This is a genomic window from Streptomyces sp. NPDC096046 (assembly GCF_040303285.1).
Classification (GTDB): Bacteria; Actinomycetota; Actinomycetes; order Streptomycetales; family Streptomycetaceae; genus Streptomyces.
In genome coordinates this window covers 1-55783 of the sequence record NZ_JBEOSZ010000049.1, presented here as the reverse complement: position 1 = coordinate 55783, position 55783 = coordinate 1, and the positions used below count along the sequence as shown (strand labels likewise).

At 72.4% G+C, this 55783-nt stretch carries 54 protein-coding genes and 5 pseudogenes (1 of these 59 cut by a window edge); 32 read left to right on the top strand and 27 right to left on the bottom strand.

The features are described from left to right. The 5 genes and pseudogenes from ABTX62_RS31260 to ABTX62_RS31240 all read left to right on the top strand — a co-directional run. Window positions 1-290, top strand: a pseudogene (locus tag ABTX62_RS31260) (glycoside hydrolase family 2 protein) (its annotated part extends 1708 nt beyond the left edge of the window); the annotation flags it as partial. A 145-nt stretch (window positions 291-435) separates the two neighbouring features. Then, complete coding sequence (locus tag ABTX62_RS31255) at window positions 436-1779, top strand: wax ester/triacylglycerol synthase family O-acyltransferase (RefSeq protein WP_352119318.1); 1344 nt, start codon at window positions 436-438, stop codon at window positions 1777-1779. A 104-nt stretch (window positions 1780-1883) separates the two neighbouring features. Continuing rightward, window positions 1884-3386 carry an SDR family NAD(P)-dependent oxidoreductase gene (locus tag ABTX62_RS31250; RefSeq protein ID WP_352119317.1) on the top strand — a complete coding sequence of 501 codons (1503 nt, stop codon included), beginning with the start codon at window positions 1884-1886 and terminating at the stop codon, window positions 3384-3386. A gap of 721 nt (window positions 3387-4107) precedes the next feature. Next, window positions 4108-4281, top strand: a complete 174-nt coding sequence (locus tag ABTX62_RS31245; protein ID WP_184852796.1) for a hypothetical protein — start codon at window positions 4108-4110, stop codon at window positions 4279-4281. 55 nt (window positions 4282-4336) lie between these two features. Continuing rightward, window positions 4337-4819 (top strand): GNAT family N-acetyltransferase, encoded by a 483-nt coding sequence (locus tag ABTX62_RS31240; protein ID WP_352119316.1) that lies wholly within the window; start codon window positions 4337-4339, stop codon window positions 4817-4819. Between the two features lie 55 nt (window positions 4820-4874). Here ABTX62_RS31240 and ABTX62_RS31235 read toward each other — a convergent pair whose 3' ends face one another. Further along, window positions 4875-5294, bottom strand: coding sequence for a VOC family protein (locus ABTX62_RS31235; protein WP_352119315.1), 420 nt, complete (start codon window positions 5292-5294; stop codon window positions 4875-4877). Window positions 5295-5510: 216 nt separating this feature from the next. Further along, entirely contained in the window at window positions 5511-6884 is a 1374-nt protein-coding gene (locus tag ABTX62_RS31230; protein ID WP_352119314.1) for an amidase, read from the bottom strand. A gap of 316 nt (window positions 6885-7200) precedes the next feature. Here ABTX62_RS31230 and ABTX62_RS31225 point away from each other — a divergent pair, with 316 nt between their 5' ends. Next, window positions 7201-7674: a carboxymuconolactone decarboxylase family protein gene (locus tag ABTX62_RS31225; protein WP_352119313.1), complete on the top strand. Its 474-nt coding sequence runs from the start codon at window positions 7201-7203 to the stop codon at window positions 7672-7674. A 45-nt stretch (window positions 7675-7719) separates the two neighbouring features. Here the strand turns inward: ABTX62_RS31225 and ABTX62_RS31220 are convergent, their stop codons facing one another. Next, window positions 7720-8424, bottom strand: a complete 705-nt coding sequence (locus ABTX62_RS31220; protein ID WP_352119312.1) for a FadR/GntR family transcriptional regulator — start codon at window positions 8422-8424, stop codon at window positions 7720-7722. 198 nt (window positions 8425-8622) lie between these two features. On the opposite strand from ABTX62_RS31220, the pseudogene ABTX62_RS31215 reads away from it, so the two are divergent. From ABTX62_RS31215 to ABTX62_RS31190, 6 genes and pseudogenes are all read left to right on the top strand, one after another. Continuing rightward, a pseudogene (locus ABTX62_RS31215) lies at window positions 8623-8736 on the top strand (ABC transporter permease); the annotation flags it as partial. A 37-nt stretch (window positions 8737-8773) separates the two neighbouring features. Beyond that, window positions 8774-10117 carry an L-fuconate dehydratase gene (locus ABTX62_RS31210; RefSeq protein WP_352119311.1) on the top strand — a complete coding sequence of 448 codons (1344 nt, stop codon included), beginning with the start codon at window positions 8774-8776 and terminating at the stop codon, window positions 10115-10117. After that, window positions 10114-10869 carry an SDR family NAD(P)-dependent oxidoreductase gene (locus ABTX62_RS31205; RefSeq protein ID WP_352119310.1) on the top strand — a complete coding sequence of 252 codons (756 nt, stop codon included), beginning with the start codon at window positions 10114-10116 and terminating at the stop codon, window positions 10867-10869. The genes ABTX62_RS31210 and ABTX62_RS31205 overlap by 4 nt, the downstream gene beginning before the upstream one ends. Continuing rightward, window positions 10866-11858: an aldo/keto reductase gene (locus ABTX62_RS31200; RefSeq protein WP_352119309.1), complete on the top strand. Its 993-nt coding sequence runs from the start codon at window positions 10866-10868 to the stop codon at window positions 11856-11858. Before ABTX62_RS31205 ends, ABTX62_RS31200 begins: the two co-directional genes overlap by 4 nt. Then, window positions 11858-12214, top strand: coding sequence for an L-rhamnose mutarotase (locus tag ABTX62_RS31195; protein WP_352119308.1), 357 nt, complete (start codon window positions 11858-11860; stop codon window positions 12212-12214). Before ABTX62_RS31200 ends, ABTX62_RS31195 begins: the two co-directional genes overlap by 1 nt. Beyond that, on the top strand, window positions 12211-13044 hold the full coding sequence (locus tag ABTX62_RS31190) for an amidohydrolase family protein (RefSeq protein WP_352119307.1): 834 nt from the start codon (window positions 12211-12213) through the stop codon (window positions 13042-13044). Before ABTX62_RS31195 ends, ABTX62_RS31190 begins: the two co-directional genes overlap by 4 nt. 53 nt (window positions 13045-13097) lie before the next feature. On the opposite strand, the gene ABTX62_RS31185 is transcribed toward ABTX62_RS31190, so the two are convergent. Then, window positions 13098-14519: a lipase maturation factor family protein gene (locus ABTX62_RS31185; RefSeq protein WP_352119306.1), complete on the bottom strand. Its 1422-nt coding sequence runs from the start codon at window positions 14517-14519 to the stop codon at window positions 13098-13100. Window positions 14520-14773: 254 nt separating this feature from the next. Here ABTX62_RS31185 and ABTX62_RS31180 point away from each other — a divergent pair, with 254 nt between their 5' ends. From ABTX62_RS31180 to ABTX62_RS31170, 3 genes are all read left to right on the top strand, one after another. Continuing rightward, the gene (locus ABTX62_RS31180) at window positions 14774-14965 is read left to right on the top strand and encodes a hypothetical protein (RefSeq protein ID WP_352119305.1); all 192 of its coding nucleotides are present in this window, start codon (window positions 14774-14776) and stop codon (window positions 14963-14965) included. A gap of 77 nt (window positions 14966-15042) precedes the next feature. After that, a complete protein-coding gene (locus tag ABTX62_RS31175) occupies window positions 15043-17130 on the top strand; it encodes a SpoIIE family protein phosphatase (protein WP_352119304.1) in 2088 nt (695 codons plus the stop codon). A gap of 22 nt (window positions 17131-17152) precedes the next feature. Then, the gene (locus ABTX62_RS31170; protein WP_352119303.1) at window positions 17153-18016 is read left to right on the top strand and encodes an Fpg/Nei family DNA glycosylase; all 864 of its coding nucleotides are present in this window, start codon (window positions 17153-17155) and stop codon (window positions 18014-18016) included. A gap of 12 nt (window positions 18017-18028) precedes the next feature. Here the strand turns inward: ABTX62_RS31170 and ABTX62_RS31165 are convergent, their stop codons facing one another. The 4 genes from ABTX62_RS31165 to ABTX62_RS31150 form a co-directional block, all read right to left on the bottom strand. After that, window positions 18029-18376, bottom strand: coding sequence for a PP2C family protein-serine/threonine phosphatase (locus ABTX62_RS31165; RefSeq protein ID WP_502998042.1), 348 nt, complete (start codon window positions 18374-18376; stop codon window positions 18029-18031). A gap of 181 nt (window positions 18377-18557) precedes the next feature. Further along, window positions 18558-19211, bottom strand: a complete 654-nt coding sequence (locus ABTX62_RS31160; RefSeq protein ID WP_352119302.1) for a zf-HC2 domain-containing protein — start codon at window positions 19209-19211, stop codon at window positions 18558-18560. A 151-nt stretch (window positions 19212-19362) separates the two neighbouring features. After that, window positions 19363-19875: a hypothetical protein gene (locus tag ABTX62_RS31155; protein WP_352119301.1), complete on the bottom strand. Its 513-nt coding sequence runs from the start codon at window positions 19873-19875 to the stop codon at window positions 19363-19365. 152 nt (window positions 19876-20027) lie between these two features. Then, a complete protein-coding gene (locus ABTX62_RS31150) occupies window positions 20028-20573 on the bottom strand; it encodes a sigma-70 family RNA polymerase sigma factor (RefSeq protein ID WP_283968595.1) in 546 nt (181 codons plus the stop codon). A gap of 222 nt (window positions 20574-20795) precedes the next feature. Here ABTX62_RS31150 and ABTX62_RS31145 point away from each other — a divergent pair, with 222 nt between their 5' ends. Continuing rightward, entirely contained in the window at window positions 20796-21950 is a 1155-nt protein-coding gene (locus ABTX62_RS31145; protein WP_352119300.1) for a CapA family protein, read from the top strand. A gap of 3 nt (window positions 21951-21953) precedes the next feature. Here ABTX62_RS31145 and ABTX62_RS31140 read toward each other — a convergent pair whose 3' ends face one another. Both ABTX62_RS31140 and ABTX62_RS31135 read right to left on the bottom strand, forming a co-directional pair. Beyond that, window positions 21954-22031 carry a hypothetical protein gene (locus ABTX62_RS31140; RefSeq protein ID WP_352119324.1) on the bottom strand — a complete coding sequence of 26 codons (78 nt, stop codon included), beginning with the start codon at window positions 22029-22031 and terminating at the stop codon, window positions 21954-21956. A 37-nt stretch (window positions 22032-22068) separates the two neighbouring features. Then, window positions 22069-22635, bottom strand: a pseudogene (locus tag ABTX62_RS31135) (amino acid permease); the annotation flags it as partial. Window positions 22636-22762: 127 nt separating this feature from the next. Here ABTX62_RS31135 and ABTX62_RS31130 point away from each other — a divergent pair. The 3 genes and pseudogenes from ABTX62_RS31130 to ABTX62_RS31120 form a co-directional block, all read left to right on the top strand. Next, a pseudogene (locus tag ABTX62_RS31130) lies at window positions 22763-23457 on the top strand (phosphatidylglycerol lysyltransferase domain-containing protein); the annotation flags it as partial. A 5-nt stretch (window positions 23458-23462) separates the two neighbouring features. Beyond that, window positions 23463-23620 (top strand): annotated as a pseudogene (locus ABTX62_RS31125) (amino acid--tRNA ligase-related protein); the annotation flags it as partial. An 89-nt stretch (window positions 23621-23709) separates the two neighbouring features. Further along, on the top strand, window positions 23710-24555 hold the full coding sequence (locus ABTX62_RS31120) for a polysaccharide deacetylase family protein (RefSeq protein ID WP_352119298.1): 846 nt from the start codon (window positions 23710-23712) through the stop codon (window positions 24553-24555). A 39-nt stretch (window positions 24556-24594) separates the two neighbouring features. Here ABTX62_RS31120 and ABTX62_RS31115 read toward each other — a convergent pair whose 3' ends face one another. Further along, the gene (locus tag ABTX62_RS31115; protein WP_352119297.1) at window positions 24595-25263 is read right to left on the bottom strand and encodes a class F sortase; all 669 of its coding nucleotides are present in this window, start codon (window positions 25261-25263) and stop codon (window positions 24595-24597) included. 351 nt (window positions 25264-25614) lie between these two features. Between ABTX62_RS31115 and ABTX62_RS31110 the strand changes: the two genes are divergently transcribed. Then, window positions 25615-26220 carry a hypothetical protein gene (locus ABTX62_RS31110; protein WP_352119296.1) on the top strand — a complete coding sequence of 202 codons (606 nt, stop codon included), beginning with the start codon at window positions 25615-25617 and terminating at the stop codon, window positions 26218-26220. 110 nt (window positions 26221-26330) lie between these two features. Here the strand turns inward: ABTX62_RS31110 and ABTX62_RS31105 are convergent, their stop codons facing one another. From ABTX62_RS31105 to ABTX62_RS31095, 3 genes are all read right to left on the bottom strand, one after another. Next, window positions 26331-26879 (bottom strand): hypothetical protein, encoded by a 549-nt coding sequence (locus ABTX62_RS31105; RefSeq protein ID WP_352119295.1) that lies wholly within the window; start codon window positions 26877-26879, stop codon window positions 26331-26333. 222 nt (window positions 26880-27101) lie between these two features. Next, entirely contained in the window at window positions 27102-27866 is a 765-nt protein-coding gene (locus ABTX62_RS31100) for a bestrophin-like domain (protein ID WP_352119294.1), read from the bottom strand. 25 nt (window positions 27867-27891) lie between these two features. After that, entirely contained in the window at window positions 27892-28023 is a 132-nt protein-coding gene (locus ABTX62_RS31095; protein WP_283968587.1) for a hypothetical protein, read from the bottom strand. Window positions 28024-28051: 28 nt separating this feature from the next. On the opposite strand from ABTX62_RS31095, the gene ABTX62_RS31090 reads away from it, so the two are divergent. The 4 genes from ABTX62_RS31090 to ABTX62_RS31075 all read left to right on the top strand — a co-directional run bounded on the left by ABTX62_RS31090 (window position 28052) and on the right by ABTX62_RS31075 (window position 33111). Then, on the top strand, window positions 28052-28546 hold the full coding sequence (locus tag ABTX62_RS31090; RefSeq protein ID WP_352119293.1) for a hypothetical protein: 495 nt from the start codon (window positions 28052-28054) through the stop codon (window positions 28544-28546). A gap of 291 nt (window positions 28547-28837) precedes the next feature. Further along, a complete protein-coding gene (locus ABTX62_RS31085) occupies window positions 28838-29827 on the top strand; it encodes an SCO0930 family lipoprotein (RefSeq protein WP_352119292.1) in 990 nt (329 codons plus the stop codon). A gap of 330 nt (window positions 29828-30157) precedes the next feature. Next, window positions 30158-30970, top strand: a complete 813-nt coding sequence (locus ABTX62_RS31080; protein WP_352119291.1) for an SAM-dependent methyltransferase — start codon at window positions 30158-30160, stop codon at window positions 30968-30970. Continuing rightward, on the top strand, window positions 30967-33111 hold the full coding sequence (locus ABTX62_RS31075) for a putative bifunctional diguanylate cyclase/phosphodiesterase (protein ID WP_352119290.1): 2145 nt from the start codon (window positions 30967-30969) through the stop codon (window positions 33109-33111). The genes ABTX62_RS31080 and ABTX62_RS31075 overlap by 4 nt, the downstream gene beginning before the upstream one ends. Before the next feature lie 267 nt (window positions 33112-33378). Here ABTX62_RS31075 and ABTX62_RS31070 read toward each other — a convergent pair whose 3' ends face one another. Beyond that, on the bottom strand, window positions 33379-34263 hold the full coding sequence (locus ABTX62_RS31070) for a LysR family transcriptional regulator (RefSeq protein ID WP_283968582.1): 885 nt from the start codon (window positions 34261-34263) through the stop codon (window positions 33379-33381). Between the two features lie 83 nt (window positions 34264-34346). Here ABTX62_RS31070 and ABTX62_RS31065 point away from each other — a divergent pair, with 83 nt between their 5' ends. The 5 genes from ABTX62_RS31065 (at window position 34347) to ABTX62_RS31045 (ending at window position 39856) form a co-directional block, all read left to right on the top strand. Then, window positions 34347-35051, top strand: coding sequence for a succinate dehydrogenase (locus ABTX62_RS31065; protein ID WP_352119289.1), 705 nt, complete (start codon window positions 34347-34349; stop codon window positions 35049-35051). Between the two features lie 2 nt (window positions 35052-35053). Then, entirely contained in the window at window positions 35054-37012 is a 1959-nt protein-coding gene (locus ABTX62_RS31060) for a fumarate reductase/succinate dehydrogenase flavoprotein subunit (protein WP_352119288.1), read from the top strand. Further along, window positions 37009-37758, top strand: coding sequence for a succinate dehydrogenase/fumarate reductase iron-sulfur subunit (locus tag ABTX62_RS31055; RefSeq protein WP_352119287.1), 750 nt, complete (start codon window positions 37009-37011; stop codon window positions 37756-37758). Before ABTX62_RS31060 ends, ABTX62_RS31055 begins: the two co-directional genes overlap by 4 nt. 515 nt (window positions 37759-38273) lie before the next feature. After that, window positions 38274-39041 (top strand): GNAT family N-acetyltransferase, encoded by a 768-nt coding sequence (locus ABTX62_RS31050; RefSeq protein ID WP_352119286.1) that lies wholly within the window; start codon window positions 38274-38276, stop codon window positions 39039-39041. Then, window positions 39041-39856 (top strand): lysophospholipid acyltransferase family protein, encoded by an 816-nt coding sequence (locus ABTX62_RS31045; protein WP_352119285.1) that lies wholly within the window; start codon window positions 39041-39043, stop codon window positions 39854-39856. The genes ABTX62_RS31050 and ABTX62_RS31045 overlap by 1 nt, the downstream gene beginning before the upstream one ends. A 76-nt stretch (window positions 39857-39932) precedes the next feature. Here ABTX62_RS31045 and ABTX62_RS31040 read toward each other — a convergent pair whose 3' ends face one another. After that, window positions 39933-42278, bottom strand: a complete 2346-nt coding sequence (locus ABTX62_RS31040) for an ATP-binding cassette domain-containing protein (protein WP_352119284.1) — start codon at window positions 42276-42278, stop codon at window positions 39933-39935. Between the two features lie 11 nt (window positions 42279-42289). Next, window positions 42290-43276 carry an LLM class flavin-dependent oxidoreductase gene (locus ABTX62_RS31035; protein ID WP_352119283.1) on the bottom strand — a complete coding sequence of 329 codons (987 nt, stop codon included), beginning with the start codon at window positions 43274-43276 and terminating at the stop codon, window positions 42290-42292. A 126-nt stretch (window positions 43277-43402) separates the two neighbouring features. Between ABTX62_RS31035 and ABTX62_RS31030 the strand changes: the two genes are divergently transcribed. Continuing rightward, window positions 43403-44113 carry a nucleotidyltransferase domain-containing protein gene (locus tag ABTX62_RS31030; RefSeq protein ID WP_352119282.1) on the top strand — a complete coding sequence of 237 codons (711 nt, stop codon included), beginning with the start codon at window positions 43403-43405 and terminating at the stop codon, window positions 44111-44113. On the opposite strand, the gene rpmF is transcribed toward ABTX62_RS31030, so the two are convergent. The 3 genes from rpmF to ABTX62_RS31015 form a co-directional block, all read right to left on the bottom strand. After that, complete coding sequence (rpmF, locus tag ABTX62_RS31025) at window positions 44096-44266, bottom strand: 50S ribosomal protein L32 (protein WP_104786949.1); 171 nt, start codon at window positions 44264-44266, stop codon at window positions 44096-44098. The genes ABTX62_RS31030 and rpmF overlap by 18 nt on opposite strands. Before the next feature lie 119 nt (window positions 44267-44385). Continuing rightward, window positions 44386-45981: a solute symporter family protein gene (locus ABTX62_RS31020; RefSeq protein ID WP_352119281.1), complete on the bottom strand. Its 1596-nt coding sequence runs from the start codon at window positions 45979-45981 to the stop codon at window positions 44386-44388. After that, window positions 45975-46415, bottom strand: coding sequence for a DUF485 domain-containing protein (locus ABTX62_RS31015; RefSeq protein WP_352119280.1), 441 nt, complete (start codon window positions 46413-46415; stop codon window positions 45975-45977). The genes ABTX62_RS31020 and ABTX62_RS31015 overlap by 7 nt, the downstream gene beginning before the upstream one ends. Window positions 46416-46847: 432 nt before the next feature. On the opposite strand from ABTX62_RS31015, the gene ABTX62_RS31010 reads away from it, so the two are divergent. Then, on the top strand, window positions 46848-47342 hold the full coding sequence (locus ABTX62_RS31010) for a phosphatase domain-containing protein (protein WP_352119279.1): 495 nt from the start codon (window positions 46848-46850) through the stop codon (window positions 47340-47342). 79 nt (window positions 47343-47421) lie between these two features. On the opposite strand, the gene ABTX62_RS31005 is transcribed toward ABTX62_RS31010, so the two are convergent. The 5 genes from ABTX62_RS31005 to egtA form a co-directional block, all read right to left on the bottom strand. Continuing rightward, a complete protein-coding gene (locus ABTX62_RS31005; RefSeq protein ID WP_283968569.1) occupies window positions 47422-47637 on the bottom strand; it encodes a dodecin in 216 nt (71 codons plus the stop codon). A gap of 117 nt (window positions 47638-47754) precedes the next feature. Next, window positions 47755-48717 (bottom strand): L-histidine N(alpha)-methyltransferase, encoded by a 963-nt coding sequence (egtD, locus tag ABTX62_RS31000; RefSeq protein WP_352119278.1) that lies wholly within the window; start codon window positions 48715-48717, stop codon window positions 47755-47757. After that, window positions 48714-49508, bottom strand: coding sequence for an ergothioneine biosynthesis protein EgtC (gene egtC, locus ABTX62_RS30995; protein ID WP_352119277.1), 795 nt, complete (start codon window positions 49506-49508; stop codon window positions 48714-48716). The genes egtD and egtC overlap by 4 nt, the downstream gene beginning before the upstream one ends. After that, window positions 49508-50845, bottom strand: coding sequence for an ergothioneine biosynthesis protein EgtB (gene egtB, locus ABTX62_RS30990; RefSeq protein WP_352119276.1), 1338 nt, complete (start codon window positions 50843-50845; stop codon window positions 49508-49510). The genes egtC and egtB overlap by 1 nt, the downstream gene beginning before the upstream one ends. Further along, the gene (gene egtA / locus ABTX62_RS30985) at window positions 50842-52143 is read right to left on the bottom strand and encodes an ergothioneine biosynthesis glutamate--cysteine ligase EgtA (protein WP_352119275.1); all 1302 of its coding nucleotides are present in this window, start codon (window positions 52141-52143) and stop codon (window positions 50842-50844) included. The genes egtB and egtA overlap by 4 nt, the downstream gene beginning before the upstream one ends. A gap of 292 nt (window positions 52144-52435) precedes the next feature. Between egtA and ABTX62_RS30980 the strand changes: the two genes are divergently transcribed. Then, a complete protein-coding gene (locus ABTX62_RS30980; RefSeq protein ID WP_352119323.1) occupies window positions 52436-53281 on the top strand; it encodes a TIGR02452 family protein in 846 nt (281 codons plus the stop codon). On the opposite strand, the gene ABTX62_RS30975 is transcribed toward ABTX62_RS30980, so the two are convergent. Beyond that, complete coding sequence (locus tag ABTX62_RS30975; RefSeq protein WP_352119274.1) at window positions 53244-53690, bottom strand: type II toxin-antitoxin system PemK/MazF family toxin; 447 nt, start codon at window positions 53688-53690, stop codon at window positions 53244-53246. The two genes, ABTX62_RS30980 and ABTX62_RS30975, sit on opposite strands and share 38 nt — an antisense overlap. Before the next feature lie 240 nt (window positions 53691-53930). Continuing rightward, window positions 53931-55376 carry an amidase gene (locus ABTX62_RS30970; protein WP_352119273.1) on the bottom strand — a complete coding sequence of 482 codons (1446 nt, stop codon included), beginning with the start codon at window positions 55374-55376 and terminating at the stop codon, window positions 53931-53933. Window positions 55377-55783 lie beyond the last annotated feature (407 nt).

The window sequence follows — 55783 nt, the reverse complement described above, 5'->3', positions numbered from 1 at the left end:
ACGCCTGGTCGGTGCAGCAGTCCTATGTCGACGTCGACCCGGCGACCTACACCGAGGACTACCTGACGAAGCTGGACGAGGTCCGGGCGCTGGTCTGCAAGGGCGGCAACGGCGCCGTGTACACCCAGATCACGGACGTGGAGGGTGAGCTGAACGGCTTCCTCACGTACGACCGGGCGGTGCTGAAACCGGACACGGCCCGGCTGAAGGCCGCACACGAGGCGCTGATCCGTGACGCCTCCCGGGTGACTCCCACCGGGTGCCCGGCGGCGCAACCTGTGCTGAACTGACCTCACATGCACCATAAGTCCCGCCCCTTTCGCCGAGGCGGGACTTAATCTGCTGTTAACTGTACGTAGCGCGATCGTACTTGACCGTAATCGGCTGGGGGCGGTTGACTGCTGGCCCACCCGTCGTCCATGCGAGGCAAGCCCCTTGACTGCTGACCTGCTCGCCCCCCTCGACCTGGCGTTCTGGAACATCGAGTCCGCGGAAAACCCGATGCACCTCGGTGCGCTCGGGATCTTCTCGGCTCACTCACCCGCCGCGGGCGCCCATGCGGCGGACCTGCTCGCGGCCCGGGCCGCCGGTGTCCCCGGGCTGCGGATGCGTATCCGCGACGTGTGGCAGCCGCTGCCCGCCGCCCTGCGCAGGCCGCTCGCCTTCGGTGGTGCCGCCCGCGAGGCGGATCCGGACTTCGACCCTGCGAACCATGTGCGGCTGCACGCCCCGACCGCCGACTTCCACACGGTCGCGGGCCGGCTCATGGAGCGTCCGCTGGAGCGTGGCAGGCCGCCCTGGGAGGCGCATGTACTGCCGGGCGAGGACGGCGTCTGCTTCGCGGTGCTGTTCAAGTTCCACCACGCCCTGGCCGACGGGCTGCGGGCGCTGACGCTCGCCGTGGGCGTCATGGACCCGATGGACATGCCCGCGCCCCGGCCCCGTCCCGCCGCGCCCCCGCGCCCCCTGCTTCCCGACGTGCGCGACCTGCCCGGGATGATGCGCGGCGCCCTGTCCGACGTGAGCCGCGCCCTGGACATCGGCGCGTCCGTCGCCCGCTCCTCCCTCGACGTGCGCTCCACCCCCGCGCTGACCTGCGAGCCGAGCGGTACCCGCCGCACCGCCGGAGTGGTGCTCGACCTCGACGACGTGCACCGGGTCCGCAAGACCGTCGGCGGCACCGTCAACGACGTGCTCATCGCGGTCGTCGCGGGCGCTCTGCGCCGCTGGCTCGACGAGCGCGGCGACGGCAGCGAGGACGTCGCGCCCCGCGCCCTGATCCCCGTCTCCAAGCGCCGCCCGCGCACCGCCTACCCGCAGGGCAACCGGCTCTCCGGGTACTTGATACGGCTTCCGGTGGACGACCCGGACCCGCTGGCACGCCTCGCCTCGGTCCGGGACGCCATGGACCGCAACAAGGACGCCGGCCCCAACCGGGGCGCGGGCGCCGTCGCCCTGCTCGCCGACCACGTACCCGCCCTGGCCCACCGGCTCGGCGGCCCCCTGGTCGGCCAGGCGGCCCGGCTCTGGTTCGACATCCTGGTGACCAGCGTGCCCCTGCCCAGCCTGGGGCTGAAGCTCGGCGGTCACCCGCTCACCGCCGTCTTCCCCTTCGCCCCGCTGGCCCCCGGCCACTCCCTGGCGGTCGCCGTCTCCACCTACCGGGGAAGCGTCCACTACGGCCTCGTCGCCGACGGCGAGGCGGTCCCTGACCTCGATCTGTTCGCCACGGCCGTCTCGAAGGAGGTGGCCACGCTGATCAAGGCCTGCCGGTCGTGATCAAGGCGAGTTTGGCGGTGCGGCCCGACGCTCCGTAAAATTCGCCGTTCGAAAGCGGGCGCGACCGGCGCGCCGCGACGGCAGAGCAGGGAACGACAGCGGCGATGACGGTGACAGAGGACGGCCCGCAGGCCATGGACGAGGCCGGCGGGCTCTCGTACGGACCCGGCATCGACCCCGAGCGGCTGGCCGTCTGCCTCGGCGTGCTCGAGGAACTCGACAAGCTGGAGGTCGACCACCCGGACGCGATCGCGGTGCGCCGGGCCACGGCCGGCGTCTACCGCACGGTCAAGCAGCGCCGCCGCCAGGAACGCCGGGCCGCCAAGACCGCCCACGACAAGGCGGTCACGGAGGCCACCGCGACCGGCTCCGCCCAGCGCATCGACGACGAGACCGAAGGCCTGCTGCCTTCCTCGCACACCGAGGAGGGCAGGATCGCCGGGATACTCCAGCGCCCGCGCTCCTGCTACACCTGCAAGTCCCGGTACGTGGAAGTCGACTACTTCTACCACCAGCTCTGTCCCGACTGCGCCCGCGTGAACCGCGAGAAGCGCGACGTCCGCGCCGACCTCACCGGCAAGCGCGCCCTGCTCACCGGCGGCCGCGCCAAGATCGGCATGTACATCGCGCTGAGGCTGCTGCGCGACGGCGCGCACACCACGATCACCACGCGCTTCCCGAAGGACGCCATCCGCCGCTTCAAGGCCATGGACGACTCCGCGGACTGGATGCACCGCCTGGAGGTCGTCGGCATCGACCTGCGCGATCCGGCGCAGGCCGTGGCCCTGGCCGATCAGGTCGCCGAGGCGGGCCCGCTGGACATCCTCGTCAACAACGCGACGCAGACCGTGCGCCGCCTGCCCTCCGCCTACGCCGCGCTGGTCGAGGGCGAGAGCGCGCCGCTGCCCGCCGGTGAGCTGCCCGCCCACCACGTCATCGGCGCCTTCAACTCCGGCGCCGTCGACGGCATCGCGGCGCTGCCCCTCGGGACCAGTGGCCTGGACGCCCAGCAGGTCGCCGACCTGGCCCTGGTCGCGGGCAACGCCAGCGTCGAGCGGCACCTCGACGGCACGGCGATCGACGCGGGCGGGCTCGTGCCCGACGTGGTCGACTCCAACACCTGGGTGCAGACGATCGAGCAGATCTCGCCCGTGGAGCTGCTGGAGACCCAGCTGTGCAACTACACGGCGCCGTTCATCCTGATCAGCAAGTTGCGGCCGGCCATGGCCGAGGCCGCGAGGCAGGCGGCGAGCGGACGCGCGTACGTGGTGAACGTCTCGGCGATGGAAGGCGTCTTCGGGCGTGGCTACAAGGGGGCGGGCCACCCCAACACGAACGCCGCCAAAGCCGCGATGAACATGGTCACGCGCACCAGCGCCCAGGAGATGTTCCAGACGGACGGCATCCTGATGACCTCGGTCGACACGGGCTGGATCACGGACGAGCGGCCGCACTACGACAAGCTGCGCCTCGCCGAGGCGGGGTTCCACGCGCCGCTCGACCTGGTCGACGGCGCCGCCCGGGTCTACGACCCCATCGTGCGGGGCGAGGCGGGGGAGGACCTGTACGGGGTCTTCATGAAGGACTACGCGCCCGGGAAGTGGTAGTCGCGCACGTCCCGTGACGAGCCGTCAGCCGACGCCGGGGAAGCGGTAGTTGTAGGCGGGAGCAGTTCCAGGACCGGGCGCGGGTCCTTCGGGACCCGGCGTCGAAACCGGCCGCGGCCCTCCTCGAAGAGCGAGGAGGGCGTCGTCGTCCTGGCTTCGGCCGCGTGGTCGGCCGGGCCGCAGCGGCCCGCCGACGGGTCGCGGCAGAGCCACGACGTGGAATTCGACCGGCGGGCCGCGCGATCCCGGGCGCCCCAGGGCTCCCGGCAGGCGCACGGCCGCGAGAGGGCGGCTGCCGTACGGCAGCGGAGCGGCGAGTTCGCGATGCGGCCAACGGCACGTGGACTGCGCGACCGGCTGGAAGGCGCCGTCGCCGACCTACGCCGTTCGAGTGATTCGAAAAACGCCGTTCTACCTACAAACCCGCACGGAAACACCAGTTGAACGGCAGGTGACGCGTGATTGTTACCGGCTGTTTCCAGCCCCATCGAGCGGGGCTCCGCTCATCTGGTTAGTCTGATGCGGACGGACAGCACACGGGGTCCTACCCACACCCACGGTCCGTCATGGGACCAGCCGGTTCACCACGGCCTGCTCTCCCGTGAGTCGAACCGGCGCCACCGCGTCCGAACTGCATTTGGCACAGCTGCCCGAGCGGGCGTCAGGCGCAGCAGGACCGGCGCGTACGTCCCGAGGGTGACCGACACATAAGGAGTGCGCGGTGACACCGGAGAAGACGAATCGCGATCAGCGCCCCAAGGAACGCGGCGAGCGCGCCGGCCGACGGGTCGACGAGCTCGGCAGCCTCGACGTGTGGGCCCGTTCGGCCCCCATCCGCCTGGCGGGCTACGAGGACGACCTCGCGGAGCCCCACATCCTGCCCAGCGTCGACTGACGGCGGGCAGCCCCCCAGCGCGATCGCGGCGCAGGGACGTGCCAGACTCACGACCATGCTGATCAGGGAAGCGACAGCTGACGACTGGCCTCGCATCTGGCCCTTCTGGCACCGCATCGTCGCCGCGGGCGAGACCTACGCCTGGGACCCGGGTACCTCCGAGGAGGAGGCCCGGGTCCTGTGGATGAGCCCGGCGAAACGCGTCTACGTCGTCGAGGACGACAGCGGCGTTCTCGTCGCCTCTGCCTACCTCACCCCCAACTACGGCGGCCCCGCGGCCCGCATCGCCAACGCCGGCTTCATGGTCGACCCCGACCAGGGCGGCCGCGGCTACGGCCGGGCGCTCGCCGAGCACCTCCTGGCCGAGGCCGGGGCAGCGGGCTACCGGGGCATGGTGTTCAACGCCGTCGTCGAGACCAACCCGGCCGTGAGACTGTGGACCTCCCTGGGCTTCACCGTCCTCGGCACCGTGCCCGACGCGTTCGACCACCCTCGGCACGGCAGGGTGGGACTGCACATCATGCACCGGGCGTTGTAGAGCAGTCCGGGTGAGCACCACCGGGGGATGACCCGGAAGGTCCCGGAGAAGGGGGTCAGGGCCGGGCGTACGGGCGGGTCATGATCTCCATGTTGTGGCCGTCCGGGTCGTCGAAGTAGGCGCCGCGGCCACCGAAGAGGTCGTTGACCCGGCCGGGCCGGGTGTGGTTCGGGTCGGCGTAGTAGGTGACGCCGAGCGCCTCCAGTCGGTCGATCATGCCGTCGAACCGTTCCTCGGGCACGAGGAACGCGTAGTGCTGCGGCTGGATCGGCTCGCCGGTCATCTCGTAGTAGTCGAGGGTCACTCCGTTGCCCAGGTCCACCGGGAGGAACGGGCCGAAGGGGGCTCCCACCCGCAGTCCGAGGACGGCCGCGAGGAACTCCGCGGACAGTCGGCGGTCGCGGGCGTAGACGGCGGTGTGGTTCAGGTGGGCGATCGCGGTCGGCAGTTCGGTGGTGTGCTCGGTGCGGGACATGCGTGGGTCGGTCTCCGGTCTCGGTGTCCGTGGTGAAGCGCCGCTGAGGGGCGCGGGGAGGAAGACAGATGAAGACACGGAGACGAGAGGCGGGGCGCGTGCCCTCTCCGGCGCTCGGGTGGGTCCGGGCGGGGGCATCCCCGCCGCGCTCACGCCGAGGCCGGGCGCCTCACTCGTGCATGGCCTACGGCCGACCCGGCAGTCACCCGGCCGACCCTAGTCCATCGGCGCCGTACGCCGCCACGGGTTTCGTTCCTCCAACTGCCCGGCCAGATCCAGGAGTCGGGACTCCGTGCCGGGGCGGCCCACCAGTTGCACGGCGCACGGGGCACCGGACGGGAGCGTCCCGCAGGGCACGGACATGGCGGGCCAGCCGGTCAGGTTCCACGGGGGTGTCAAGGGGGAGTAGTTCGTGTTCGCCAGCACGTTGCTCAGCCAGCCCCGCTCGTGCCAGGGCCCGGCCTTCGGGGAGCGGCGGGCGAGCGCGGGCGTGAGCAGCACGTCGTGCTCGGCGAAGAACGGCTCCAGTCGTCGGAGCAGCCGCTCCCGGCTCGCCCCCGAGCTCACGGTGCGCAGGAAGGGCCGACCGAGCCGGGCGTGGACGCGGGTGCGTCGCGTCAGGAGCCGAGGATCGAGGGGCCGGGCGTCCGCGGCGGTGCCCGCCGTCCAGTGGGCCAGGGACGTCGTGGCGAGGGACATCGGATAGGGCGGGTCGGCACGCCGGACCTGGTGGCCCGCCCTCATCAACAGCCCGGCCGCGTCCCGGGCGGCCGCCGCGTACGGGCGGCCGATGGTGACGCCGACCAGCGGACTGCGCAGCGACACCGCGACCCTGAGGACCCCGGCATCGTCGCCGGCACCGGCACCGGCACCGGCACCGGCACCGGACCCGGGCTCGACGCCGGCGAGGACCGAGAACATCAGACGGGCGTCCTCGACGGTCGTGGCGAGCGGCCCGTTCTCCGACATGCCGAACCAGGTGCTGTCCCCGTCACCGGTCGGGACCACCCCCCGCCCCGGCTTGATGGTGACCAGACCGCAGTTGGCGGCCGGTATGCGCAGGGAGCCCATACCGTCGTTGCCGAGGGCGATCGGCACCATTCCGGCGGCGACGGCGGCCGCGCTGCCGCCCGACGAACCGCCCGCCGATCGCGACAGGTCCCAGGGGTTGCGGGCGATGCCCAGCACACCGTCCGTGGTGCCGAAGACGCACAGTTCGGGCACGTTCGTCAGCCCCACGACCACCGCGCCCGCCGCCCGCAGCCGGGCCACCGTCACATGGTCCCGCGCGGCCGGTGTGTCCGGTGTGGCGGCCGAGCCGACGCGCCGGGACTCGCCGCGCACGGCCAGGTTGTCCTTGACGGCCACGGGCACCCCGGCCAGCGGCAGTGCGTCGACGTCGCCGCGCGCCGCCACCTCGTCGGCCTCGGCCAGGGCCGCTTCGGCGCGCACCGCGCGAAAGGCCCCCACCTGGCCGTCGAGCCGCTCGATCCGGGCGAGGTGCTCGGCGACGACCTCGCGTGGCGTCACCCGCTTCTCGCGGACGGCGGCGGCTATCTCGGCGGCGGTGCGGCCGGCCCAGGTGGTCACAGGGGCTCCTCGGGATGCGCGGGGACGGGCTTACTGGCGAGTACGTACGGAGAACTGTGCACCCGATGAGGACCGCGCGTCGAGATCGCCGGCGGCCTCGGTACCCGGACGATGCCGTGAGCTGCGGCCCCGCTGCGGGAGGTTCGGCGCAGGCGGGAGGACCGCGCTGGGCCCGCGCCCGTTCGAGCCGCTGACGCTCCGGCTGCGGCGCGCTTGGCGGACAGCGGGAGACGCAGGTCACCTTCGTCCATGTCACATCGTGAGGGGCCGCTGCCTCTCAAGGGTGTACGTACCCACAACGGCAGAGGAGCTCGCCATGAGCGCACGACTGGACATCTTCGCCCTCCCGAGCGGGAGCAGTCTCGTCAAGCAGTTCGCCTCCGTGGGGCGGCTGGTCACGGAGTCACCACTGCCGGCCGCCACGCGGGAACTGGTCTCGCTGCGCGTCAGCCAGATCAACGGGTGCGCGGTCTGCATCGACATGCACACCAAGGAGGCCGCGGCGGCGGGCGAGTCCGCCGTACGTCTCCACCTGGTCGCGGGCTGGCGGGAGGCCACGGTCTTCACCGAGGCCGAGCGTGCCGCGCTGGAGCTGGCCGAGCAGGGGACCCGCGTCGCGGACGGCGCGGGCGGTGTCCCGGACGAGGTGTGGGAACGGGCCGTCAAGCACTACGACGAGGAGCAGCTCATGGCGCTGGTGAGCCTGATCGCCTTCATGAACACCGCGAACCGGCTGAACGTCATCCTGCAGCAGCCGGCCGGGGACTACCGGCCGGGTCAGTTCACGTAGCCGCAGCGGACCGGGCCCTGGGACACCCCTGGGGCCCGGGCACCCTCAGGGCCCGAGCTGCGCCCGCAGCCATTGCTCCACCTCGCCCACGTGCGCGGCCGCCGCCGTTCGGGCCGCCTCCGGGTCGTGGGCCGCCAGGGCCCGGTGGATCGCGGCGTGCTCGCGGCGGGTGCGGGCGAAGGCGCCCTCCTCCTGGTAGCCGCGCCAGACGCGGGCGCGGAACGTCCGCGACGACAGGCCCTCCAGGATCGCGGCCATCGTCTCGTTGCCCGCGGCCACCGCGATCTCCCGGTGGAAGGCCAGGTCGTGGGCGAGGATCTCCTCCGGATCGTCCGTGGCGTTCATCGCCGCCAGGTGCTTCTCCACCTCGGCCAGCCGGTCCTCGGTGATCCGCGCGGCGGCCAGCGCCGTCGCCGTCGACTCCAGGGTGCGCCGGATCTCCAGCAGCTCCACCAGTTGCGGGCCGCGCGACAGGTCCGCCACGACACCGAAGGTCTCCAGCAGATCGCCGGCCTCCAGCCGGGTGACGTAGATGCCCGAGCCGTGCCGGGCCTCCAGCACGCCCAGGGCCGTGAGCGCGCGGATCGCCTCCCGCATCGAGCTGCGGGACATGCCGAGCTGGGCGGCCAGATCGCGCTCGGTGGGCAGCCGCTGGCCCGGTTCCAGCCGGCCCTCGCCGATCATCGCCTTGATCCGCTCGATGGCGCGCTGCGTCACGGTGCCCTTCCGCGGGGCTGTCTCGTCGTCCACGCCATTCCTCCGATCACCGTGCTCCGCCGCAGTCTAACCAGCCAGGTGGTCGGACCACTGCGGACCTAGAGGGGGGGAAGGGCGTCATGAGGGTGTTCTCGCGAGGGAGTGGTCTGATAAGTATGCGGGCATCTGCTGGAACACCGGTCGATGGGGAGCACCCTGAGATGCCCGGAAGCACAGTGCGGAAACGGAACACACGTGCTCACCCTCGCGCAGGTCCCGTCGTTCTGAATTCAGGCCATCCACGGCGGGATCATCCTGGTCGTCCTCGTGATCGCGCGGGTCACCACCGGCCGCACCCAGGACTGACCCGCCCGCCCTCCGCACCCGAATCGAAAGGCCCTCCGTGTCCCCGACGCCCGCCCGCATCACCGCGGTCGACACCCACGACATCCGCTTCCCCACCTCGCGCGAGCTCGACGGCTCCGACGCGATGAACCCGGACCCCGACTACTCGGCGGCCTACGTCGTCCTGCGCACGGACGGGTCCGACGGGCACGAGGGGCACGGATTCGCCTTCACCATCGGGCGGGGCAACGAGGTACAGGTCGCCGCGATCGACGCGCTGCGCGGACATCTGGTCGGCCGCGACCTGGGCGAACTGTGCGCCGACCCCTCCACGCTGAACCGCGACCTCATCGGCGACAGCCAGCTGCGCTGGCTCGGACCCGAGAAGGGCGTGATGCACATGGCGATCGGCGCCGTCGTCAACGCCGTGTGGGACCTTGCCGCCAAACGCGCCGGCCTGCCGCTGTGGCGGCTGCTCGCCGAGGCCGAGCCCGAGTGGATCGTGCGCCAGGTCGACTTCCGCTACCTCACCGACGCCCTCACCCCCGAGGAGGCCCTGACCCTTCTGCGCCAGGGCCGGCAGGGCGCCGGGGAGCGCACGGCCCGCCTGCTGGAGCGCGGCTATCCCGCCTACACCACCTCGCCCGGCTGGCTCGGCTACGACGACGAGAAACTCACCCGGCTCGCGGCCCGGGCCGTCGCCGACGGCTTCCGGCAGATCAAGCTCAAGGTCGGCGCCGACCTCGACGACGACATCCGCCGCTGCCGGGTGGCGCGTTCGGTCATCGGCCCGGACCTTCGTATGGCCGTCGACGCCAACCAGCGCTGGGACGTCGACGAGGCGATCCGCTGGACCAGGGCCCTCGCCGAGTTCGACCCGTACTGGATCGAGGAACCCACCAGCCCCGACGACATCCTCGGCCACGCGGCGATCCGCCGGGCCGTCGCCCCCGTGAAGGTCGCCACCGGCGAACACGTGCAGAACCGGATCGTCTTCAAACAGCTGCTCCAGGCCGGTGCGCTCGACGTCGTCCAGATCGACGCGGCCCGCGTCGGCGGTGTCCCCGAGAACCTCGCGATCCTGTTGCTGGCCGCCAAGTTCGGCGTACCGGTCTGCCCGCACGCCGGGGGCGTCGGCCTGTGCGAGCTCGTCCAGCACCTGTCGATGTTCGACTACGTGGCTCTCACCGGCACCACCGAGAACCGCGTCATCGAATACGTCGACCATCTGCACGACCACTTCCTCGACCCGGTGGTCATCCGCGAAGGTCACTACACGGCACCCACCGCGCCGGGCTTCTCGGCGGCCATGCGACCCGAGTCGCTGGCGCGGTACGGCTACCCGGCCGGCGGGTTCTGGGCCGCCGACCTCGACGAGACGAAGAAGGAGCAGGTCGCATGAGCGACTTCGAGGGCCTGAAGGCTCTGGTGACGGGCGGCGCATCCGGTATCGGCCGGGCCACCGCCGAGCTGCTGGCCGAGCGCGGCGCCCGCGTCGCCGTCCTCGACCTCGACCCGTCGCCGGTCGGCGAGCCGCTGCTCGGTCACCGCGCGGACGTCACCGACGACGCGTCCGTGCGCCAGGCCGTCGCCGCAGCGGTCGACGGCCTCGACGGCCTCGACATCCTGGTCAACAACGCCGGCATCGGCGCACAGGGCACCGTCGAGGACAACCCCGACGACGAATGGCACCGCGTCTACGACGTCAACGTCGTCGGCATGGTCCGCACCACCCGCGCCTGCCTGCCGCACCTGCGCGCCTCCGCGCACGCCGCGATCGTCAACACCTGCTCCATCGCCGCCACCGCGGGCCTGCCGCAGCGCGCCCTGTACAGCGCCACCAAGGGCGCGGTGCACTCCCTCACCCTCGCCATGGCCGCCGACCACGTCCGCGAGGGCATCCGCGTCAACTGCGTCAACCCCGGCACCGTCGACACCCCGTGGGTCGGGCGACTCCTCGACGCCGCGCCCGACCCGGCCGCCGAACGCGCCGCCCTGGAAGCCCGCCAGCCCACGGGCCGGCTCGTCTCGGCGGCCGAGGTCGCGGGTGCCGTCGCCTACCTGGCGAGTCCGCTGTCCGGCGCCACCACCGGCACCGCGCTCGCCGTCGACGGCGGCATGCAGGGCCTGCGGCTGCGCCCGGTGGCCCGGTGAACCGGCTCGGCCGCAGCGCCGTCGAGGTCAGCGCCCTGTCCTTCGGTGCCGCCGCCATCGGCAACCTGTACACCGAGGTCGGCGAGGATCAGGCGCGCGAAGCCGTGGAGGCGGCCTGGCAGCGCGGCATCCGCTACTTCGACACCGCCCCGCACTACGGCCTCGGCCTGTCCGAGCGGCGCCTCGGGGCCGCCCTGCGCGACCACCCCCGGGACCGGTACACCGTCTCCACCAAGGTGGGCCGCCGCCTGGAGCCCTCGGACAGCACCGGTGACGACCTGGCGAGCGGCTTCGCCGTGCCCGCGACGCACCGCCGCGTGTGGGACTTCACCGCCGACGGCATCCGCCGCACCCTGGAGGCCAGTCTGGAACGCCTCGGCCTCGACCGGGTCGACGTCGTCTACCTCCACGACCCGGACCAGCACGCCGAAGCGGCCTTCCGGGAGGGCTACCCGGCGCTGGAGAAGCTCCGTTCCGAAGGCCTGGTCGGCGCGATCGGCGCCGGCATGAACCAGGCGGGGATGCTCACCCGCTTCGTCCGCGACACCGACGTGGAGGTGGTGCTGTGCGCCGGCCGCTACACCCTGCTCGACCAGAGTGCCCTCGCCGATCTGCTGCCCGCGGCCCACGAACGCGGCACATCCGTCGTCATCGGCGGCGCCTTCAACTCCGGTCTGCTGGCCAACCCCGAGCCCGGGGCACCGTACAACTACACCGTCGCCCCCTCCGAGCTGGTCGAGCGCGCCCTGCGCCTGAAATCCGTCGCCGACCGCCACGGCACCACCCTGCGCGCCGCGGCCCTGGCCTTCTGCGCCGCCCACCCGGCCGTGGCGAGCGTCCTGGTCGGAGCCCGCTCGGCCCACGAAGTCCGCGACAGCGCCCACCAGTTCGCCGCGCGCGTACCCGCCGCCTTCTGGCAGGACCTGCGCGGCAAGGGCCTGCTGCCCGCCGACGCACCCGTCCCCGCCGAGCCGCCGAGGGAGCCCTGATGAGAGCCGCCCTGCACACCCAGCTCCGAGCCGACCGCATCGACCGGTACGAGGCGGCCCACCGCGAGGTCCCCGAGGAACTCACCGAGGCCATCCGCGACGCCGACGCCACCTCCTGGACGATCTGGCGATGGGGGTCCCCCCTGCCCGAGCGGAGCCGAGAGCTCGGGGGAGGCACCGACCCGTTCCATGTCCTGGAGTGCGAGGACTACGCCCGCCTCCTCGCCGAACTGGAGAAGCTGCCGGTCAACGTGGCCTGGCAGGCCCGCATGGCCGAACTGCTGGACGTCGTGCACGACTACTCCGGCGAAGGCGCCGACGCCGGTCTGCCCGTGGTGCGGGAGCTGCCGTCATGACCGTGGTCGACGCCCACCACCATGTGTGGGACCTGTCCGTCCGCGACCAGGACTGGATCACCGGCCCCGAACTCGCCCCCCTGCGACGCGACTTCACGATGAAGGACCTCCAACCCGAGGCGAGGAGTGCCGGGGTGGGCCGCACCGTCCTCGTCCAGACCGTCACCGTGCCCGAGGAGACCCCGGAGTTCCTGGCCCTGGCCGAACGGCACGACCTGATCGCCGGAGTCGTCGGCTGGACCGACCTCACCCACCCCGGCGTCGCCGACGAACTCGCCCGGCTGCGCGCCCTCCCCGGCGGCCGGTATCTCAAGGGCGTCCGCCACCAGGTCCAGGGCGAACCCGACCCCGAGTGGCTGCTGCGCCCGGACGTCCGCCGCGGACTGGCCGCCGTCGCCGACGCCGGACTCGTCTACGACCTGGTGGTGCTCCCGCACCAGCTGCCCGCCTGTGTCAGGGCGGCCGACGACCTGCCAGGCCTCACCTTCGTCCTCGACCACCTCGGCAAACCCCCCATCGCCTCCGGCGCGCTCGAACCCTGGGCGTCCGGCCTGCGCGCCCTGGCCGCCCTGCCGAACACGGTCGCCAAACTGTCCGGCCTGATCACCGAGGCCGACCTCGCCTCGTGGACCGTCGAGGACCTGCGCCCCTACGCCGACGTGGCCTTGCAGGCCTTCGGTCCCGAGCGGCTGATGCACGGCTCGGACTGGCCGGTGTCCACCCTCGCGGTTCCCTACGGCGACACCCCGGACCTCACCCGACGGCTGACCGACCCGCGCGACCACGCGCACATCCTGGAAACCACGGCCAGCCGCGTCTACGGCCTGTGAACCGGAGCCGCCGACCGCCTCTACGCCCCCTGATCCGGAGCCACCACCCGCGTCTACGGCTTCTGATCCGGACCCGCCAGCCGCGTCGGCGGCAGGAACTGCCGTACATGAGTCCGCTCCCAGCACGCACCCGTCTCCCGCAGCTCGCGCCACGTCGTGTAGCGGTAGCGGAACAGACGGGCGCGCACGTACCGCGGGGGCTCGTCCGGCGGGAACGGCGAGCGGCGCAGCAGTCTCAGGGTGTCCCGGTCGTTCTCCAGCAGCCGCTCCACCAGCGCTCCGAACCAGGGCTCCGCGTAGGCGGGGGACAGGGCCGCGAACCACATCAGCCAGTCGAGCCGCAGATGGTAGGGCGCGAACTGCCGTGGCCAGCGCCGCGGATCGCCCGGTTTGCCCTTGAACTCGTACTCCCGCCAGTCCGACTCGGCACGCGGCACGTCGTCCGCCGTGCCCTCCACCACGACCTCGTAGCGGACCCGGCTCACGCTGCCGAACGCCCCGTAGGTGTTGACGAGATGGAGCGGGTCGAAGGAGCGGTTCATGACCTGGCGACGGGAGAGCATGTTGCGGACCGGCCGGTAACTGAGGCCGGCCAGCCCCGTCGCGACCGCCGACACCACGACGACGTACCAGAGCGGCGCGTCGGCAACCTCCGGCGGATCGGCCGGGAACCGCACCGCCGACAGCGCCAGCACGATCGTGATCCAGTTCAGCCAGGCGAAGTTGCCCGACAGCACCAGCCACAGCTGGGTGACGATCATCAGCGAGGCGGCGGCCGACGCGACGGGCTGCGGGGTGAACAGGGCGAACGGCACCACGAGCTGGGTGAGGTGGTTCGCGGCCACCTCGACGCGGTGCAGCGGCCTCGGCAGGTGGTGGAAGAACCAGCTGAGCGGGCCGGGCATGGGCTGCGTCTCGTGATGGTGGTCCAGACACGTGAGCTTCCGCCAGCACGCGTCGCCGCGCATCTTGATCAGTCCCGCGCCGAACTCCACGCGGAACAGGATCCACCGCAGCAGGAACAGCACCACGACCGGCGGCGCCACCTCGTCGTTGCCGAGGAACACGGCGAGGAAGCCGACCTCCAGCAGCAGCGACTCCCAGCCGAACGAGTACCAGGTCTGCCCGACGTTGACGATCGACAGGTACAGCACCCACGGCACCAGCCACAGCAGCATGCCGCCCCACAGCGGCAGCAGTGAGTCCAGCCCGGCCAGCAGTGCCGCCGACACGGCGCCACCCGTCCAGGCGCAGAGCGCGAAGAACCGGTCCGAGTAGTGCAGCTGGAACAGGCTCGGTGCCCGCTTGAACGGCACCCGCTCGACGAACCGCGGCACCGGCAGCATGCCGCGCCGCCCGATCAGCGCGCGGAACTGGAGGGCCGCCGTCAGGAACGCCACCAGATAGACGGCGGCCAGCGCCCGCTGGAACACCAGCCGGGTCAGCCAGTAGTCGGACGCGGTGAACCAGTCCACGGCCGTGCGGCCCTCCTCCCTGTGCGGCTCCCGCTCCGGTTGTCACGTTCCGTGGGCAGCCGCTCCGGTTGCGTAACCCGAGTGAGCGAAGCAAACAATAGTGACGCAGTGCCCGGAAAGGGCCGAGGCGAGCGGGAGGGCGAGGTGCGGACACCCACCGGGACCCTCCTCCTGGCCTGCGTGCTCTCAGGGGCGCTCCTCCTCTCGGGCTGCGGCGGCACCACCGGACGCGGCGGACGGCTACGGGCCCGGCCGTGCCGCCGGCCGACGGGACCGTCCCGCCTCTCGAAGGGCCCGCCGACCCGGAGGACCCCGGCGGTCCCGACGAGGTCGGCCCCGATGCCGTCCCGGACACCCCCGATCCGCCGGACGGAGCCGGGCTGATCCCCGACGGCCGGGCCGCCGACCGCATCCCCGGAGGCCCCGCAGACATCTTCACCAACTGAGTGCCGGTCCGACGGAGCGGCTCGTAGACTCGGCACATCCGGTCGAAGAATCGGACGAATCCTGGCAAGGTGGGCCCATGGCTGATCGGGGAGCGAGCGCCCTGTCTCTCCCGGACGACTGGCCCGCCCACCCGGACCCGATCCTCGCGCTCAACCGGATGGGCAGCTTCGACTGGGATCTCGACAGCGGCCTGATGCAGATGGACGCCCAGGCCCACGAAGTCTTCGACGTGCGCCCCGACGAGTACGACGAGCGCCCCGAGACCCTGTCCAAGCGCGTCCCGCCCGGTGAGGCCCGCCGCCTGGACACCGCGGTCTCCCAGGCACTGAAGGACGGCAGCGAGAACTACGGCGCCTACTTCCGCATCCGCCGCCGCGACGGCACGCTGCGCTGGACCCACACCCAGGGCTACATCCGGCGCGACGACACCGGACGCCCCCGCCGCATCATCGGCATCGTCCGGGACGCGACCCAGGAACTCCGCGAGAGCGACGCCCGCCGCGACCAGGCCGCCCAGGACGAGGCCCAGCGAGAGCAGACCAGCGTCGTCGAACTGACCACGGCCGCCCTCGCGCACGCCCGCACCGTCCAGGACGTCATCGACGTCCTCAAGGACACCCACGGACTCGTGCACCTGGGCGCCACCAGCCTCGTCATGGGCCTGGTCGAGGCCGGCCGCATCCGCCTGGTCGCCGAGGGCCCCGCGGACAGCTTCGTGCCCGGCACCCGCGTCACACGGATCGACGAGCCCTACCCGATGAGCGAGGCCGTACGGACCCTCGGCCCGTGCTTCATCGAGTCACCGCAGGAGTTCGCCGAGCGCTACCCGCTCCTGTGGCCGCACATCACCGACCTCGACATCACCTCGGCCGCCTATCTGCCGCTCATCGTCCAGGCCCGGCCGATCGGCGCGATCGGCCTGCTCTACAGCGACCGGTACGGCTTCACGTCCGAGGAGCGCAACATCCTCGTCGCCCTCGGCAGCAGCATCGCGCAGAGCCTGCAGCGGGCCATGTTCTTCGAGCAGGAGATGGACCTCGCGCAGGGCCTCCAGCAGGCCATGCTGCCCCGGACCATCCCGAGCGTGCCCGGCGCCGACGTGGCCGTCCGCTACCGCGCCGCCAGCTTCGGCGGCCCCGTCGGCCGGGACATCGGCGGCGACTGGTACGACCTGATCCCGCTGCCCGGCGGCCGGGTCGGCGCGGTCATCGGCGACGTCCAGGGCCACGACACCCACGCGGCCGCCGTCATGGGCCAGCTGCGCATCGTGCTGCGTGCCTACGCCGCCGAGGGGCACCCACCGGCCACCGTGATGGCCCGGGCCTCCGTCTTCCTGCACGAACTCGACACCGACCGCTCCGCGACCTGCCTCTACGCCGAGGCCGACCTGTCCACGGGCGTGCTCCAGATGGTCCGTGCCGGCCACATCGATCCGCTGGTCCGCCACACCGACGGCTCCTGCCGCCGCGTCACCGTGCCGGGCGGGCTGCCGCTCGGGCTGTCCGCCGAGTTCGGCCGCCTGGAGTACCCGGTGGGCACCATAGAGCTCGACCCCGGCGAGACGCTGCTGCTGTGCACCGACGGCCTGGTGGAGCAGCCCGGTGCCGACCTCGATGACGGCATGCGTACCCTGAGCGCGCTCGTCGACACCGGGCCCGACGACGTACGGGACCTCGCCGACCGGCTCATCGACGTGGCCGCCGAGCGCGGTGGTGACGACGACGTGGCGCTGCTCCTGCTGCGCCGGCGCGGCCCCGACCACCCGCAGTCCGGCCGCCGGCTCCAACAGCACGTAGCCCCCGGCGATCCGGCGGCCCTGACCGGGGCCCGCCACATGATCCGCACCGCGGTCGCCGCCTGGGGAGCGGAGGACCGCGCCGACGAGATCGAACTGGTTGCCGACGAGCTGATCACCAACGCCCTGATGCACACCGAGGGCTCCGCGGTCGTCACCCTGCGGGCCTTCACCGGCTCCCAGCGCCGGCTGCGCGTCGAGGTCGAGGACTCCTCCAGCGCCCTGCCGCGCCGCCGTGAGGCGGGCGAGTCGGGCGTCTCCGGACGGGGCCTGCTGCTGGTGGAGCTGCTCACCGACGTGTGGGGCGTGGAGGCCCGGGGCGGCGGCAAGGCCGTGTGGTGCGAGTTCGTGGTGCCCGACCACGACTGACACCACGTGGCACTCTGGAGCTATGCCGGAACTCCCCGAGGTCGAGGCGCTCAAGGACTTCCTCACCGAGCACCTCGTCGGCCACGAGATCGTACGGGTGCTGCCCGTCGCGATCAGCGTCCTGAAGACATACCAACCGCCCCTGTCCGCGCTGGAGGGCCACGAGGTCACCGCCGTACGCCGGTACGGCAAGTTCCTCGATCTGCGGACCGCGGGCGGCCCGCACCTGGTGACGCACCTGGCCCGCGCGGGCTGGCTGCACTGGAAGGACCGGCTGCCCGACGGGCCGCCCCGCCCCGGCAAGGGGCCCCTCGCGCTGCGTGTGGCCCTGGAGACCGGCGCCGGGTTCGACCTCACGGAGGCCGGCACCCAGAAGCGGCTCGCGGTGTACGTCGTGGGCGACCCGCAGGAGGTCCCCGGCGTGGCCCGGCTCGGTCCGGACCCGCTCGCCGACGACTTCGACGAGCGGCGACTGGCGGAACTGCTGGCCGGTGAACGGCGGCAGCTCAAGGGCGCGCTGCGGGACCAGAGCCTGATCGCGGGCGTGGGCAACGCCTACAGCGACGAGATCCTGCACGCGGCGAAGATGTCCCCGTTCAAGCTGGCCGCGTCCCTGAGCGAGGAGGAGACCGGACGGCTGTACGCGGCCCTGCGCGACACGCTCACCGAGGCCGTCGAACGCTCCCGGGGCGTGGCGGCCGGGCGGCTGAAGGCCGAGAAGAAGAGCGGGCTGCGTGTCCACGGCCGCACCGGCGAGCCCTGCCCGGTGTGCGGGGACACCGTGCGCGAGGTGTCCTTCAGCGACTCCTCGCTCCAGTACTGCCCGACCTGCCAGACGGGCGGCAAGCCGCTCGCCGACCGCAGGATGTCCCGCCTGCTGAAGTGACCCCGGCCCGGGTCACCGGGGCGGCGGCGTCCACTCGAACATCAGGATGGTGGCGTCGTCCCGCAGCCGGCTGGTGGGCGAGTCGAGGATGGAGTGGATGAGCCGCCGCAACGCCTCGGGTGCCGGCTCGCCCGCCGCCATCGCCCCGATGATGCAGCGGGCGAACTGTTCGAGGCCGAACTCTCCGCCGTCACCGGCACGGGCCTCGGTCACCCCGTCGGTGTACATCAGCAACCGGTCGCCGGGCCGCAACGCGATCTCGGTGAGCGACACGAGCCGACGCTGCTGGAGGTCGGCCAGGTACGCCACCGAGTGCTGCGACCCGAGGGCCGCGGTGCAGCGGGCGATCGCGGCGGGCAACTCCAGCGCCAGGCTCTCCGGCCGGCGAGGAACTCCTCGAGCCGGCCTTCCCCGGCCTCTGCCGTCGTCACCGTCTCTTCCCTCACCGCGACCGTGGACACCCGGCGATCTCCCGGATGTGTCGTCCAGCAGGCTCACAGCGGGGCACGGGAAGCGCCCGATGGCAGCGGCGGACGGATGGTCAGCTCGGCCGCAGTGTCCACAGGACCTCCCCGGTCACCGAGCGGATCTCGTAGCGGGCGATGTCCTCCGGATGCATGGAGGAACTGGCCATCATCGTGTCGGGCTCGTCGTCGTGGCCGGGCCCGTGCCAGCTGGTGGCCGTCTCCTCGGTGCCGTCGTGGCCGACGATCACCAGGTGGCAGGGGCGCGAGGCCGAGGCGCCCTTCACCTTCAGCTCGACCTGGCTGCCCGACTCCTCGTCCTCCGTCGTGACCTGCGCCCACACCCCCGTGCGCGCGTCGGTCGCCGCGACCGTCAGGCGCTCCTCGGCGCTGCCCTCGGCCATCATCGCGATGCCGGGCACCGACGCCGCGAGGACCACCGAGGCGGCGAGGGCGAACATCAGACGCCGGCGTCCGGCCCGGCGCCGGGTCGCCACCTCGGCCAGCAGCCCGTCCAGCATGCGCGGCCCGGGCTGCGCCACCGGGTGCACGAACCGTGGCGTCGCCCGCCGGTACAGCATCAACTGCCGTGTGGTCGCGCCGAATTCCGTCACCTCTGCAGCGCACCGAGGGCACTCCATGAGGTGGTCCTCGAAGCGGAATGCCTCCGCCTCGTCCAGCACGCCGAGCGCGTAGGCCGCGACGTCGCGATGCCTCTCCAGGGACCTCATGCCGAATCCTCGTGCCGTTGGGTGCGGGTGGGGTTACTCCTTGCTCCCACCGGTACGGACCAGGCAGCGGAATCACTCAAGCCGGTGACACAATCGCAACCAAAGGATTCGGAGCCCTCCGGCCCCCGGATTGGTCCGGGACCGCGGAAGTCTAAAAAAGATGGATCGCGAGGTGTCCCAGCGGCAGTCCGAGTTGCCAGGCGGGCGTCCAGACCTTCGGCCCCTCGTCCTCCCCGATCGCCGGAGCGCCCCCCGGCACCGCGTTCAGATCGGGTGCGAGCAGTTCCGTCTCCTGCAGCCAGCGCCAGGCCTCCTCGGCGAGGTCCAGGTCCGGTGCGGGCCGGCCCGCGCGCGCGGCGCCGACGGTGAGCTCGGCCAGCCGCTCGCGCACCCACTCCTGCCACGGCTGGTCGTACGCGGTCAGCGACAGCCAGGTCTCCAGCTGGGTGACGACCCGGATGCCGGACAGCTCCCCGTCGGCGTCGGACAGGAAGATGGTGAGCGCCAGGGCATCGCGCCCGGCGCGGAACTCGAAGGACGTCGGCGGCATCAGATCGCCGGTCCGCAGCAGCTCGTCGGCGATGTACTCGGCGTACAACCACGCCATGGGGACGGTCAGTTCACCGTCGCCACCGTCCGTGCTCCCCTGTTCTCTGTCCAGCATCCCTTCCTGCCTTCCTCCGGTACGTGCGCGTCGCCCGACACCGGGTCCCGGGAGCGCAGACGGCCCCCTCCGGAACACGGATGAGAACAGCCGATTACTCAACCGGGGTCATCGGCAAGGCGCTTTACGGAGGCTTGACCCACTCATTGGTTTCACCGCAGGTCGGCGGCGTATCCCGGTAGCACCCTGCGCAGGGCACGCAGCGCGTAGTACGCGCGGGACTTCACGGTACCGGGCGGGATCCCGAGGGTCGCCGCGGCTTCCGCCACACTCGCCCCCTGGAAGTACACCAGCACCAGGACTTCACGGTGCTCCGGAGTGAGTGTCTTCACAGCCTGGCGAACGTCCAGCATCGCCGCGGCCCGCTCCGCGTGGTCGGAGATGACCCGCGCGTTCTCCAGCACCGCGTCGCCGACCTCGGCCGGACGGGCCTGACGGGCCCGCCGGGCGTCGATGGCGAGCCGCCGGGCGACGGTCATCAGCCAGGGCCGCACGGAGTCGAAGTCGTCGGCGCGCAGGGCCTCGGGATGCTGCCAGGCGCGCACCAGCGTCTCCTGCACCAGGTCCTCCGCGCGCTGTCGGTCGCCGTCGCAGAGCCTGACCAGCAGCGCGAAGAGGGGCCGGCCGTGCTCCCGCTGCAGTGCGGCGAGCTCGTGCTCGGCGGTCGTCCCGTTCATGAGTGTGGATCCGGCCGTCATGGCCGTATGCCACCGCAGGGCGCGGTCGGGGCACAGGGCACGTACCCGGCTGTGCGGCGGACGGTCGATCGCGTCGACGAACGGTTCGACGAACGGTCGGGTCGCCCGGCCATGCGGGTGCCGGACGGGCTGATGAGCGTGTCGGAGCCGCGTGGGACGGCGTGCGCCTTCTTTCCTGTTCGTGTGTAAATACGACCACAACGCCCACAGTGGGGTGAATGCATGCTCGCACGCAGCCGACAGGTCGCCCTGGCCCTGACCGTCGTCCTCGCCGCAGGCGCCGCCTGCCAGGCCCGAGGCCACGACAAACCCGACCGCGGACGCCCGGCACCGGCCGCCGCCGGCCCCCGCGGCTTCACGCTCGTCGCCTCCGGTGACGTCCTCCCGCACAGCTCGATCATCGACCGGGCCCGCTTCGACGCCGGTGGCACCGGCCACGACTTCCGGCCGATGCTCGCCGGGATCCGCTCCGTCGTCTCCCGCGCCGACGTGGCCCTGTGCCACATGGAGACGGTCTACGGCGCGAACGGCGCCTACACCGGCTACCCCACCTTCAAGTCCCCGCCCGAGGTGGCCCGGGCCCTCGCCGTCACCGGCTACGACGGCTGCTCCACCGCCTCCAACCACACCCTGGACGACGGCGCCGAGGGCATCCGCCGCACCCTCGACGCCCTCGACCGCGCGGGTGTCCGGCACAGCGGCTCCGCCCGCACCGAGGAAGAGGCGGACACGGCGACCGTCCTGCGGGCCGGCCCGGCCGAGGTCGCCCACCTCGCCTACACCTACGACACCAACGGCTTCCCGCTCCCGGACGGGCAGCCCTGGGCCGTCAACCTCATCGACGAGGCCAGGATCGTCGCCGACGCCCGGGCCGCCCGCCGGGCGGGCGCCGACGTGGTCCTGGTCTCCCTGCACTGGGGCACCGAGTGGCAGGACGCCCCCGACGACCGGCAGCTGACCCTGGCCCGGAGCCTCACCGCCGCGCGCACCGGGGACCGCCCCGACATCGACCTGATCCTCGGCACCCACGCGCACGTCCCGCAGGCCTACGAGAAGGTCAACGGCACCTGGGTGGTCTACGGCATGGGCGACCAGATCGCCGGCGAGATGACCAACCACGAGGGCCTCAAGGACCCGCGCGGCAACCAGTCCACCCTCGGCCGCTTCACCTTCGCACCACCCGCTCGGCCGGGCGGCCGCTGGGAGGTGACGAAGGCGGAGTTCGTCCCGCAGCTGTTCGACGTCGACGCCGGCCGGGTGGTGAATCTCAACCGGGCGATCGCCCAGGGCGCCGACGTCCGGGCCGTCCGCGACCGCATCCGCGACGTCGTGCTCAGCCGGGGCGCGGCCGGGGACGGCCTGGTGATGGGGGAGTAGCGCCTACCCCGCCTCGCCCGGCCCGCGCCGCGCCATCTCAGAACTGCGGTACGAGTAGGCGAAGTAGACCACCAGCCCCAGCGCGAGCCAGACGGCGAACCGCGCCCAGGTCTGCCAAGCGGGCCGCGTTCTTGATGCCGAGGTTCAGCAGGTAGGCGGTGAGCAGGCACAGCAGCGCCGCGAACAGGCCGACCCGGTGGCCGTCTCCGGTGCCGGGGGCGCCCAGCATCCAGGCGGGCAGATCGGCGCCCATCTCGCCCACCAGGAAGCTGAAGTAGCCGGAGATGCCGATCGCGACCACCGCCACGATCGCCGTGTACTCCAGCAGCAGGTCCCAGCCGATGAACCAGCCCGCCAGCTCGCCGAGCACCGCGTAGCCGTACGTGTAGGCCGAACCGGCCTTCGGGATGAGCCCGGCGAACTCGGCGTACGACAGGGCGGCGGCGGCACTCGCGACGCCCGCGACGAGGAAGGAGACCAGCACAGCGGGTCCCGCCGTGCCGTTGGCGACGGTCCCCGCGAGTGTGAAGATGCCCGCGCCGATGATGCCGCCGACCCCGATCGCGGTCAGCTGCCACAGTCCCAACGACCGTTCCAGCCGACCGTCCTCGTCGGCTTCCGTCTCCTCGATCTGCTCGATGGGTTTGCGACAGAGAATCCCCTCACCCGTCCGGAGCCCGGTCATGCGCCTCACCTCTTCACGATCGGCAAACGCTGACGGTCGATCATGACGGCCCAGGCGACCGCAGGACGGAAGACACCACGCACCAGGCGGACAGGACCCCGGCCCGGTCTACGGCACGACCCTCACCGGCCATCGGCCCGCCCTCGGCTCCTTCGCCGCCCGTCGCGACAAGGCCGCCGCCTTCTCACCCAGCGGCGCAGCAGCCGTCACCTACCGCGTCGAGGCCGGGGTGTGCCTGGCCGGCGGTGACCCCGTGGGCGACCGGGAGGCCCGGCCGCACACGATCGCCGCCCGGCAGGAGGCGGCACGCCGTTACGCCCGGGTCCCGGCCGTGATGGGCGCCTCCGAGGACGGAGCCCGGGCTTCGTCCGCGCCGGGCTCAACGTGCTCCAGCTCGGCGACAAGGCGACCGCCGTGTTCCGGTCCGTGTTCGAGGAGGGCGTTCCCGGGTCGGCCTCGCCGAGGGCTTCGTGTCCGTACCGTCCATGCGCAAAGTCCGGGGAAGAGGGCACCCGAAAGGCGGGCAGCGGCCCGCCACCACGGAGGGCCGCCGTCGTTGGCGGCGCTCGGCCTCGCCGGAGGGGACGGGACCGAGCCCGCCGGCCCGCTCTCCGGTCTGTCCGACCAGGTCCGCGTCCGGCACCACAAGCTCGACCGGCTGTGCGCCGACGGCACCGACCCCTACCCGGCGGGGTATCCCGGCCCGCCCCACACCTCGCCGAGGTCCGGCCGGGCGAGCGGGTCACCGTCGCCGGCCGGATCATGCTCGTCCGCGACTTCGGCGGCATCGTCTTCGTCGTCCTGTGCGACTGGTCCGGCGACCAGCCGAGGCGATGGAACCCGACAAGGACGTCCTCGCCGTCCTCGAATACGCCATGCCGCCCACCGGCGGGCTCGGCGTCGGCGCCGACCGGCTGGGTCGTGTTCTCACCGGCCTGACGATCCGCGAGACCCCCGGCCCTTCCCTCTGGTGCGCCGCCGCTGACCCTTCTGCGTGGGCCGGACGGGTGAAGGTGTGCCGCCACACCGGTGTTGCTCAGGTGCGTCGGCCATCCGCCGGGTGACTGATGAGTCATGAAGAAGGATCAGTTGCCCTCCCGGCTGTTCACCCGGCGCCGGGCGCTGCTCGCCGGCGCCGGCGCCGTGGGAGCGGTCGCGACGGGCGGAGTGCTCACGGCGGTCACCGGGGACGAGCCCGTCACCCCCGCCACGGCCGCGGGCCCGCAGGTCCGCCGGCCCCCCAAGTCCTCCGCCTATCGCCTCCAGCCCATCACCGGCTACGGCCCGCCGCGCGCCGTGCCCCGCCGGACCCTGGTACGCAGCGAACCGCTGCTGCGCGTGTCCGGCCGCGGCAGGACCATGGTGCTGACCTTCGACGACGGCCCCGATCCCCGCTACACCCCGGCCATCCTGGACACGCTGGCCGAGTACGACGTGCGCGCCATGTTCTTCGTGTGCGGCGAGATGGCCGTCGGCAACAAGAAGCTGCTGGCCCGGATGGCCGACGAGGGCCACGTCGTGGGGAACCACACCTGGTCCCACCCCTTGCTCACCCGGCTCACCCGCCGGCAGATCCGCTCCGAGATGGAACGCACCTGCGACGTCATCGAGGACGCCTGCGGGGATCGCCCCGAGTGGTTCCGCGCCCCCTATGGCGCCTGGAACCGGGCGGCCTTCCAACTCGGCGCCGAACTCGGCATGGAACCGCTCGCCTGGACGCTCGACACCCTCGACTGGACCACCCCCGGGATCCGGTTCATCACCAAGCGGGTCGAACGCGGCGCCGCCCCCGGCGTCGTGGTGCTCTCGCACGACGCCGGGGGCGACCGCTCGCAGAGCGTGCGGGCCCTGCGGCGTTATCTGCCGGAACTGCTGGACTCCGGCTACCACGTCACGGTGCCCCGGCGGCACTACGCGTGAGGGACGCGTCGGGGCTCTCGCCCGTCAGGCCGGGAACGCTCAGCGCACCTCGACCAGGCGGGCGAACGCGACGACGTTCCCCGCATAGCCCTCCTGCTGGGAGAAACCGCCGCCGCAGGTGATGACCCGCAGCTCCGGGGCGCCCTTGGAACCGTAGACACGGTCACCGGGGAAGTTGTCCTTCTCGAACACCTCGACGCCGTAGATCTCGAACACGGCGGTCTTGGCGTCCTGCCGGGCCACCTCGACGCGATTGCCCTTCTCCAGGGCCCCGAGTCCGTAGAACACGGCGGGGCCCTGCTGGTTGTCGACATGGCCGACCACGACCGCGGTGCCCTTCTCGCCGGGTGTGACGGCACCGGTGAACCAGCCGGCCAGGTTGGGGTCCTCCGGCGGCGGCGCGCCGACCCAGCCGTCCGCGTCCAGGCCCACCGGGATGATCGGCGCGTCGACCTGGATCGCCGGGATCCTGACCCGGTCCGGGAGGGCGTAGGGCAAGGGGCGCACGGTCCCGGTGAAGGTGTCGCCGGGCACCCGGCTGTCCGCCGCCGCCGCGGTCGCCGGCTGCGGCGGGCCCTCGTCGAACTCCCCGGAACCGTTGCGGATGAGCGCGAGGCCGGTCAGCAGAACAAGCGCTATCACGCCCCACGGGGCGCGCTTCTTCCGCCGTGCCTCCTCTTCCGCCTCGGCCAGCTCGGACGCAGACATTCGCCATCCCCTCTCGACACGGCCGTCGCCGAGTCAATCGCGCATATCAGCACGCTAAGCGGCACGCCCGAAACCGGCGACGGGGCGGCGGCGAACGGGTGGCCCGGGGCCGGAAGATGCCGAGCGCGGATACGAGGTGCGCCATCCGAGTTGCCGCCCGGAAGAAACTTCTGACGGTCCGTGACCTGCGGAGATATCCGATTGTGTGATGGTGCCGCGCCGCCTTCCCTCACCAGGACGGACCATTCCCGAAATGCGGCTTGCGGCACGGCAACTGACTGTCTTTCTGGGAGGCGCTTTCTCGCCGATCGACCGGGGACGGGTCCCGGGGCGTCTTCCGCGGAGGTTCACATGCGTAACACTCGTGCCCTGGCGGTCGCCGGCGCGGCGGTCGCCGCCCTCGGCCTCTCCGCCCCCGCGGCCTTTGCGTGGGACACGCCCAGCAACATCGTCGCCCTGCCCGGCGTGATCGCCCGTGGCGGCCAGCTGACCATCACGGTCGACGGCTGCCGCAACGGCGGCACGGCCACGTCCAACGCGTTCGCACCGACCCGGCTGTCGCCCGCCCACCACGCCGGCAAGGGCAACGAGAGCGACCGGGGCGGCGCCGGCAACGACGGCAGGGGCGGCGGCAACGACGGCCGGGGCGACGGCAACGACGGCCGGGGCGACGGCAACGACGCCGGCAGGGGCGGCGACGGCACCGCGCGGGGCGTCGCCACCATCAACAACAACGCCCGTCCCGGCTCGTACGACATCACGGTCACCTGCAACGGCAGGACCCTGACCAAGCCGCAGGCCTTCACCGTCATCGGCGGTGTCCGCGGCGGTATCGGCGGCAGCAGCACCACCGGCGCGTCCCCGACCGACATGGCCATCGGCGGCGGTCTGGTGGCCGCGGCGGTCGTCGGCGGCGGCGTGTTCTGGATGCGCCGCCGGACCGAGCGGCGCATCTGACGCCTCGCTCCACCGCTGCCTCGACGAGTCGTCGCCTCGCACGTGAACGGCCCTCGCCCCGGCCCCCCTCACCCGGGGAGCCGGGGCGAAAGCCTGTGCCCGGCGGCGGGTCAGCCGGCGTCCTCGTCGGCGCGGCGGCGAGAGAAGTGGTAGGCGACGCCGAGCGACCCGGCGACCAGCGCGGCGCCCAGGCCGATCTCCTTGAGGTCGAAGCCGGCGACCGTGCCGCCCTCACCGGCGTGCACCCCCTTGTGGGGGTGGTGCGCCTTGTGATGGGTCGGGTGGTGCGTGGGGTGGTGCGTCGGGTGATGCGTCGGACGGTCGTCCGCGATCGTCAGCAGCGCGCTGCCGCTCGACCTGTCGCACTCGAACTGCACGTCGTACACGGTGCCGGGCTTGGCGTCCCAGTCGACGACGGCAGTCGCCCAGGACTCGTGCGGCGCGATGGTGACCATGTCGAAGACCGGTGAGTTGACCGCCGCCTCACCGCGGCATGCTCGGTTGCGCTCCACCCGCAGGGTGACCTCGCCCCCCGGCGCGACGGTCGAGGGCTCGACGCCGAAGACGAAGTTGGTACGGATCGCCGCGTCGGCGGGCACACAGGAGGTGAGGGCGCCGGCGCCCAGCAGTGCGGCCGAAGCGAGGCATATCGCGCGCATGGTGAATCCTCCGGTCCCCGAGGAGCAAGCGCGGACCTGTTCCGCTCACGTCACAAATGCACCTCGATGCCCGAAACGCTAGGAAGACGCGCACGATGGCGCGATCGCAGTAGCGCGAATGGGGCACGGGTGTGGGCCGCCCGGGGGAACGCCGCCGCGCGGCCGGGGGACAACGACGGTGTGTCGCTCGCCCCCGGCCGGGGTCCGTGCCGGGAAACGCCGTCAGTCCTTGACGCCCGGGAAGAGGTTCAGGAACGGGTCCGCCGACGCGGTCACGCCCCGGCTGTAGGGTGCGTCGAAGTCCCAGATGAGGAACAGCAGGAAGGCGATCAGCGCCGAGAAGAGCCCGGCGAGGACCAGTTCACGGGTCGTTCTGCGGATCTGCAGGGCGAAGATCATTCCGATGGTGACGACGGCCCCGGCGATCAGCCCGAACCACACCACGCCCGGCATGGTCTCCCCGGTCGACTCCGCCCGGGCGATCCGGGCCTGGTTCGCCGCGGTCACCTGGTCCAGCAGCGGCTGGTAGGCCTGGGCCTCGAAGTCGGACGCCGGCTCGTAGTCGGTGACGTCCTGGCGGATCCGCTCGAAGAGCTCGGTGCCGCGCTCGGTCATCTCGCCCTGGTCGGCCATGGTGTCCCACTCGGTGGTGACGACATGGCTCACATAGGTGTGAATGTCGTCCCGGATGCGGTCGCGCTCGTCGGCGGGGTAGACCCGCACCCGCTCCGAGATCTCGTGCAGCGCGGTGGCCTCGGCCTGCACGTGGTCCTGGGCGGCGCTGCGCCCCTCCCAGGCACCGGCGATCGCCAGGCCCAGGACGATCGCGTAGACCACGCCGATCCACATCGTCATGTACTCGATGACGTCCGGGGTCTCACTGGGGTCTTCGTCGTCGGACGCCGTGCGGTGGCGTACGAAGGTGATGACGACCACCACGGCACAGGCGGCCAGCATCGCGAGGGTGAGAACAAGCCATTCCGGCAAGAGGTACCTCCAGGGGCTTCAGGGGTCAGCGCGCGCGCAGCGCGGCGACGGCCACCACCGCGGGCACCGTGACCAGCAGGACGAAGGTGAGCGGCGACATCGTGCCGTTCGCCCGCCGCGGCCGCGGGGGCGTGGCGCGGTACCGCGGGTAGTGCACCGGCGTCGCGGACGGACGCGGTGCCGCTGTGGCCGGCGGGGCCGGTGCCGGGGCCGGGGGAGCGGGCCGTGGCGGCACGGGCCTCGGGGTCGGCCGGGACGAGGGTGGCGCCGGGCGTGGCACGGACGGCCGGGGAGGCGGCGGCTCGGGTCTGGCCGTGGGGGCCGGTTTCGGGGGCGAGGGCTTGGGCGCGGGTGTCGGTGTCGGCTTCGGCTTCGGCGGAGGCGGAGGCGGAGGCGAGGGCGTCGGCTTCGGCGGGGGCGGCGGAGTCGGAGTCGGGGTCGGGGTCGGGGTCGGGGTCGGGGTCGGGGTCGGCGTGGGTGTGGGGGTCGGCGTGGGTGGCGGGCACGGCGGCTTCGTCGGCCAGGTCTTCCTGCTTCCGGCGTACGCCACCGCCTCGGTGCCGCCCGGCCCCGTCGAGGCGTACGCGCAGGCGTCGGCCACCGCCACGCCGGCCGGTGCGCCGACGAGCGCCCAGGTGAGCGTCGCCACCGCCAAGGCCCGTGTGGCAAGGGCGGCTTGAGTAGCGAGGGGTCCATGCACGACGAAGATCATGAGTCCTGTGCAGCCAGGACGTGCCGGGGCGGAAGGGGATTGCCCCGAAAGAGCGATATCGGGGCGTCGCCGGTTTGATCGGCGGTAGTCCGCAGGTGCTCGGCGTGCACGCGTGTGCGACGGCGCGCGGTGCCCGCCACGGGTTCCGGAAAGAAATATGACCGACGATTGAACACAAGCGCCGCCCCCATGCGTACTCATGGTCGTGCGGCGGCGCAGCAGGGCGCTGCAACACCCTTGCGAATATGGGGAGTTGACGATGAAGACCTCCTGGCGGAGCGCCTCACTCGTGGCGAGCGCCGCGGCGGTCCTGGCGCTGACGACGGCGTGCGGTCAGGACAGCCCACCGGCGGCCAGCCAGAACGTGGGCGCCACGGCTGCGCCCGGGGACTACGGAAACATCGGTGCGGGCACCGGGACGGGCGCGAGTGGCACCGCCAGCGGCCAGCCGGCCGCGCCGAGCCCCTCCAGCCCGTCCAGCCCCGCGGGCAAGTTGTCCGTGTCCACCGCCGAGAAGGTCGGCAAGGTGGTCACCGACAGCCTCGGCCTCACCCTGTACCGGTTCGACCAGGACACGGCCGAGCCGCCCAAGACGAACTGCGACGGCGACTGCGCCAAGACCTGGCCGCCGGTCCCGGCCGACGACGCCGAGGCGGGCGAGGGAATCGACAAGGCGCTGCTCGGCTCGGTCACCCGGGCCGACGGCACCAAGCAGCTCACGGTCGGCGGCTGGCCCGCCTACCGCTACGCCAAGGACGTCAACGCCGGTGACGTCAAGGGCCAGGGTGTCGGCGGCAAGTGGTACGCGCTGGCTCCCGACGGCAAGAAGGCGCAGGGGGGCGGGGGCGGCGATGCGCAGGCCGAGGAACTGCCCGGGCTGTCCACCCGCAACGACCCCGAGCTGGGCGAGATCGTCATCGACAAGAACGGCATGACGGTCTACCGGTTCATGAAGGACTCGCAGTGGCCGATGAAGACCGCGTGCACGGGGGCCTGCCTGGACAAGTGGCCGGTCATCGCACCGGTCGACGAGAAGGACACCAAGGGGATCGATCTTCAGGGGTCGACGCCCAACCGGGGCTACGTCGTCTTCGACCGCCCTGACGGCATCAAGCAGCAGACCATCGACTGCATCCCGATCTACACCTTCGCGGGCGACAAGAAGGCCGGTGACACCAACGGCCAGGGCGTCGGCGGCACCTGGTACGCCATCCGCCCCGACGGAAAGCCGGTCGGCGCGTCGAAGTAGCGGAAAAGCCTCCCCAGCGTCGATCAATCGCGTGCACCCGAAGCGCAGACCCGGTCCGCCCCTCCGTGCCCCACGGAGGGGCGGACCGTTTGCGTGCCCCACCTCAACTCATGCGCCGCGTGACGGTTTCCCCTCCGGACAGGAACGCTCCGGAACGCCCCGGACACTGATCGTCATATGTTCGGGGGGTCCGCGGAGGGGTATCAATGCGGCACGTGCCGCAGGCAGTGACCGGGAACGGATGGTCAATTTCCGTTTCGGGTCGCTCCATTGGCGGGCGATCAGTAGCCTCTGCTCGAACACCGGATCGCCTACGCCTTGGAGAGATAGATGGAGCGTCCCGCCTGGGCCCCACGGAGCATCGACATCTCGGTGCCCAGCGTCTCCCGGATGTACGACTACTACCTGGGCGGATCGCACAACTTCGAGGTCGACCGGGAGGCGGCCCGCAGGGCCATGGAGTTCATGCCGGGACTCCCCAAGATCATGCAGGCGAACCGCGCCTTCATGCGCCGCGCCGTGCGGTACGCGGCCGACCAGGGCATCTCCCAGTTCCTGGACGTCGGTTCCGGCATCCCCACCTTCGGCAATGTGCACGAGGTGGCCCAGGCCGCCCGCCCCGGCGCGCGCGTGGTGTACGTCGACCACGACCCGGTGGCCGTGGCGCACAGCGAGGCGGTCCTGGAGGGCAACGAGGACGCGGGCATCGTCGCCGCGGACCTGCGCAAGCCCCAGGAGATCCTGAGCAGCCCCGAGGTGAAGCGGCTGATCGACCTGAATCAGCCAGTGGCCCTGCTCCTCCTTGCCATACTGCACTTCGTGGAAGACGAGGACGACCCGTACGGGGCCGTGGCCGAACTGGGCGAGGCACTCGCGCCCGGCAGCCTGCTCGTTCTCACCCACGCCTCCTACGAGGGGATCCCGCTGCCGCCGGAGCGGGCCGGGGGCGCGGTGGACGTGTACGAGGGCATCCGCAACCCGCTGATCATGCGCTCGCGCGAGGAGATCGCGCGGTTCTTCGAGGGGTACGACATGGTGGAACCCGGACTGGTGGCGATGCCGCGCTGGCGGCCCGACACCGCACCGGACGACGAGGATCCGTACGCGTTCTCCGGGTTCGCGGGCGTGGGGCGTACCGCGTGATCGCGGAACCGGACGGGCCGGAGGACAGACTGCGCCGGTTCGCGACGATCTGGAGCCGGGCCGTCTACCCGGTGACCTCGACGTCGTCGACCCGCCCCGAGTTCGAGGCGCGACTGCTGCCCCTGGCCCGCCGTCTGAGCGAGGCACTGCTGGCCCGGACCTTCGACTCCGACGCGGGCAGGTCGGTCGGCGCCGCCCTCGTGGAGGTGCACTGCACCGACCCGGAGGCGCTCAGCCGCACCCTGGACTGCGTCGACGCCTATCTGGTCCTGTACTGCGGCGGCGACGGCGACCAGGAGGGCCTGCGGGCGCGGTGCGCGCGGCTCCAGCACGCGATGGCGGCCGGTTTCGCCCGGGCGCTGCGCGAGCGGACCCTGACCGAGCAGGAGGCCATCGCGCAGGCCGCACTCCAGGCGCAGGGCGTGGTGGCGCAGGCCCTGCACGCGAGCGAGGCGCGTTTCCGCGCCGTCTTCGAGGGCGCGGCCATAGGCATCGGCATGGCCGACCTCGGGGGCAACATACTGCAGGTCAACGGGGCCTTGCTGCGCATGTTCGGGGTCTCCGAGCAGACGCTGCGCGGCCGCAACGTCCGGGACTGGACCCACGCCGACGACGCTCCGCAGACCTGGCGGCTCTACGACGAACTCGTGCGGGGCGAGCGGGAGCACTACCACCTGGAGAAGGCGTTCTACCGCCCGGACGGCACCGTCCTGTGGACCAACCTGACCGTCTCCCTGCTGCGGGACGCCGACGGTGAGCCGCAGTACCAGCTCGCCCTCATGGAGGACACCACCGAGCGGCGGCTGCTCAACCTGCGGCTGCGCTACGAGGCCACGCACGACGCGCTGACCGGGCTGCCGAACCGCACCTTCTTCTTCGAGCGCCTGGAGAAGGCGCTGGGTGCCGGGGAGGGCCAGCGGTTCGGGCTGTGCTACCTGGACCTCGACGGTTTCAAGACCGTCAACGACAGCCTCGGCCACGCGGCCGGCGACCGGCTGCTGGTGGAGGTCGCCGACCGGCTCCAGTCCTGCGCCACACGTCCCGGCGAGATGGTCGCGCGGCTCGGCGGTGACGAGTTCGTGGCGCTGACCACCGGGTCCGACAGCCAGCGCGAGGTCGACGAACTCGCCGGGCGTATCATGAACGCGCTGCTCGCGCCGATCAGTGTCGACGGCCGGGAGCTGACCGTGCGCGGCAGCATCGGCATCGTCGAGGGCCCGGCCGGGGAACGCAGCCCGGCGGAGGTGCTGCGCAGCGCGGACATCACCATGTACCGGGCCAAGTCGGCGGGTGGCAATCGCTTCGAACTCGCCGATCCGGAGGCCGACGCCCGGGCCATCACGCGGCACGGACTGACCACGGCGCTGCCGACGGCACTGGACCGGGGCGAGTTCTTCATCGAGTACCAGCCGCTGGTGCATCTCGGGGACGGCAGCGTCCGGGGCGCCGAGGCCCTGGTGCGCTGGCTGCATCCGCAGCACGGCGTTCTCGGGCCGGACCGCTTCATCCCGCTCGCGGAGCACACCGGGTTGATCGTGCCGCTGGGGCGCTGGGTGCTGGAGCAGTCGGTGCGCCAGGCCCGTGAGTGGCGGGAACTGCACGGTGGTGTCGCGGCGTCGGGGCCGCTGCGGATCAACGTGAACCTCTCCCCGTGCCAGTTGACGCATCCCGGCCTCGTCCAGGACACGGTCGACATCCTGGAACGGACGGGCATCGAGCCGGACGCGCTGTGCCTGGAGGTCACGGAGTCGGCGCTGATCGGTGCCGACGACGATCTGCTGAAGCCGCTGCGGCGGCTGGCGGAGATGGGGGTCGACATCGCCCTGGACGATTTCGGGACGGGTTACTCCAACCTCGCCAACCTGCGCCGGCTGCCGGTCAGCATCCTGAAGCTGGACCGGTCCTTCACCCGGAGCATGCAGCAGTTCCCGGCGGACCCGGTCGACCTGAAGATCGTCCAGGGGATCGTCTCCCTGGCGCACAGCCTGGACCTCGCGGTGACGGTGGAGGGCGTGGAGACGGGGGCGCAGGCCGAGCAGCTCCGCATCCTCGGCTGCGACACGGCCCAGGGCTGGTACTACGCCAGGCCCGGTCCGCCGGAGCGCCTGCACGAACTGGCTCTGGTGGACGCGACGGGCTAGTGCCGCGGCAGGCAACGTTCGCCCCGTTGCGACGCCCGGTGCGCACTCTCGCCGCACCGGCCGAAAACCCAAGTACGTCCCGTACGAGGACTTCCGGACGGCCCGCCGAGACCACGCACCGGACGCCGCTCCTCCATGGGCAAACGTTGCCAGCCGCGGCACTGGAGGGGGGCACCCTCAGAGGTGCGGGGAACCGCGCGAACCACCAGGACGAGCCCGTACCCCGGCACGCCGCTCGGCACAACGGCGTTCCAGAGACTGGTCACCTCACCGTTCGAGCAGCATCCGCTGCAACTCCCGAGCGGCCCGGGGCGGAGCCACGTCACTGCGGTGCGCCAGCGCGATCGCGCGATGCAGTCCGGGCCGGGCCAGCGGGGTGACCCGCAGCCCGCGCCCGGACCTCGCCGCGACCATCCGCGGCACCACAGCCACCCCCAGCCCCGCTCGCACGAACCCCAGTACCGCGTCCATCTCCCCGCCCTCCACGGCGAAGTCGGGTTCGAAGCCCTCGGCGCGGCAGGCGGCCACCGTCAGCTCCCGCAGGTCGTACCCGTGCCGGAACATCACCAGGCGTTCGCCCTCCAGGTCGGCGACGCGTACCGTGCGCCGGCCCCGGCCGGGGCTCGGGGCATCCGGTGAGGAGACCACGACCAGGTCCTCCCTCAGTAGCTCCACCGTGGTCAGCGCGGGCGCCGGCGTCGGCAGCGGCAGCACCACCAGCGCCAGATCCAGCGCCCCGCGCGCCAGCTCCCGCACCAGGTCGTGCGAACCGCCCTCCTCGATCAGCAGCCTGATGCCGGGGTAGCGGTCGTGGAAGGCACGCAGCACATCCGGCAGCAGACCCGTGCACAGACTCGGCGTCGCCCCCAGCCGCACGCGCCCGCTGCGCAGCTGCGCCAGTTCCCGCACCTCGTGGCGGGCCGTGTCGGCGTCCGCCAGGATGCGCCGGGCCAGGGGGAGCAGCGCCTCCCCGGCGTCCGTGAGCGTGATGTTGCCCCGGGCGCGCAGGAACAGATCCGCGCCCAGCTCCCGCTCCAGCGCCTTGATCTGCTGCGACAGCGACGGCTGCGCGACGTGGACCAGATCGGCGGCCCGGGTGAAGTGCCGGGTCTCGGCGACGGCCACGAAGTACTGGAGCTGCTGGAACTGCATCCTCCTACGATAGCTCCAGCCTATGGAATCAAGCCGGACCATGTCTTGGACCGATCGGGCGCGGGTCCGTAGCGTGCTGTTCCATGGCTCTGGCAACGCGGACGGACCGGCGGCCGTCCTTCGCACGCACCGTGTGGGACTCCACCGTCGGCAAGAAGACCGTGATGGCGGTCAGCGGTCTGATCATGCTGCTGTACCTGGTCGTCCACATGATCGGAAATCTGAAGATCTTCTTCGGGGCGGGCGAGTTCAACCACTACGCGCACTGGCTGCGCACCGTCGGCGAGCCGTTCATGCACTACGAGTGGACGCTCTGGCTCGTCCGGGTCGTGCTGGTCGTCGCCGTCGTCGCCCACGCCACCTCGGCGTACCAGCTCAGCCGGCGCGACATCAGGGCCCGCCCGACCACGTACGTGCACAAGAAGGCACGGGCCTCCTACGCCACCCGCACCATGCGCTGGGGCGGGACCATCCTCGGTCTGTTCATCGTCTGGCACATCCTCGACCTGACGACCGGCACCGTGCACCCCGGCTTCCGGCCCGGCCACCCATACCAGAACGTCGTCGACACCTTCTCCACCTGGTACGGCAACGTCGTCTACATCGTCGCGGTGCTCGCGCTCGGCCTGCACATCCGGCACGGCTTCTGGAGCGCGGCCCAGACCCTCGGCGTCGGCAGCCGCACCCGCGACCGCGCCCTGAAAACCGTCGCGAACGTCCTCGCGCTGCTGCTCACGGCCGGTTTCATCGCCGTGCCCGTGGCCGTCATGACCGGAGTGGTGAGCTGAAGATGACTTCCTGCAGCGAGTACACGGCCTACGCGACCGGTGAGCCGGTCGCCGACACCAGGGCCCCCTCCGGGCCGATCAACGAGCGCTGGGACAAGCGCCGCTTCGAGGCCAAGCTGGTCAACCCCGCCAACCGGCGCAAGCACACCGTGATCGTCGTCGGCACCGGCCTGGCCGGCGGGTCCGCCGGGGCCACCCTCGCCGAACAGGGCTACCACGTCGTCCAGTTCTGCTACCAGGACTCGCCCCGCCGCGCCCACTCCATCGCCGCGCAAGGAGGCATCAACGCGGCGAAGAACTACCGCAATGACGGCGACTCCGTCCACCGGCTGTTCTACGACACCGTCAAGGGCGGCGACTTCCGGGCCCGCGAGTCCAACGTGCACCGGCTCGCGCAGATCTCCGTCGAGATCATCGACCAGTGCGTGGCGCAGGGCGTGCCCTTCGCCCGTGAGTACGGCGGACTCCTCGACACCCGGTCCTTCGGCGGCGTGCAGGTCTCGCGCACCTTCTACGCCCGGGGCCAGACGGGTCAGCAGCTTCTCCTGGGCGCCTACCAGGCCCTCAGCCGGCAGATCGCCGCCGGGAACATCGAGATGCACCCGCGCACCGAGATGCTCGACCTGATCGTCGTCGACGGGCGGGCGCGCGGCATCGTGGCGCGGGACCTGATCACCGGCCGGATCGACACGTACTTCGCGGACGCCGTGGTGCTCGCCTCCGGCGGCTACGGCAACGTCTTCTACCTGTCGACGAACGCCATGAACTCCAACGCCACCGCCATCTGGCGGGCCCACCGGCGCGGCGCCTGGTTCGCCAACCCCTGCTTCACCCAGATCCACCCCACCTGCATCCCGCGCACCGGCGACCACCAGTCCAAGCTGACGCTGATGAGCGAGTCGCTGCGCAACGACGGGCGCATCTGGGTGCCGAAGGCGAAGGGAGACCGCAGGCCCCCCGGCGAGATCCCCGAGGACGAACGCGACTACTACCTGGAGCGCGTCTACCCGTCCTTCGGCAACCTCGTCCCCCGGGACATCGCCTCCCGTGCCGCGAAGAACGTCTGCGACGAGGGCAGGGGAGTGGGCCCCGGCGGGCAGGGCGTCTACCTCGACTTCGCCGACGCCATCAAGCGCATGGGCCGCAAGGCCGTCGAGGCCAAGTACGGCAACCTCTTCGACATGTACCAGCGGATCACCGACGAGGACCCGTACGAGGTGCCGATGCGGATCTACCCCGCCGTGCACTACACGATGGGAGGACTGTGGGTCGACTACGACCTCCAGACCACGATCCCCGGGCTGTTCGCGATCGGCGAGGCCAACTTCTCCGACCACGGCGCCAACCGGCTCGGCGCCTCCGCGCTGATGCAGGGACTCGCGGACGGCTACTTCGTCCTCCCCTCGACCATCAGCGACTACCTCGCCCGCAACCCGCACCACGAGACGGTGACCGACGAACACCCCGCCGTCCAGGAGGTGCTGGCCGACACCCAGGACCGGCTCAACCTGCTGCTGTCCGTCGACGGCGACCGCACTCCCGACTCCTTCCACCGCGAGGTCGGCGAACTCATGTGGGAGTTCTGCGGCATGGCCCGCACCGACTCGGGGCTGCGCAAGGCGCTGGAGCGCATCCCGCAGATCCGCGAGGAGTTCTGGCGGCGTGTCAAGGTGCCCGGCACCGGCGAGGAGTTCAACCAGTCGCTGGAGAAGGCCAACCGCGTCGTCGACTACCTGGAGCTCGCCGAGCTGATGTGCCTCGACGCGCTGCACCGCGAAGAGTCCTGCGGCGGCCACTTCCGCGAGGAGTCCCAGACACCCGACGGCGAGGCCGCCCGCAAGGACGAGGAGTTCGGGTACGCGGCCGCCTGGGAGTTCACCGGCACCGGCGCGGCTCCCGTCCTGCACAGGGAAGACCTGGTCTTCGAGTACGTCCACCCCACCCAGCGGAGCTACGCATGAAGCTCACCCTGCGCGTCTGGCGGCAGCGGAACGCCGACGCCGACGGCACCATGTCCACGTACGAGGTGGACGGGATCTCGCCCGACATGTCCTTCCTGGAGATGCTCGACACGCTCAACGAGGAACTCATCGTCAAGGGTGAGGACCCCGTCGCCTTCGACCACGACTGCCGCGAGGGCATCTGCGGGGCGTGTTCGCTCGTCATCAACGGCGACGCGCACGGGCCCGAGCGCACCACCACCTGCCAGCTGCACATGCGGTCGTTCCGGGACGGCGACACGATCGACGTCGAGCCGTGGCGGGCATCGGCGTTCCCGGTGATCAAAGACCTGGTCGTGGACCGGTCGGCGTTCGACCGGATCATCCGGGCCGGCGGCTACATCACCGCGCCGACCGGGGCGGCTCCCGAGGCGCACGCCACGCCGGTGCCGAAGCCGGATGCCGACTTCGCCTTCGAACATGCCGAGTGCATCGGCTGCGGGGCGTGCGTGGCGGCCTGTCCCAACGGGGCGGCGATGCTGTTCACTTCCGCCAAGATCAACCATCTGAACGTGCTGCCGCAGGGGGCACCCGAGCGGGAGACGCGGGTGCTGGACATGGTGGAGCAGATGGACGAGGAGGGGTTCGGGGGCTGCACCCTCGCCGGTGAGTGCGCCACCGCCTGCCCCAAGGGGATTCCGCTCATGTCCATCACCAACATGAACAAGGAGTGGCTGCGGGCGACCCGCAAGGCCGCCAAGCGCTGACCCCGTGGAGGGGGAAGGACGTTCGCCGACAGGTGCGAACGAGCGGGACCGGGAGTGGTGCTCTTCCCGGTCCCGTCCGGTATCCCCGTGTCACGGGCCGGGACCGGCGAGGTGGGGGCCCAGCGGGCCGAGGTCCAGGTCGCCGCGCCGCGCCGCTCCGGCGTGCCGAACCCGCGCCCCTCCAGCGCGCCCCGCAGCCGCCGGGCGCCGATGCCGTCCAGGACGCCCGCGTCCCGCACGCCGACGTGCCGGACAGACCAGGCGCGGGGACCCGGTCGCTGACCGACGCCGGGGCGTCGAGCGGCCTGCCCGGCGTCGAGGGGCCTCCCCGGCGCTCGGTGGATGGAACCGGGCCACGTCGTCGCTCGTGGCGCGAGCCGTTCAGCAACCTCACACCCGTTCTCTCTGCACATGACACGCGAAGGTCAGTCGGCATCGGCAGAACAGAGGCGAAGGATCGCACGACACCGCTCAGCGCCCCGCCTCACCGACCGGCCCGTGACCAGGAGAGAGCCATGACCGGCGTACTGACCGTCGACCGCCCCGCGCAGCCCGCGGCCCCCACCCGCTACACCGTCACCCTCGCCCGGAACGAGGAGGACGTGCGTGCCGCGCAGCGGCTGCGGCACGACGTCTTCGCCGGGGAGATGGGGGCACTGCTCTCCGGCTCGCAGCCGGGCCTCGATGTCGACCCGTTCGACGCGTACTGCGACCACCTGATCGTCCGGGAGGAGACGACCGGCCAGGTCGTCGGCACCTACCGGCTGCTGCCGCCGGAGCGCGCGGCGATCGCCGGGCGACTGTACTCCGAGGGCGAGTTCGACCTGGCCTCGCTCGACGGGATCCGGCCGGAGCTCGTCGAGGTCGGCCGCTCGTGCGTGCACCCCGGCCACCGCGACGGCGCGGTCATCAGCCTCATCTGGGCCGGTATCGCCCGCTACATGGTCGAGCGCGGCCACGAGTGGCTCGCCGGCTGCTGCTCCGTCCCACTCGCCGACGGCGGCACCCTCGCGTCCGCCGCCTGGGACCGGGTGAGCGCCAAGCACCTGTCACCGGAGGAGTTCCGGGTACGGCCGCTGCTGCCGTGGACGCCGGGCCCCGCGCCCGACTCCCGCGTCGAACTGCCCGCCCTGCTGCGCGGCTACCTGCGCCTGGGTGCCTGGGTGTGCGGCGAACCGGCCCACGACCCGGACTTCGGCGTCGCCGACCTGTACGTGCTGCTGCCGATGAGCCGCGTCAACGGGCGCTACCTGCGGCACTTCCTCTCCCTCGTACCGGCCTGATGAGCGCCTGGCTGCCCACCGCGCCGTGCACCCCGCAGGCCTGTGTCGAGATGCCCGCGGCCGTGCGGTCACGGGCCGTACCGCGTGCCGTGCTGCGGCTCACCGCGGTCCTCCTGCTCCTGCTCGGCGCGATCGCGCTGACGCCCATCGGGGCCCGGGTACCGGCGTCCCTGGTCCGGCGGTGGTGCCGGTGGATCGTGCGGGCCGCGGGGGTCCGGGTCCGTATCACCGGTGCCGCCGCGCCCACCGGCGGACTGCTGCTGGTCGCCAACCACATCTCCTGGCTGGACATCCCGCTGCTCGCCGCCGTCCGTCCCGCCCGGATGCTGGCGAAGACCGAGGTACGGCGCTGGCCCGTCGCCGGTGCGCTGGCCGCGCGCGGCGGGACCCTGTTCATCGACCGGGACCGGCTGCGGGCCCTCCCGGACACGGTCGCCCGGATCGCCGGGGCCCTGCGCGAGGGCGCCGCGGTCGCGGCGTTCCCCGAGGGCAGCACCTGGTGCGGCCGGGCCCAGGGCCCTTTCCGCCGGGCCGTCTTCCAGGCCGCCCTGGACGCCGGGGTGCCGGTCCAGCCCGTGCGCATCGGCTACCGGCTCAGCGGCGGAACGGCCACCACGGCCCCCGCGTACGTCGGCGAGGACACGCTGCCGGCGTCCCTGTGGCGGGTGGCGACGGCCCGCGGCCTCATCGCCGAGGTCGACGTCCTGGACCCCCTGCCCCCGGGCAGCAGTCCCGACCGCCGCTCCCTCGCCGACTCGGCACAGCCGCCGGAGACGGCCGCGCCGGCCCGGACGCACACGGTGCTGGTGGCGTAGGGACCCGGGCCTCGCGGGACGCGGTGTGGGTGTTCGCGGGGGGCCTCGGCGAAAGCCGGCCGTCCGCTCCGGGACCTCAACGGCCCCCGGACAGCGTGCGCGCCAGATACGGCGCCGTCCGGCTCTCCGCCGAGCGCGCGACGTCCCGGGGCGGTCCCGACGCCACGATCCGGCCGCCCGCGTCGCCACCGCCCGGGCCCAGGTCGATGACCCAGTCCGCCCGCGCGACGACGGACATGTCGTGCTCGACGACGATCACGGTGTGCCCGGCGTCGACGAGACCGTGCAGCTGACGCATCAGGACGTCCACGTCGGCCGGGTGGAGGCCGGTCGTGGGCTCGTCGAGGAGGTAGAGCGTATGGCCGCGCCGGCCGCGCTGCAGTTCGCTCGCCAGCTTGATGCGCTGAGCCTCCCCGCCGGACAACTCCGTCGCGGGCTGCCCCAGACGGAGATAGCCCAGACCCACGTCGAGCAGGGCGCCGAGGCTGCGCGCCACGGCCGGGGTGTCCGCGAAGAACTCCGCCGCGCTCTCCACCGTCAGATCCAGCACCTGCGCGATGTTCCGCCCGCGGTAGGTCACTTCCAGCGTCCGCGGGTTGTAGCGGGCCCCGCCGCAGTCCGGGCAGGGTGCGTACGTGCTGGGCAGGAACAGCAGCTCCACGCTGACGAACCCCTCGCCCTGGCAGGTCTCGCAGCGCCCTCCCGCCACGTTGAAGGAGAACCGCCCGACACCGAAGCCGCGGGCGCGAGCCCCGTCGGTCGCCGCGAACACCCTGCGCACGACGTCGAAGAGGCCCGTGTAGGTGGCGAGGTTGGAGCGCGGTGTGCGGCCGATCGGTTTCTGGTCGACCGAGACCAGCCGGCCCACCCCGGCGGTGTCCTGCGTGATCTCGCCGATGAGCGTGGACTTGCCGGAGCCGGACACGCCGGTGACCGCGGTGAACACGCCGAGCGGGAACTCCGCCGTCACGCCGCGCAGGTTGTGCCGGGTGACCGGGCCGGTCCTCAGCCACCCGGTCGCCTCGCGCACGTCCCGGGCCGCGGCGGGGGAGCGGTCGAACAGGTAGCGGGCCGTCGCCGACTCCTCGACACCGGCCAGCTCGGCCACCGGACCGCTGTGCAGCACCCGCCCGCCGTGCTCGCCCGCGTCCGGACCCACGTCCACCAGCCAGTCGGCGCCGCGCACCACGTCCAGGTGGTGCTCCACCACGAACGCCGAGTTCCCGGACGCCTTCAGCCGCTCCAGCACCGTGAGCAGCGCCTCGGTGTCCGCCGGGTGCAGTCCGGCCGACGGCTCGTCGAGCACGTAGACGACACCGAACAGGCCGGAGCGCAGCTGGGTGGCAAGGCGCAGGCGCTGGAGTTCTCCCGCGGAGAGGGTGGGAGTGGGGCGGTCGAGGCTGAGATAGCCGAGCCCCAGCTCGACGACCGGCGCGATACGCGACCTCAGGTCGCCGGTGAGGACCCGGGCGGCCTCCGAATCCCCGTCGAGACCGGCGGCCAGGTCCACCAGCGGCACGGCCGCCAGCTCGGCGATGGTCCGGCCGCCGAAGGTCACGGCCAGGGCCTCGGGGCGCAGCCGGCTGCCGCCGCACGCGGGGCAGGGCGCGCTGGTGAGGAACCGCTCGGCCTTCGCCCGCAGGGCCGGGCTCTTGGAGTCCGCGAACGTCTTCATCACATACCGGTGGGCGCTCATGTAGGTGCCCTGGTACGGCCGCTGGATGCGGTCGGCGTCCCGCACCGGGTGCACGGTGACCACCGGCTGCTCGTCCGTGAACAGGATCCACTCCCGCTGCCCGGCGGGCAGCTCCCGCCACGGCCGGTCCACGTCGTAGCCGAGCGCGTCGAGGATGTCGCGCAGGTTCTTGCCCTGCCAGGCGCCGGGCCACGCGGCGATCGCGCCCTCGCGGATCGGCAGCGACGGATCGGGGACCAGCAGTTCCTCGCTCGTACGGTGCACCCGCCCGAGCCCGTGGCACTCCGGGCAGGCTCCCACCGCCGTGTTGGGCGAGAAGGAGTCGGAGTCGAGCCGCTCGGCGCCGGGCGGGTAGGTGCCGGCCCGGGAGAACAGCATGCGCAGGGAGTTGGAGAGGTTGGTGACGGTGCCGACGGAGGAGCGCGAGGTGGGCGCCGCGCGGCGCTGCTGGAGCGAGACGGCCGGGGGCAGGCCGGTGATCTCCCCGACCTTCGGGGCGCCGACCTGGTGGATCAACCGGCGCGCGTAGGGGGCGACCGATTCGAAGTAGCGGCGCTGCGCCTCCGCGTAGATCGTGCCGAACGCCAGCGACGACTTCCCCGAGCCGGACACGCCGGTGAACACGGCCAGCACGTCCCGGGGGATGTCGACGTCGATGCCCTGGAGGTTGTGCTCGCGGGCGCCGCGGACACGGACGAACGGGTCATGGGGGTCGCGGTCGTGCATGGGAGACGACTCTAACCGGAGGTGATCGCGGCCAGCCGCCGGTAGGAGTCCAGCAGGGCGTCACGGTCGTAGGTGCTGGTCGTGACGAGTACCTCCTGCGCGCCCGTCTCCTTCAGTACCGTCTCCAGCTCGTGCGCGACCTGCTCCCCGGTGCCGGCGATGTGCCCGGTCAGGCCGGACTCGTAGAGGTCGCGCTCCTTGCCGGTCATGGTGAGGGCCTCCACGCGCTCGGCGGGCGGCAGGGGCGGGAAGGTGCCGTGGGTGCGGGAGTACGCCATGGCCCAGGCCTCGGGGACCAGCAGCCGCCGGGCCTCGTCGGGGGTGCCGGCCACGGCGATGGTGCCGGAGATGACGACGTAGGGCCTCGCGGCCCAGGGGGAGGGGCGGAACCGGTCGCGGTAGAGGTCGATGCCGCGCCGCATCTTCTCCCGGTTCCTGAGGTCGCCGATGACCAGGGGCAGGCCCGCGCGTGCGGCGATGTCGGCGCCCTCCCCCATCGCCAGGACGAACGGCGGCACGCTCAGGCCCTCCGCGGGCCGGGCGTGGACCCCGGTGGGGGAGGTGCCCCGGAACCAGCCGAGCAGCTCGGTGAGCTGGGCCTCGAAGTCCTCGGCGTCGCCCTTGTCGCGGCCCAGCGCCCTGCGCACTCCGTCGGTGAAGCCGACGGACCGGCCGAGGCCCATGTCGATCCGCCCGGGGAACAGCGATTCCAGCACCCCGAACTGCTCGGCCACGACCAGCGGCCGGTGGTTGGGCAGCATCACCCCGCCGGTGCCGACCCGGATCGTGCGGGTCGCGCCCGCCACCGCGGCGGCCAGGACGGTCGGCGCGGAACCGGCGACTCCGGGCACGCCGTGGTGCTCCGAGACCCAGAGCCGGTGGTAGCCCAGCCGCTCCAGCTCCCGCGCCAGCCGCACGGTGTCGCGCAGGGCCTCGGGGTGGGTGTGCCCCTCGCGGGTGCGGGAGCGGTCGAGGACGGACAGGCGCACGGGTTCCATACCGGGTTCTACGCCGGGTGGGGCCGTCGGTATTCCGCCGCGGGGGGCATCCCCGGAAAACCGGGTGACCGCGTCCGGGCACGTCAGGACAATGTCACGGTACTCGGAAGCGAAAGGCGGCCGACCGTGACCGTCCCCAACGTCCTGCTCTCCGGCATCGTCGGATCGACCGCCTACGGCCTCGCCCGCCCGGGCTCGGACATCGACCGCCTCGGCCTCTTCGCGGCGCCCACCGAGGAGCTCCACGGTCTGCGCCGGCCGAAGGAGTCGCACGTCAGCACGGCACCGGACCGCACCCTGCACGAGGCGGTCAAATGGTGCCGGCTGGCCCTGGGCGGCAACCCGACCGCGATGGAGCTGGTGTGGCTCCCGGACGAGCTGTACGAGGTGCGCACCCCGCTCGGCGACGAACTCATCGCCATCCGCACGGCGTTCCTGAGCGCCAAGCGGGTCAGGGATGCCTACCTGGGCTATGCCACCCAGCAGTTCCGGCGGCTGGAGGCACGCGGTGACGCTTCCTTCTGCGCGGACACCCGCAAGCGCACCGCGAAGCACGCCCGGCACCTGAAGCGGCTGTGCGAGCAGGGCCTGGAGCTGTACACCACGGGCCGGTTGACGATCCGGGTCGACGACCCGGAGGAGTACCACGCCTTCGGCGAGCGGGCCGCCGCCGACCCGTCGGCCGCGCTGACCTTGCTCAGGCACTACGAGGCCGCCTTCGACGCGGGCCCGACGGCGCTGCCGGACGAGCCCGCCGAGGCGCCGGTCGAGGCGTGGCTGCGCCGGGTCCGCGCGCACTTCTGCACGGAGGCGGTGTGCTCAGCCGTCGGGGCGTAGCAGCCCGCGCTCGTAGGCCTTGACCAGGTTCTGCGGTACGAGGTGACGGACGCCGTCGACGGTGACCGGCACCAGCGCCGGCGTGGCCGCCTTCCACTGGGCGCGGCGGTGACGGGTGTTGCTGCGGGACATCTTCCGCTTCGGGACGGCCATGGGGACTCCTCCTCGGTGGGGCGGGCACCGAGGACGCTACATGAAAATGGAACCCATTAACAATGTGTGTCCCGGTGCCCGGCCGCTCCGCGGGCCGCCGTTGTCCCTGGAGGGACGTGTCAGTCGTCCGCGCCCACGAGCATCCGCACCTCGAACCGCTCGTGCGCGGCGGCCTCTTCGGCCGGGCCCTTGTCCAGCACCGTGCCGAGCCAGCCCAGCAGGAAGCCCACCGGGATGGAGACGATGCCGGGGTTCTGGAGCGGGAACCAGGCGAAGTCGGCCTCCGGATAGAACGAGCCCGGGACGGAGGAGACCACGGGGGAGAAGACCGCCAGCAGTACCGAGCACAGCAGCCCGCCGTAGAGGCTGAGCAGGGCGCCTCTCGCGCTGAAGCGCCGCCAGAACAGGGTGTAGATGATCGTCGGCAGGATCGCGGACGCCGCGATGGCGAAGGCCAGGAAGGCCAGCGTCGCGGTGTTCGCCCCCCAGGCGACGAGGGCCAGCAGGATCCCGAGGACGCCGATGACCACCCCGGACAGCCGGGCGACGGTCAGCTCCTCCGTCTCGCTCGCCCGGCCCTTGCGGATCACCTCGCTGTACAGGTCGTGCGCCAGGGAGGACGCCGCGGCCAGCGTGAGACCGACCGCCACGGCGAGCAGCGTCAGATACGCCAGGCAGGTCAGCAGGGCGGTGAGGACACTGCCGCCCAGCTCGTGGGCGAGCAGCAGGACGGAGGCGTTGCCGGTGCGGTCCGTGCTCTCGATGGTGTCCCGGCCGAGCAGCGCGGTGGCGCCCAGGCCCAGGATGCCGGCCCCCAGACAGACCGCGCCGACCAGACCGACGGCCCACAGCACGGAGGAGCGCAGCACACCGCTGTTGCGCGGGGTGAGCAGCCGCATCAGCACGTGCGGGAGGGCGGCGAGGCCGAGGACGATGGCCAGTTCGAGGCTGAGGAAGTCCAGCTTGTTGCTGACGGTGCCGCCGTAGCGCAGACCGGGTTCCAGGAAACTCAGGCCCGAACCGCTGCGCTCGGACGCCCTCTCCAGCAGGGCGTTGGGATTCCAGTCGAAGTGGTGCAGCACCCAGCCCGCGGTGAACAGCACGCCCACCAGCAGCATCACGGCCTTGATGATCTGGATGACCGTCGCACCGGGCATGCCGCCGAGCGAGGCGTACAGGATCACGAAGGTGCCGATCACGACCACGCACAGGGTGCGGGTGGTGCCGCTGGGCACACCGACGAACTGGGTCAGCAGGGCCACACCGCCGACGAGTTGGGCCACCAGATAGAGCGTGGCGATGGCGAGGACGCAGACCGCCAGGGCGACCCGCACCGGCCGCTGCCGCCGCGGCAGGCGCAGCGCCACCGTGTCGCCGAGCGTGAACCTGCCCGTGCGGTGCAGCGGTTCGGCGATCAGCAGCAGCACCATCATCCAGGCCACGGTGGTGCCGCCGAGGTACATCAGCCCGTCGTAACCGGTGAGTGCCACGAGGCCGGTGCTGCCGAGCAGGGTGGCGGCGGACAGGTAGTCGCCGCACATGGCCAGACCGTTGCGCAGCGGCGACAGGGCGCGGTTGCCGAGGTAGAACTCGCTGATCTCGTCGCGCTGGGGAGCCGTCAGCAGGGCCATGAAGAGGGTGATCACGACCACGGTGAGGAACAGGACGAACGTCAGCTGCAGGCTGCGGTCGTCGATGGCGGCGGCGGTCACCACGTGCGGAACCCCCTCGTTCCGTGCGGCTGTCCGGCCCCCTGTGCGGAGGCCGCCGACCGGGCGCGGCGGCTCTCCGTCTCGTGCAGCCGGGATCTCAGGCCGCGGGCGAGCGGATCGACCCGCATCCGCATGTGCCGGGCATAGCGCCACGCTGTCACGCCCATGATGACGAACTGCCCGAGACCGAGGGTGAGTCCGAGCGTGAGGCGGCCGAACAGCGGCTGGTTCATCACCTCGGGCACAAAACTCGACAGCAGCACATACAGCAGGAATCCGCCGACGGACAGGATCGTCGCCCGCAGGCCGAACCGACGCTGCGCACGACGCAGGGAGTGAAATTCGGGATGGTCGGATATGCGGGACGGTGGAGTACGTTCGATGTGCGGAAGCGGGAATGTGGGAGTGTCATCCCGCCGCGGTGAGAATTCGGGCACAGGCGCACCTTCTTCGCTGCATCGTGCCCCGCACTCGACCCCGTCGGGTCGGTGTCCGCGTCCGGTTTTCGGGCAGGGGGGAGCAATGCCGGACGCGCGATGGGGTGCGGGCTCGTGGGGGATTCGTGAATCCGAAGAACTCGCTGTTCGGATTCACGCGGACGGCCTCGGGGATTCTGTGTGGAGTCCCCTGACAGCCCCGGCCACGGGTGGTGGCGAGGCTGAAAGCGGAGTATGTCAGTGCTGTGCTTGAGCCATCAACTGCGTGGATGAAATGCCTTCGGCTCGTGGCTCGTTCACGCCCCCATGGCGGGTTGCCCCTCCTGCGACAGGCTGCGTGAAAAGGGCCGGTCGCCGAACGGTACGGACCATGCCCCGGTCCCGCCTGTCCCGAATGCGCTCGGCGCGCGCGGACCCCTTACGCTGGGCAGCGTGAGCGACGACCGCAGCAAGGCCCCGCTGGCCGTGTTCGACCTGGACAACACCCTCGCCGACGCCTCGCACCGGCAGAGCTTCCTGGAGCGCAGACCGAAGGACTGGGACGGGTTCTTCTCGGCGGCGACGCAGGACCCGCCGGTCCCGGAGGGCATCGCGCTGGTCGAGGAGAACGCGCGGGAGTGCGAGATCGTCTACCTCACCGGGCGGCCCGAGCGCTGCCGGCGCGACACGCTGGACTGGCTCGCCGCCCAGGGGCTGCCCGAGGGGCGCTTGTACATGCGGGGGGACACCGACCGGCGGCCCGCCCGGGTCACCAAGCGGGAGGTCCTGCGGCGCCTCGCCCGAACCCGCGAGATCAGGGTGTTCGTCGACGACGACGAGCTGGTCTGCGCGGACGCCCGGCGTGCGGGCTTCACCGTCGTGCGGGCCGACTGGGTGACCCGGTCCGCCGAGATGAAGGCGGCGCAGGAGAGGGAAGGGCGGACCTGAGGCCGGGAGCCGGCCCGGCCTCGGCGAGAGCGTCACCGGGACGGAGGGTCCCGAGACCGCCCGCCCCGGGTCCGCTCGCCTACTCGGACTCGTCGAGGCGGAAGCCCACCTTGAGGCCCACCTGCCAGTGCGCGATCTGCCCGTCCTCCAGCTGGCCGCGCACCTGCGTCACCTCGAACCAGTCCAGGTTGCGCAGCGTCTGCGAGGCCCGGCCGATGCCGTTGCGGATGGCCGCGTCGACGCCGTCGGGGGAGGTGCCGACGATCTCCGTGACCCGGTAGGTGTGGTTCGACATGCCGCTGCTCCTCTTCCAGTACCGGTTATGACACGCGTCCCTCCACCGTGCCCCACGCGGCGGCGAAGCGCGAGACGTCGTCTCCCGCCGTCGCCGCCGCCCCAGGGGTCACCGGTGTCAGCGCGCCACGCTCAGCGACAGCGCGAACCGCCCCTCACCGTCGGTCCACCAGTGGGTCAGGTCCAGTGCCGCCACGGACAGTTCGGCGCGTACGCCCTCCTGCCGGAACTTCGCCGACACCTCGGTCCGCATCTCCTCGCCCGCCGCGAAGTCCACGGTGAGGTCGAGCGCCGGCACCTTCACCGTCTGCGCCGTACGGGAACGCAGCCGCATCTCGATCCACTCGTGCCCGGCGTCCCACACCGCCACGTGGTCGAACGCGGCGGGCTCGAAGTCGGCGCCCAGCTCGCGGTTGATCACCGTCAGGACGTTCTTGTTGAACGCGGCCGTCACCCCGGCCCCGTCGTCGTACGCCCGGACCAGCACCGCCTCGTCCTTGACCAGGTCCGTGCCCAGCAGCAGGGCGTCACCCGGGGCGAGCAGGGCGCGTACGGACGCCAGGAACGCGGCGCGTTCGGCCGGCAGCAGGTTGCCGACCGTGCCGCCGAGGAACGCCACCAGGCGGGGTCCCGGCGTGTCCGGCAGGGTCAGTTCCGCCGTGAAGTCGGCGATCAGCGCGTGCACGTCGAGCCCCGGCCGCTCGGCGGCGAGCGCCTGCCCGGCCTGGGTGAGGGCGCTCCCGCTGACGTCGACCGGAACGTAGGTGTGCAGGTCCGTGAGGGCGTCGAGCAGGTGCCTCGTCTTCTCCGAGGAGCCGGAGCCGAGCTCGGCCAGGGTCCGGGCCCCGGTCGCCGCGGCGATGTCGCCGGAGCGCGTGAGGAGGATCTCCCGCTCGGCGCGGGTGGGGTAGTACTCGGGCAGTTCCGTGATCTTCTCGAACAGGTCGCTGCCGTGCGCGTCGTAGAACCACTTCGGCGGCAGGGTCTTGGGGCGGCCGGTCAGACCCCGGTGGACGTCGGCGCGCAGCGCGGCGTCCGTGGCGTCCTCCGCCAGGGTGCGGGTGAGGTGGAACGGGCTCACGTACGGGGCTCCTTCGGCGAGGGGGAGGGCACGGCGACGTCGGTCGGCTCCTTCAGCGGCGTGAGCAGCACGTCGGTGCGGCTCGCCGCCAGCAGGGTGCGGTCGGGAACCTCCCGCCAGTGCGGATCGTCGTCGTAGGGCTCGGAGGCCACGACGGTGCCGCCGCCGGGCCGGGTGAGGTACCACAGGGCGTCGCCCCAGGCGGTCGCGGTGATGGTGTCGCCGTTGGTGAGCAGGAGGTTGAGCCGGGAACCGGGGGCCGCGGCGGCGACCTCCAGGACCGTGTCGGCCATCGCCTGGCCCTCCTCGTCACCGCTGCGCAGCCGCGCCAGGACCAGCGCCCACACGAGCGCCGAGTCGTTGCGGGCCTCCAGCGACAGCAGGTCCTCGTGCGGCAGCGTCCGGGACACCGCGGCCAGCGAGCCGGGCCAGCCCTTCACCGCACCGTTGTGGCTGAACAGCCAGGTCCCCGCGGCGAACGGGGCCGCCGCGGCCTCCGCGTCCGCGCCCGACAGGGTCGCGTCCCGCACCGCGGCGAGCAGCGCGCTGGACCGGACGACCCGGGCGAGATCGGCGAACGACAGGTCGGCCCAGATGGGCCCGGCCCGGCGGTAGCGGGCCGGTACCGGGTCGCCCGGCGCGTACCAGCCGACACCGAAGCCGTCGGCGTTGACCGTCCCGTACCGCTGGTGCCGGGGAGCCCACGACTGCCGGTACAACCCGTGCGGGGGGTGCACGAGGAGGCTGCCCAGCGGCTCCTCGGGCCCCACGTACGCCACATGACGGCACATCAGACGTCCTCCGACCGTGCCGTGCGGAATCCGGAGAAGATCTGACGCCGGACCGGGTAGTCCCAGTTGCGGAAGGTGCCCCGGCAGGCCACCGCGTCCACCGCGAACGAACCGCCGCGCAGCACCTTGTACTCGGGCCCGAAGAAGACCTCCGAGTACTCCTTGTACGGGAACGCCCGGAACCCCGGATAGGGCAGGAAGTCGCTGGCCGTCCACTCCCACACGTCGCCGATCAACTGCCGTACGCCGAGCGGCGACTCACCGGCCGGGTAGCTCCCGGCGGGCGCCGGACGCAGGTGCCGCTGGCCGAGGTTGGCGTGCTCGGGTCCCGGGTCGGCGTCACCCCACGGGTAGCGCATCGAGCGGTCGGCCGCCGGGTCGTGCCGGGCCGCCTTCTCCCACTCGGCCTCCGTGGGCAGTCGGCGTCCCGCCCAGCGGGCGTAGGCGTCGGCCTCGTACCAGCACACGTGGAGCACCGGCTCGTCGGGCGGGACGACCTCGGTGACGCCGAAGCGGCGCCTGAGGAACTGCTTCCCGTCGCGCCGCCAGAACAGCGGGGCGTCGATGCCGTGCTGCTGGATGTGCGCCCAGCCGTCGGCCGTCCACCACCGCGGGTCGCGGTAGCCGCCGTCCTCGATGAACGCCCGGTAGGCGCCGTTGGTGACCGGGGTCGTGTCGATGTGGAAGGGCGCCACCTCGCGCCGGTGCGCGGGGCGTTCGTTGTCCAGGGCCCACGGTTCGCCGGAGGTGCCCATCGTGAACGGACCGCCCGGCACGAGGACTTCGGACGGACCGGTGAACAGCGGCACCGGATCCGGGTCGGGCGCCGTCAGGGCCTGCGGGCCCGTGCGCAGCTGATGGGTGATCAGCATCGTCTCGTCGTGCTGCTGTTCGTGCTGCGCGATCATCCCGAAGGCGAACCCGGCCTCCGTCAGCCGCGTTCCGTGGAACGCGGCCCGCTCCAGCACGTCCAGCGCCCGGCCGCGCACCTCGGCCGCGTAGGTCCGCGCCTCGGCCGGTGACAGCAGGGGCAGCTTCGGCCGCTCGGCGCGCGGGTGCTCGAAGGCGTCGTAGAGGCCGTCGATCTCCGGGCGTATCGCCTCGTGCCCGGCGACCGTCCGCAGCAGCCACTGCTCCTCCTGGTTGCCGATGTGCGCGAGGTCCCAGACCAGCGGCGACATCAGCGGCGAGTGCTGGGCGGTCAGGTCGGGATCCTCCACGCAACTCGTCAGCAGGGTGGTGCGGTCGCGGGCCACGACGAGTGAGGCGACCGCCCGCTCACGGAGCACCTCGGGGTCGAGGGTCGCGGGGTCGACAGCGGGATCGGTGTCGGTCATGGGCGGAAGTCCTTCCCGTGGGCGCGACCGTCCGTGCCGCGCTGTCGGTCGAGCAGGTCGTCGGCGGGGCAGCGGCCCAGGACGACATAGCGGTCCAGATAGGCCGTGACGGCCTCGACGACCTCGGGTGCGGCGCCGAGCCGGGGCAGGGCGTCCAGCGCTGTCGTGAAGCAGGTGACGGCCACCTCGCGCAGTTCAGCGTCGGCCAGGCCGGTGCGGGCCGCGTCGAGCCACAGCGGGTTGTGCGGCGCGGGCAGCCCCAGCGTCCGCTCGGCCAGCGGCTTCACGGCCCGGTAGACGGTCTCGGTGGCCTCCGGGTCGTCGAAGAGCGCCGCCGTCACGGCGAGCGGCACGATCCAGCCGTCGTCGCCGGGCTGTGCGTCGATCATGCGCAGTTCGAGGTGGCCGCGCGGTCGGACCGGCGGGAACAGCGTCGTGACGTGGTAGTCGAGATCCTCCCGGGTGGGCGGCCGGGGCGCGCCCGTGCGGATCCAGTCCCGGAAGGTGAGCCCCTCGGGGACGTCCCAGGGCCCGCCGTCCTGCCGTACGCACATCACGGGGGCGTCCAGCACGTGCCGGGCCCAGGCGCCGCGCGGATCGGTGTCCAGCCGCGGTCCGCCCGCCCGGCCGGCGCCGATCCGGGTCCACGCGAGCTGCCGGGTGGACCGCCAGCCGGTCGGCCGGTGCCCGGCGAGCGGGGAGTTGGCGAACGCGGCGACCAGGACGGCGCCCAGATGGTGGGCCAGCCACCAGCGGCGCACCAGGCCCTGCGGCCCGGGCTCCTCGTGACCGGCGTCCAGGCACACCTGCACGGAGGCGGAGGCGCACATCATGGCGCGGCCGGCGGGACCCGTGCGGTCCAGAGATGTCTCCATGGCGTCGTAGCGCGGTGCGCGCAGGAACCGGCGGGGTTCGTGCCAGGGATCGTGGCCGAGGCCGACGAGCGTGAGGCCGTCCTGGCGCAGGACCGCGCGGACGGCGTCGAGGTCGGCGGAGACGGTGCTGACGACTTCCGTCAGCGAGGCGGCGGGGGGCGAGCTCAGCTCCAGCTGGCCGCCCGGTTCCACGGTGAGCGCCGACCGCAGGGACAGCGGTCGCAGTGCCGCGTAGGCCGCTTCGAGTCGTTCGGGTGTGACGGGGAGCCGCGGTTCGCGCAGCTCGTGGACGAGCCATTCCACCTCGACACCGAGGCGGCGTGGTGGGCCGGTCTTGAAGCAGATGCCGCGGACCAGAGCCTCGACCTCGGCTTCGGACAGTGACGTGCGTGGCCGGGTACAGCCACGTGTCGAATCGGACATTGCGGGATCCTCCTGAGATTCCACCATGCCACCGGTCCGGGCTCTTCCGCGGCCCGGATCGGGATCACTCGTCCCACCCAAGACGCTCACGGCGCTCGGCACAAGGGGGCGAAGTGGGACGTTCCGGGGCGGTCATACGCTCCGGCCCGGCGTTTCCCGGCGCTTTCCCCCGTGTTTCCGCGACGGCGAAAACTCCGTTGCGCCGGAGATCCCGCATCACCCACCATGCGTGCGTGAGTACGACAAGAAAGGCCGCGCGGCGCGTGGTCACGGCGCGTACGGGGGTCACGCCGTGAGCGCGCGCCTGCGCGGTATCGCGCGGCAGACCGAACAGATCGTCGCGGCCGGGGCCTACCGCGCGCCGGACGGGCGCGAGGTCTCCATCGCGGCCGAGTTGTCGGCGGCGCGCGAGGGCACGCGCCTGTACGGGCCGGAACCCGTGCCCGTGCCCGCCGATCGGGTGACGGGGACGCTGAGGACGCTGGTGGAGGTCACGGGTGAGAGCAGCCTGGAGGCCGCCCGTCGGCTCGGCGGGCGCGTGGCGGTGCTGAACTTCGCCTCGGCCCGCAACCCCGGCGGCGGCTACCTGAACGGCGCTCAGGCCCAGGAGGAGGCCCTGTGCCGGGCCTCCGCGCTCCACACCTGCCTCCTTCAGGCCCGCGCCTTCTACGACCACCACCGCGCCCACCGCGACCCGTTCTACACGGACCGTGTCATCCACTCACCGGGGGTGTCCGTGTTCCGCGACGACCGCGGCGGCCTGCTGGCCGAGCCGTACACCGCCGGCTTCCTGACCTCTCCCGCGCCCAACGCGGGGGTGGTGAAGCGCACGGCGCCCGAACGGGCCGCGGAACTGCCGCGGGCCCTCGCGGCGCGCGCCGAACGCGTCCTGGAGACGGCCGCGGCCCACGGATACCGACGGCTCGTGCTGGGCGCCTGGGGCTGCGGGGTGTTCGGCAACGACCCCGCGCAGGTGGCACAGGCGTTCCGGGTGCTGTTGGTGCCCGGCGCCCGGTTCGCACGGACTTTCGGGCACGTGGTGTTCGGGGTCCTGGACCGGACGCGGGACCGCGCGGTCCTGGGAGCCTTCGAGCAGGCGTTCAGCTCCAGCCGTGGCGCTCCTGCAGGCGGCGCCTGACCAGGTTGAAGCGCATGCGGTCCAAGGCGCAGGCCTCCCGACGCATACCGTCCTCGTGCAGACGCAGCACCCGGTCCACATCGACCCACGAGTCCCGGCCCGTCCGGTCCCAGGGCCCACCGCCGATCGGCACCCACTCCCGGTCGCCGTCGTGCCGCTTGCTCGACAACTGCACCGCCAGGAAGGTGCCGGCCGGCTCGCGGGCGACCACGAGCACCGGGCGGTCCTTGCCGCGGCCGTCGTTCTCTTCGTAGGGCACCCACGTCCAGACGATCTCCCCGGGGTCCGGGTCGCCGTCGTGCGCGGGGGAGTACTCCGTCCGCACCCGGCCCACCTGGCGCGGGTCGGCCTGGACGGTGGCGGAGGGGCCGTGACGGCCCGGGACGTTCTCATCGGTGTACGCGGTCACGGGGGCACCCTAGAGGCGGCCCCCGTGCTCACGCCCGAAGGGTCACCTGTCGTCCCTCGGGAGCTTCTGGACCTGCCCGTTGAGGGTGGAGATGTCCTGCGGTGCCCGCTGTCGCGCCGGTGTGTCTCCGGCTCGGCCACCCGCGTCATCTCATCGACCGAGCCGGGTCCGGTCGTTCCGGTGACCCGGCCCATGAGCCCGGCCATCGACGCGTCCGCCATGAGGACGGCCCGCGGTCGCTCAGGCGGCGGCGGAGCGCGCCGTGACCGGCGGTGACGGCCACTTCTCGGCCCAGCGCAGCTCCGCTTCCAGTTGCGCGGCCACCTGCACGAGCAGGGGCTCGCTGTTGGCCGGGCCCAGCAACTGGGCGCCGACCGGCAGGCCGTCCGGTGTGAAACCGGCGGGCACGTTGACGCCGGGCCAGCCCAGCACGTTCCACGGCCAGGCGTACGGGCAGGCCGCGATCATCGCCCGGTCGGTGGCGAACCCGCTGAGTTCGAGCAGGGCACCGATCCGGGGCGGGGGAGCGGCGGTCGTGGGCGCGAGGACCACGTCGTACGAGGTGAAGAAGGCGCCGATCCGCCGGTGCAGCACGGTCTCCGCACGCCGGGCCACCCGCAGCGGGGCCCCGCCGAGCAGCCGGCCCAGCCGAGCCGCGTCCCGGGTGCGCCGGTCCAGCAGCGCCGGGAAGGGCGCCTCGCCGACGCGCTCGGCGATCCCGGCCGTGGCCCGCGGCACGAAGGTCAGCCCGATCTGCCCGTAGGGCGGGTCCGCCTCCTCGACGCAGTGGCCCAATGCGGCCAGCCGCTCGGCCAGTTCGACCACCCGGGTGCGCACCTCGGGCAGGAGCCGGGCGGGCACCGCGGTGAAGGGCGGTTTGAGGGAGAGCGCGATGCGCAGCCGCCCGGGGTCGCGGCCGACGGCCCGGGACACGTCCAGGGCCGGGGGCCGGTGCGGGTCCCGCGCGTGGTTGCCGCTCGCCGCGTCCAGCAGCAGAGCCGCGTCGGCGACCGAGCGGGCGAGGGTGCCGTTGACGGTGATGCCCTGGAAGGACTCGCCGCGGGGCCAGGTCGACACACGGCCGCGCTGAGGTTTGATGCCGACCAGGTGGGTCCAGGCGGCCGGGATCCGCACGGAGCCGGCACCGTCCGAGCCGAGTGCGGCGGGCACGAGCCCGGCGGCGACCGCGGCGGCCGAGCCGCCCGAGGAACCGCCGGGTGTGTGGTCCGTGCTCCACGGGTTGCGGGTGGCGCCGAAGGCCGGCCCCTCGGTGAAGGGCCACTGCCCGAACTCGCAGGTGTTGGTCTTGCCGACGATCACGGCTCCGGCCGCGCGCAGCCGCCGGACCGCCTCGCCGTCCTCGGCCACCGGCGGGAACTCGCCGCAGCAGCCGAACGCGGTCGGTTCGCCGGCCACGTCCATGTCGTCCTTCACCGCGACGGGGACTCCGAGCAGCGGCCGGTGCCCGCTGTGCGAGGCCGCCTCCCGGTCCGCGGACAGTTCCCGGTCGGCGGCGTCGGCCTCGGCGAGCGCGGCCTCGGTCCGGACGATCCTGAAGGCGTTGAGGTCGGACTGGGTCGCCTCGATCCGCGCCAGCGTCCGCTCGACCAGCGCCCGCGACGTCACCTCCCCGGCGGCCAGCGCACGGGCGGTCTCCGTCAGGCCTTCGCAACGGTCGAGCGTCATCGGACACCTCCGGAAGCGGCTTGTCTACCGAACGGTAACGTCCGGTGGCCGGTGGTGGAATCCCGGCGACAGGGCTGGACGTTCTCCCGCCGGCCACATCTTCCTCACTGGGCACATCGTCCCCTGCTCAAACCATTGACGCCTCTCCGCTTCGCCCTTACGTTCTGAGCCCCCCCCTTCTGATCGATTGGCCGAACTGTGTTCGGTATATCGAACCTGTCCTAGGGAGAGCCGCCCGTGACTCCACACCCCGCTGCTGCGTGCCCTGGCCGCCCTGCCCGCCTCGGCGCTCCTGCTCGGCGAAACCCCCGGGCACCGGCGCGGGTACGCCAGCGTATGCCGTCTATCAACTGCCGCTTGGTGTGCACCGGTGGCCGTCCAGCCTTCTTGCCGACCGGGAGCAACGG

Excerpts from the sequence above, each read along its gene's own strand:
- ABTX62_RS31250 (WP_352119317.1), top strand. The coding sequence starts at position 1,884 with ATGACGGTGACAGAGGACGGCCCGCAGGCCATGGACGAGGCCGGCGGG.
- ABTX62_RS31240 (WP_352119316.1), top strand. The coding sequence starts at position 4,337 with ATGCTGATCAGGGAAGCGACAGCTGACGACTGGCCTCGCATCTGGCCC.
- ABTX62_RS31235 (WP_352119315.1), bottom strand. The coding sequence starts at position 5,294 with ATGTCCCGCACCGAGCACACCACCGAACTGCCGACCGCGATCGCCCAC.
- ABTX62_RS31225 (WP_352119313.1), top strand. The coding sequence starts at position 7,201 with ATGAGCGCACGACTGGACATCTTCGCCCTCCCGAGCGGGAGCAGTCTC.
- ABTX62_RS31205 (WP_352119310.1), top strand. The coding sequence starts at position 10,114 with ATGAGCGACTTCGAGGGCCTGAAGGCTCTGGTGACGGGCGGCGCATCC.
- ABTX62_RS31195 (WP_352119308.1), top strand. The coding sequence starts at position 11,858 with ATGAGAGCCGCCCTGCACACCCAGCTCCGAGCCGACCGCATCGACCGG.
- ABTX62_RS31190 (WP_352119307.1), top strand. The coding sequence starts at position 12,211 with ATGACCGTGGTCGACGCCCACCACCATGTGTGGGACCTGTCCGTCCGC.
- ABTX62_RS31175 (WP_352119304.1), top strand. The coding sequence starts at position 15,043 with ATGGCTGATCGGGGAGCGAGCGCCCTGTCTCTCCCGGACGACTGGCCC.
- ABTX62_RS31170 (WP_352119303.1), top strand. The coding sequence starts at position 17,153 with ATGCCGGAACTCCCCGAGGTCGAGGCGCTCAAGGACTTCCTCACCGAG.
- ABTX62_RS31160 (WP_352119302.1), bottom strand. The coding sequence starts at position 19,211 with ATGAGGTCCCTGGAGAGGCATCGCGACGTCGCGGCCTACGCGCTCGGC.
- ABTX62_RS31155 (WP_352119301.1), bottom strand. The coding sequence starts at position 19,875 with ATGCTGGACAGAGAACAGGGGAGCACGGACGGTGGCGACGGTGAACTG.
- ABTX62_RS31150 (WP_283968595.1), bottom strand. The coding sequence starts at position 20,573 with ATGACGGCCGGATCCACACTCATGAACGGGACGACCGCCGAGCACGAG.
- ABTX62_RS31145 (WP_352119300.1), top strand. The coding sequence starts at position 20,796 with ATGCTCGCACGCAGCCGACAGGTCGCCCTGGCCCTGACCGTCGTCCTC.
- ABTX62_RS31120 (WP_352119298.1), top strand. The coding sequence starts at position 23,710 with ATGAAGAAGGATCAGTTGCCCTCCCGGCTGTTCACCCGGCGCCGGGCG.
- ABTX62_RS31115 (WP_352119297.1), bottom strand. The coding sequence starts at position 25,263 with ATGTCTGCGTCCGAGCTGGCCGAGGCGGAAGAGGAGGCACGGCGGAAG.
- ABTX62_RS31110 (WP_352119296.1), top strand. The coding sequence starts at position 25,615 with ATGCGTAACACTCGTGCCCTGGCGGTCGCCGGCGCGGCGGTCGCCGCC.
- ABTX62_RS31105 (WP_352119295.1), bottom strand. The coding sequence starts at position 26,879 with ATGCGCGCGATATGCCTCGCTTCGGCCGCACTGCTGGGCGCCGGCGCC.
- ABTX62_RS31085 (WP_352119292.1), top strand. The coding sequence starts at position 28,838 with ATGAAGACCTCCTGGCGGAGCGCCTCACTCGTGGCGAGCGCCGCGGCG.
- ABTX62_RS31080 (WP_352119291.1), top strand. The coding sequence starts at position 30,158 with ATGGAGCGTCCCGCCTGGGCCCCACGGAGCATCGACATCTCGGTGCCC.
- ABTX62_RS31070 (WP_283968582.1), bottom strand. The coding sequence starts at position 34,263 with ATGCAGTTCCAGCAGCTCCAGTACTTCGTGGCCGTCGCCGAGACCCGG.
- ABTX62_RS31065 (WP_352119289.1), top strand. The coding sequence starts at position 34,347 with ATGGCTCTGGCAACGCGGACGGACCGGCGGCCGTCCTTCGCACGCACC.
- ABTX62_RS31060 (WP_352119288.1), top strand. The coding sequence starts at position 35,054 with ATGACTTCCTGCAGCGAGTACACGGCCTACGCGACCGGTGAGCCGGTC.
- ABTX62_RS31055 (WP_352119287.1), top strand. The coding sequence starts at position 37,009 with ATGAAGCTCACCCTGCGCGTCTGGCGGCAGCGGAACGCCGACGCCGAC.
- ABTX62_RS31050 (WP_352119286.1), top strand. The coding sequence starts at position 38,274 with ATGACCGGCGTACTGACCGTCGACCGCCCCGCGCAGCCCGCGGCCCCC.
- ABTX62_RS31045 (WP_352119285.1), top strand. The coding sequence starts at position 39,041 with ATGAGCGCCTGGCTGCCCACCGCGCCGTGCACCCCGCAGGCCTGTGTC.
- ABTX62_RS31040 (WP_352119284.1), bottom strand. The coding sequence starts at position 42,278 with ATGCACGACCGCGACCCCCATGACCCGTTCGTCCGTGTCCGCGGCGCC.
- ABTX62_RS31035 (WP_352119283.1), bottom strand. The coding sequence starts at position 43,276 with ATGGAACCCGTGCGCCTGTCCGTCCTCGACCGCTCCCGCACCCGCGAG.
- rpmF (WP_104786949.1), bottom strand. The coding sequence starts at position 44,266 with ATGGCCGTCCCGAAGCGGAAGATGTCCCGCAGCAACACCCGTCACCGC.
- ABTX62_RS31005 (WP_283968569.1), bottom strand. The coding sequence starts at position 47,637 with ATGTCGAACCACACCTACCGGGTCACGGAGATCGTCGGCACCTCCCCC.
- egtC (WP_352119277.1), bottom strand. The coding sequence starts at position 49,508 with ATGTGCCGTCATGTGGCGTACGTGGGGCCCGAGGAGCCGCTGGGCAGC.
- egtB (WP_352119276.1), bottom strand. The coding sequence starts at position 50,845 with ATGACCGACACCGATCCCGCTGTCGACCCCGCGACCCTCGACCCCGAG.
- egtA (WP_352119275.1), bottom strand. The coding sequence starts at position 52,143 with ATGTCCGATTCGACACGTGGCTGTACCCGGCCACGCACGTCACTGTCC.
- ABTX62_RS30970 (WP_352119273.1), bottom strand. The coding sequence starts at position 55,376 with ATGACGCTCGACCGTTGCGAAGGCCTGACGGAGACCGCCCGTGCGCTG.